43 protein-coding genes, 8 tRNA genes, 2 rRNA genes and 9 pseudogenes (1 of these 62 running past the window's edge) are annotated in these 57,671 nt (G+C 36.7%); 49 read left to right on the forward strand and 13 right to left on the reverse strand.

Features of this window, described 5'->3' with window-relative positions; all coding sequences use genetic code 11:
* The 10 genes from NSQ14_RS00915 to NSQ14_RS00960 all read left to right on the forward strand — a co-directional run.
* A 23S ribosomal RNA gene (locus NSQ14_RS00915) occupies window positions 1-297 on the forward strand; it begins 2,640 nt to the left of the window's first position.
* A gap of 113 nt (window positions 298-410) precedes the next feature.
* A 5S ribosomal RNA gene (gene rrf, locus NSQ14_RS00920) occupies window positions 411-526 on the forward strand.
* Window positions 527-697: 171 nt separating this feature from the next.
* Window positions 698-772, forward strand: a tRNA-Asn gene (locus tag NSQ14_RS00925).
* 1 nt (window position 773) lies between these two features.
* A tRNA-Thr gene (locus NSQ14_RS00930) sits at window positions 774-846 on the forward strand.
* Between the two features lie 283 nt (window positions 847-1,129).
* Window positions 1,130-1,204: transfer RNA gene (locus NSQ14_RS00935), tRNA-Glu, on the forward strand.
* Window positions 1,205-1,207: 3 nt separating this feature from the next.
* Window positions 1,208-1,283, forward strand: a tRNA-Val gene (locus NSQ14_RS00940).
* A gap of 152 nt (window positions 1,284-1,435) precedes the next feature.
* Window positions 1,436-1,508 (forward strand) — tRNA-Thr (locus tag NSQ14_RS00945).
* Window positions 1,509-1,530: 22 nt separating this feature from the next.
* Window positions 1,531-1,615, forward strand: a tRNA-Tyr gene (locus tag NSQ14_RS00950).
* Between the two features lie 11 nt (window positions 1,616-1,626).
* Window positions 1,627-1,698 (forward strand) — tRNA-Gln (locus NSQ14_RS00955).
* A gap of 77 nt (window positions 1,699-1,775) precedes the next feature.
* Window positions 1,776-1,847, forward strand: a tRNA-Gly gene (locus NSQ14_RS00960).
* A 1,105-nt stretch (window positions 1,848-2,952) separates the two neighbouring features.
* On the opposite strand, the gene NSQ14_RS00965 is transcribed toward NSQ14_RS00960, so the two are convergent.
* Entirely contained in the window at window positions 2,953-3,144 is a 192-nt protein-coding gene (locus NSQ14_RS00965) for a hypothetical protein (protein ID WP_034767128.1), read from the reverse strand.
* A gap of 517 nt (window positions 3,145-3,661) precedes the next feature.
* Between NSQ14_RS00965 and rocF the strand changes: the two genes are divergently transcribed.
* The 9 genes and pseudogenes from rocF to NSQ14_RS01010 form a co-directional block, all read left to right on the forward strand.
* Entirely contained in the window at window positions 3,662-4,561 is a 900-nt protein-coding gene (gene rocF, locus NSQ14_RS00970; protein ID WP_034767130.1) for an arginase, read from the forward strand.
* A 760-nt stretch (window positions 4,562-5,321) separates the two neighbouring features.
* Complete coding sequence (gene sigW, locus NSQ14_RS00975) at window positions 5,322-5,885, forward strand: RNA polymerase sigma factor SigW (RefSeq protein WP_034767131.1); 564 nt, start codon at window positions 5,322-5,324, stop codon at window positions 5,883-5,885.
* A 15-nt stretch (window positions 5,886-5,900) separates the two neighbouring features.
* A complete protein-coding gene (locus NSQ14_RS00980) occupies window positions 5,901-6,536 on the forward strand; it encodes an anti-sigma factor family protein (RefSeq protein ID WP_082026016.1) in 636 nt (211 codons plus the stop codon).
* Window positions 6,537-7,186: 650 nt separating this feature from the next.
* Complete coding sequence (gene cdaA, locus NSQ14_RS00985) at window positions 7,187-8,020, forward strand: diadenylate cyclase CdaA (protein ID WP_034767134.1); 834 nt, start codon at window positions 7,187-7,189, stop codon at window positions 8,018-8,020.
* Window positions 8,021-8,026: 6 nt separating this feature from the next.
* On the forward strand, window positions 8,027-9,265 hold the full coding sequence (locus NSQ14_RS00990; protein WP_095142480.1) for a CdaR family protein: 1,239 nt from the start codon (window positions 8,027-8,029) through the stop codon (window positions 9,263-9,265).
* Between the two features lie 61 nt (window positions 9,266-9,326).
* On the forward strand, window positions 9,327-10,676 hold the full coding sequence (gene glmM / locus NSQ14_RS00995) for a phosphoglucosamine mutase (protein WP_346216759.1): 1,350 nt from the start codon (window positions 9,327-9,329) through the stop codon (window positions 10,674-10,676).
* A gap of 656 nt (window positions 10,677-11,332) precedes the next feature.
* Window positions 11,333-13,135, forward strand: coding sequence for a glutamine--fructose-6-phosphate transaminase (isomerizing) (gene glmS / locus NSQ14_RS01000; RefSeq protein ID WP_328186911.1), 1,803 nt, complete (start codon window positions 11,333-11,335; stop codon window positions 13,133-13,135).
* A 443-nt stretch (window positions 13,136-13,578) separates the two neighbouring features.
* A complete protein-coding gene (locus NSQ14_RS01005; protein WP_346216760.1) occupies window positions 13,579-14,040 on the forward strand; it encodes an HAD hydrolase family protein in 462 nt (153 codons plus the stop codon).
* A gap of 412 nt (window positions 14,041-14,452) precedes the next feature.
* Window positions 14,453-14,884 (forward strand): annotated as a pseudogene (locus NSQ14_RS01010) (PQQ-dependent sugar dehydrogenase); the annotation flags it as partial.
* A 185-nt stretch (window positions 14,885-15,069) separates the two neighbouring features.
* On the opposite strand, the gene NSQ14_RS01015 reads toward NSQ14_RS01010, so the two are convergent.
* Complete coding sequence (locus NSQ14_RS01015) at window positions 15,070-16,095, reverse strand: sensor histidine kinase (RefSeq protein WP_346216761.1); 1,026 nt, start codon at window positions 16,093-16,095, stop codon at window positions 15,070-15,072.
* Complete coding sequence (locus NSQ14_RS01020; RefSeq protein WP_346216762.1) at window positions 16,092-16,763, reverse strand: response regulator transcription factor; 672 nt, start codon at window positions 16,761-16,763, stop codon at window positions 16,092-16,094. The genes NSQ14_RS01015 and NSQ14_RS01020 overlap by 4 nt, the downstream gene beginning before the upstream one ends.
* Window positions 16,764-16,974: 211 nt before the next feature.
* Between NSQ14_RS01020 and NSQ14_RS01025 the strand changes: the two genes are divergently transcribed.
* From NSQ14_RS01025 to NSQ14_RS01035, 3 genes are all read left to right on the forward strand, one after another.
* Window positions 16,975-17,742 (forward strand): ABC transporter ATP-binding protein, encoded by a 768-nt coding sequence (locus tag NSQ14_RS01025; RefSeq protein ID WP_034767147.1) that lies wholly within the window; start codon window positions 16,975-16,977, stop codon window positions 17,740-17,742.
* Window positions 17,729-19,654, forward strand: coding sequence for an ABC transporter permease (locus NSQ14_RS01030; RefSeq protein ID WP_346216763.1), 1,926 nt, complete (start codon window positions 17,729-17,731; stop codon window positions 19,652-19,654). The genes NSQ14_RS01025 and NSQ14_RS01030 overlap by 14 nt, the downstream gene beginning before the upstream one ends.
* A 93-nt stretch (window positions 19,655-19,747) precedes the next feature.
* Window positions 19,748-19,945, forward strand: a complete 198-nt coding sequence (locus NSQ14_RS01035; protein WP_343127229.1) for a hypothetical protein — start codon at window positions 19,748-19,750, stop codon at window positions 19,943-19,945.
* A gap of 50 nt (window positions 19,946-19,995) precedes the next feature.
* Here the strand turns inward: NSQ14_RS01035 and NSQ14_RS01040 are convergent, their stop codons facing one another.
* Genes NSQ14_RS01040 through NSQ14_RS01050 form a run of 3 tightly spaced genes read right to left on the reverse strand, consistent with a single transcriptional unit; the run spans window position 19,996 to window position 22,455 of the window.
* Window positions 19,996-20,652: a TetR/AcrR family transcriptional regulator gene (locus tag NSQ14_RS01040; RefSeq protein ID WP_346216764.1), complete on the reverse strand. Its 657-nt coding sequence runs from the start codon at window positions 20,650-20,652 to the stop codon at window positions 19,996-19,998.
* A gap of 17 nt (window positions 20,653-20,669) precedes the next feature.
* Window positions 20,670-21,734 carry an ABC transporter permease gene (locus tag NSQ14_RS01045; RefSeq protein WP_346216765.1) on the reverse strand — a complete coding sequence of 355 codons (1,065 nt, stop codon included), beginning with the start codon at window positions 21,732-21,734 and terminating at the stop codon, window positions 20,670-20,672.
* Between the two features lies 1 nt (window position 21,735).
* On the reverse strand, window positions 21,736-22,455 hold the full coding sequence (locus NSQ14_RS01050) for an ABC transporter ATP-binding protein (protein WP_034767152.1): 720 nt from the start codon (window positions 22,453-22,455) through the stop codon (window positions 21,736-21,738).
* 186 nt (window positions 22,456-22,641) lie between these two features.
* Here NSQ14_RS01050 and NSQ14_RS01055 point away from each other — a divergent pair, with 186 nt between their 5' ends.
* From NSQ14_RS01055 to NSQ14_RS01075, 5 genes and pseudogenes are all read left to right on the forward strand, one after another.
* The gene (locus NSQ14_RS01055) at window positions 22,642-22,926 is read left to right on the forward strand and encodes a hypothetical protein (RefSeq protein ID WP_141228000.1); all 285 of its coding nucleotides are present in this window, start codon (window positions 22,642-22,644) and stop codon (window positions 22,924-22,926) included.
* 838 nt (window positions 22,927-23,764) lie between these two features.
* Window positions 23,765-24,133 carry a hypothetical protein gene (locus NSQ14_RS01060; protein WP_235369827.1) on the forward strand — a complete coding sequence of 123 codons (369 nt, stop codon included), beginning with the start codon at window positions 23,765-23,767 and terminating at the stop codon, window positions 24,131-24,133.
* Between the two features lie 246 nt (window positions 24,134-24,379).
* Entirely contained in the window at window positions 24,380-24,730 is a 351-nt protein-coding gene (locus tag NSQ14_RS01065) for a hypothetical protein (RefSeq protein WP_231553255.1), read from the forward strand.
* Between the two features lie 522 nt (window positions 24,731-25,252).
* The gene (locus tag NSQ14_RS01070; protein WP_034767162.1) at window positions 25,253-25,714 is read left to right on the forward strand and encodes a MarR family winged helix-turn-helix transcriptional regulator; all 462 of its coding nucleotides are present in this window, start codon (window positions 25,253-25,255) and stop codon (window positions 25,712-25,714) included.
* Between the two features lie 137 nt (window positions 25,715-25,851).
* Window positions 25,852-26,025 (forward strand): annotated as a pseudogene (locus NSQ14_RS01075) (IS200/IS605 family transposase); the annotation flags it as partial.
* A 623-nt stretch (window positions 26,026-26,648) separates the two neighbouring features.
* On the opposite strand, the pseudogene NSQ14_RS01080 reads toward NSQ14_RS01075, so the two are convergent.
* Window positions 26,649-26,905, reverse strand: a pseudogene (locus NSQ14_RS01080) (DDE-type integrase/transposase/recombinase); the annotation flags it as partial.
* 381 nt (window positions 26,906-27,286) lie between these two features.
* On the opposite strand from NSQ14_RS01080, the gene NSQ14_RS01085 reads away from it, so the two are divergent.
* Complete coding sequence (locus NSQ14_RS01085) at window positions 27,287-28,279, forward strand: trypsin-like serine peptidase (protein ID WP_034767166.1); 993 nt, start codon at window positions 27,287-27,289, stop codon at window positions 28,277-28,279.
* Window positions 28,280-29,127: 848 nt separating this feature from the next.
* Window positions 29,128-29,481, forward strand: a complete 354-nt coding sequence (locus tag NSQ14_RS01090; protein ID WP_034767169.1) for a DUF3221 domain-containing protein — start codon at window positions 29,128-29,130, stop codon at window positions 29,479-29,481.
* A gap of 416 nt (window positions 29,482-29,897) precedes the next feature.
* On the opposite strand, the gene NSQ14_RS01095 is transcribed toward NSQ14_RS01090, so the two are convergent.
* A complete protein-coding gene (locus tag NSQ14_RS01095) occupies window positions 29,898-30,071 on the reverse strand; it encodes a hypothetical protein (RefSeq protein ID WP_156103129.1) in 174 nt (57 codons plus the stop codon).
* A 183-nt stretch (window positions 30,072-30,254) separates the two neighbouring features.
* Here NSQ14_RS01095 and NSQ14_RS01100 point away from each other — a divergent pair, with 183 nt between their 5' ends.
* Both NSQ14_RS01100 and NSQ14_RS01105 read left to right on the forward strand, forming a co-directional pair.
* Complete coding sequence (locus NSQ14_RS01100; protein ID WP_041846958.1) at window positions 30,255-31,982, forward strand: ABC transporter ATP-binding protein; 1,728 nt, start codon at window positions 30,255-30,257, stop codon at window positions 31,980-31,982.
* 1 nt (window position 31,983) lies between these two features.
* Window positions 31,984-33,846, forward strand: a complete 1,863-nt coding sequence (locus NSQ14_RS01105) for an ABC transporter ATP-binding protein (protein ID WP_041846957.1) — start codon at window positions 31,984-31,986, stop codon at window positions 33,844-33,846.
* A gap of 235 nt (window positions 33,847-34,081) precedes the next feature.
* On the opposite strand, the gene NSQ14_RS01110 is transcribed toward NSQ14_RS01105, so the two are convergent.
* Entirely contained in the window at window positions 34,082-34,522 is a 441-nt protein-coding gene (locus NSQ14_RS01110; RefSeq protein WP_346216766.1) for an Lrp/AsnC family transcriptional regulator, read from the reverse strand.
* A 131-nt stretch (window positions 34,523-34,653) separates the two neighbouring features.
* Between NSQ14_RS01110 and NSQ14_RS01115 the strand changes: the two genes are divergently transcribed.
* The 5 genes and pseudogenes from NSQ14_RS01115 (at window position 34,654) to NSQ14_RS01135 (ending at window position 39,397) form a co-directional block, all read left to right on the forward strand.
* Window positions 34,654-35,073 (forward strand): carboxymuconolactone decarboxylase family protein, encoded by a 420-nt coding sequence (locus tag NSQ14_RS01115; protein ID WP_034767174.1) that lies wholly within the window; start codon window positions 34,654-34,656, stop codon window positions 35,071-35,073.
* Window positions 35,074-35,270: 197 nt separating this feature from the next.
* Window positions 35,271-35,502, forward strand: a pseudogene (locus NSQ14_RS01120) (VOC family protein); the annotation flags it as partial.
* A 735-nt stretch (window positions 35,503-36,237) separates the two neighbouring features.
* Window positions 36,238-37,971: a methyl-accepting chemotaxis protein gene (locus NSQ14_RS01125; RefSeq protein ID WP_346216767.1), complete on the forward strand. Its 1,734-nt coding sequence runs from the start codon at window positions 36,238-36,240 to the stop codon at window positions 37,969-37,971.
* Window positions 37,971-38,723 (forward strand): SDR family NAD(P)-dependent oxidoreductase, encoded by a 753-nt coding sequence (locus tag NSQ14_RS01130; RefSeq protein ID WP_034767179.1) that lies wholly within the window; start codon window positions 37,971-37,973, stop codon window positions 38,721-38,723. The genes NSQ14_RS01125 and NSQ14_RS01130 overlap by 1 nt, the downstream gene beginning before the upstream one ends.
* Window positions 38,724-38,746: 23 nt before the next feature.
* Window positions 38,747-39,397 (forward strand): hypothetical protein, encoded by a 651-nt coding sequence (locus NSQ14_RS01135; protein WP_346216768.1) that lies wholly within the window; start codon window positions 38,747-38,749, stop codon window positions 39,395-39,397.
* A 5-nt stretch (window positions 39,398-39,402) separates the two neighbouring features.
* On the opposite strand, the gene NSQ14_RS01140 is transcribed toward NSQ14_RS01135, so the two are convergent.
* Window positions 39,403-40,857: a transposase gene (locus NSQ14_RS01140; protein ID WP_041845943.1), complete on the reverse strand. Its 1,455-nt coding sequence runs from the start codon at window positions 40,855-40,857 to the stop codon at window positions 39,403-39,405.
* A gap of 298 nt (window positions 40,858-41,155) precedes the next feature.
* Here NSQ14_RS01140 and NSQ14_RS01145 point away from each other — a divergent pair, with 298 nt between their 5' ends.
* The 6 genes and pseudogenes from NSQ14_RS01145 (at window position 41,156) to NSQ14_RS18840 (ending at window position 46,801) form a co-directional block, all read left to right on the forward strand.
* On the forward strand, window positions 41,156-42,286 hold the full coding sequence (locus NSQ14_RS01145; protein ID WP_346216769.1) for a sodium:solute symporter family protein: 1,131 nt from the start codon (window positions 41,156-41,158) through the stop codon (window positions 42,284-42,286).
* A 200-nt stretch (window positions 42,287-42,486) separates the two neighbouring features.
* A complete protein-coding gene (locus NSQ14_RS01150; protein WP_346216770.1) occupies window positions 42,487-43,380 on the forward strand; it encodes a putative RNA methyltransferase in 894 nt (297 codons plus the stop codon).
* Between the two features lie 31 nt (window positions 43,381-43,411).
* A pseudogene (locus tag NSQ14_RS01155) lies at window positions 43,412-44,739 on the forward strand (replication-associated recombination protein A).
* Window positions 44,740-44,907: 168 nt separating this feature from the next.
* Window positions 44,908-45,027 (forward strand): annotated as a pseudogene (locus NSQ14_RS01160) (aminoglycoside 6-adenylyltransferase); the annotation flags it as partial.
* Window positions 45,028-45,249: 222 nt separating this feature from the next.
* Window positions 45,250-45,684 carry an N-acetyltransferase gene (locus NSQ14_RS01165; RefSeq protein ID WP_041846950.1) on the forward strand — a complete coding sequence of 145 codons (435 nt, stop codon included), beginning with the start codon at window positions 45,250-45,252 and terminating at the stop codon, window positions 45,682-45,684.
* Between the two features lie 268 nt (window positions 45,685-45,952).
* Window positions 45,953-46,801 (forward strand): annotated as a pseudogene (locus NSQ14_RS18840) (AraC family transcriptional regulator).
* Window positions 46,802-47,342: 541 nt separating this feature from the next.
* Here the strand turns inward: NSQ14_RS18840 and NSQ14_RS01180 are convergent.
* On the reverse strand, window positions 47,343-48,479 hold the full coding sequence (locus NSQ14_RS01180) for an MFS transporter (protein WP_041846922.1): 1,137 nt from the start codon (window positions 48,477-48,479) through the stop codon (window positions 47,343-47,345).
* Between the two features lie 214 nt (window positions 48,480-48,693).
* Here NSQ14_RS01180 and NSQ14_RS01185 point away from each other — a divergent pair, with 214 nt between their 5' ends.
* Window positions 48,694-49,551 carry a LysR family transcriptional regulator gene (locus NSQ14_RS01185; RefSeq protein WP_041846923.1) on the forward strand — a complete coding sequence of 286 codons (858 nt, stop codon included), beginning with the start codon at window positions 48,694-48,696 and terminating at the stop codon, window positions 49,549-49,551.
* A 167-nt stretch (window positions 49,552-49,718) separates the two neighbouring features.
* Here NSQ14_RS01185 and NSQ14_RS01190 read toward each other — a convergent pair whose 3' ends face one another.
* Window positions 49,719-50,261, reverse strand: a complete 543-nt coding sequence (locus tag NSQ14_RS01190) for a ClbS/DfsB family four-helix bundle protein (RefSeq protein WP_041846924.1) — start codon at window positions 50,259-50,261, stop codon at window positions 49,719-49,721.
* A 349-nt stretch (window positions 50,262-50,610) separates the two neighbouring features.
* Window positions 50,611-51,582, reverse strand: coding sequence for a hypothetical protein (locus tag NSQ14_RS01195; RefSeq protein WP_343190568.1), 972 nt, complete (start codon window positions 51,580-51,582; stop codon window positions 50,611-50,613).
* Between the two features lie 266 nt (window positions 51,583-51,848).
* Between NSQ14_RS01195 and NSQ14_RS01200 the strand changes: the two are divergent.
* The 6 genes and pseudogenes from NSQ14_RS01200 to NSQ14_RS01225 all read left to right on the forward strand — a co-directional run bounded on the left by NSQ14_RS01200 (window position 51,849) and on the right by NSQ14_RS01225 (window position 56,720).
* A pseudogene (locus tag NSQ14_RS01200) lies at window positions 51,849-52,630 on the forward strand (hypothetical protein).
* A 10-nt stretch (window positions 52,631-52,640) separates the two neighbouring features.
* Window positions 52,641-53,098: pseudogene (locus NSQ14_RS01205) on the forward strand (hypothetical protein).
* Between the two features lie 322 nt (window positions 53,099-53,420).
* On the forward strand, window positions 53,421-53,612 hold the full coding sequence (locus tag NSQ14_RS01210) for a helix-turn-helix transcriptional regulator (protein ID WP_034767204.1): 192 nt from the start codon (window positions 53,421-53,423) through the stop codon (window positions 53,610-53,612).
* Window positions 53,605-54,180 carry a peptide deformylase gene (gene def / locus NSQ14_RS01215; protein WP_034767207.1) on the forward strand — a complete coding sequence of 192 codons (576 nt, stop codon included), beginning with the start codon at window positions 53,605-53,607 and terminating at the stop codon, window positions 54,178-54,180. Before NSQ14_RS01210 ends, def begins: the two co-directional genes overlap by 8 nt.
* A 202-nt stretch (window positions 54,181-54,382) precedes the next feature.
* On the forward strand, window positions 54,383-54,628 hold the full coding sequence (locus NSQ14_RS01220; RefSeq protein WP_346216771.1) for a hypothetical protein: 246 nt from the start codon (window positions 54,383-54,385) through the stop codon (window positions 54,626-54,628).
* A gap of 856 nt (window positions 54,629-55,484) precedes the next feature.
* Entirely contained in the window at window positions 55,485-56,720 is a 1,236-nt protein-coding gene (locus NSQ14_RS01225) for an MFS transporter (RefSeq protein ID WP_034767209.1), read from the forward strand.
* The last annotated feature ends 951 nt before the right edge of the window (window positions 56,721-57,671 follow it).

Consider the following 57,671-nt stretch of genomic DNA (forward strand, 5'->3'; position numbering starts at 1 on the left):
TTCGGTCCCTATCCGTCGTGGGCGCAGGAAATTTGAGAGGAGCTGTCCTTAGTACGAGAGGACCGGGATGGACGCACCGCTGGTGTACCAGTTGTCTTGCCAAAGGCATCGCTGGGTAGCTATGTGCGGAAGGGATAAGTGCTGAAAGCATCTAAGCATGAAGCCCCCCTCGAGATGAAATTTCCCATTCCTTTATGGAAGTAAGAACCCTTGAAGATGACAAGGTTGATAGGTCCGAGGTGGAAGCACGGTGACGTGTGGAGCTGACGGATACTAATCGTTCGAGGACTTAACCTATTAGAATTTATTTACTCGGGAAGTAGCCTTACGTTATCTAGTTTTGAGAGAATGAAGTATGTGTTGCAAACTCACATATTATTTAGTATAATAAAAAATGTCATTGATAATTGTCTGGTAATAATGGCGAGAAGGTCACACCCGTTCCCATCCCGAACACGGAAGTTAAGCTTCTCAGCGCCGATGGTAGTGAAGGCCTTGCCTTTGCGAGAGTAGGACGTTGCCAGGCATGTTTTATATTCTAATGTTATTACAAAGATTTCCTTTTGAAGGACCATAACTTTAGTCGTGTAGAATCTTTGGAACATTATTTATTAAATAAGTTGAAAATTGACTTAAAACATTTATTATTTACAAAAGGTAATTTTTAAAAGATAAACTAGTGGTAAAATTTTATTGTTCCGCAGTAGCTCAGTGGTAGAGCAATCGGCTGTTAACCGATCGGTCGTAGGTTCGAATCCTACCTGCGGAGCCATGCTTCCATAGCTCAGCAGGTAGAGCACTTCCATGGTAAGGAAGAGGTCATCGGTTCGAGCCCGATTGGAAGCTTTTTAATAGTGTAAATTAAATGCGGTTTCGGTATTTATTCGAAACCGCTTGTTTTTATAACTTGATATGGATATCTTTAACATGTTTCAAAAAAGTATATAAAAAACCCACCTTTTAAATGCTACCTTCGTCCTAATGCCTTCAAATTATTAGTCCAGTAAGACAGATTAACATTTAAGGAATAAGATAAATATCAGAAAATAAAAACTTACTATCTTCTCTTTACAATCATGCGCATTCTTTATATAATAATAAGCGTCAACTTGCGTGAGTAATTTATTGTGGCCCCTTGGTCAAGCGGTTAAGACACCGCCCTTTCACGGCGGTAACACGGGTTCGAATCCCGTAGGGGTCACCATTTGGAGGTTTAGCTCAGCTGGGAGAGCACTTGCCTTACAAGCAAGGGGTCGGCGGTTCGATCCCGTCAACCTCCACCACTTTTTCTTTTAAAAATAATATTGACCAATATTATTACTCTTTAACAAGTTTTTACCAAGTATGTTGGTTTGCTTTGATACACAAATTTTGCTAAAACGAGAAAAGGATTAGGTCAATAAAAGAAATCTTTATTAAAGACACAAAGTTATTTGCCGACTTAGCTCAACTGGTAGAGCAACTGAATCGTAATCAGTAGGTTGCGGGTTCAAGTCCTGCAGTCGGCATAGCTCCATAATTAACATAAATGGAGGGGTAGCGAAGTGGCTAAACGCGGCGGACTGTAAATCCGCTCCCTCAGGGTTCGGCGGTTCGAATCCGTCCCCCTCCACCATAAAAACATATTGGGCTATAGCCAAGCGGTAAGGCAACGGACTTTGACTCCGTGATTCGTTGGTTCGAATCCAGCTAGCCCAGTCATTTTATTCAAAAGATAAAAAATTTATGATGTTAAAGGGAGTAAATTTGTTTTTATCTTAATTTAAAAAATTTGTGCGGAAGTAGTTTAGTGGTAGAACATCACCTTCCCAAGGTGAGGGTCGCGGGTTCGAGTCCCGTCTTCCGCTTATATTGCGAAAAACATTAAAAAAGGCGAATCTTGAATATTCAAGGGTCGTTTTTTTGTGGAACAATTTTTTATCGTTCCACAGGCAACTAATAGGCAATTTCCTATTTTTCGGTTCGACATAACCACTATAAAAACTAAATAAGAAACGAATCCGTGGAAAAAATAGATTCAGACATGTGCCAAACTATCCTTAAGAAAAGCCTAAGCGATCAAAATTAATTAACAACCACATCAAACTGTCCTTAAGAAGTGATCTCGCTTGCCGGACAAAATACGGTCAGAGTGGCGCTAAACTGTTACACTTTCAATTATTATATGTCCATAAGTAAATATGAATTTACTGAAGTTCTGTGGGATAAACCCAATAATCTCTTTTGTTCAAGTTGATATTTTTGTGCTTTTTCAGTGACCTTACTACGGATTTTTCAAACGAGAAAGCCCATCGTCTTTAGACATGGGATGATAGTGAGTCTTGCAATTTCAGTTGTGATGTAATTTGGTTAATGAACAGGTTTTGAAACGAGCCTTAGACGAACGTTAAAGTGGCACAACAGTGCGAGCTTTGTTCGTGAAAGTCTTATCGAAATAAACCAGTGTCTCTATGTTGTAATTATTCATTAGAAATAATGAATAATTAGAGTATAGAAGAAGTTTGCGTAGATAAGAACCTGCCGATTTTAGTCGTACAGAGTTTCAGAAACACTAATCATGAAGAGGTAATACTGCTAAAGTATTATTCGTTAGTCAAGTATCGATGCCTGGTTATGAAGAAATCTGATAATGAGAACAATTTCCTGTATTCTCTAAGGTAAAGACCCTATAAACCCAATTACATTCTAAGGATATTTGTAATTTTCCGTAATTAAGAGTTTTTGGAATGACCGTTCCTTGTTGACAAGAACAAAAACCGTTACAAACATGGTGTCCCTTCAGTTGTTTTATGACAAGATCTTGATAGACCTATCCACCGGTAAAGATGCTTCGTTTCATGCCGGGTACAAAAATTGCAAGTCAAAAAGAAGGGATTTCTATAATGTAGTTTGCAGAGATATTCTAAGGACGATTCCCCTGGCAAAATTGACTGTAAAAAAAGTGATTTCCTCTTAGCTAAATGTGTCCTCGCTTTTTAAAAATTTTTCACGCTCTTCAATTAATTTTTTAAATTCCTCAATATCTTCAAGGGTGGCTTTATTCTTGATGAAACTGCGCGCTCGGGATCGTGCACTAATATAGTTAGCATAATCCTTATTTTTTTCTTGCCACTTCTTATTTGCCTCGGTTTGTTTTTTGGGCATGAAGTTTATCCCTCTCTTTCAGCCATTTTTTAACGATTGGTAAAGATACCTGTTTAAACACCGGATTAGTTACAACCATACAGCCTTAAAGCTGCGAAACATCAGAAAAAGGCACCCAGGGATAAGGAAGCATACCAAATCCGCATGACTTAATTATAAATATAACTACTTGCGAAAAAAATACAACTAAGAAAGTGATTTTTGCTAAATGAAGGGCTAAGAAATAATTTGCCCAAAATAATTTTATCACACAATTTATTTACTTTTTAGCAGCAAAAGAGCTAAAAAGTACGCAGTTTTATCGCCCTAAATATGGGCCAAAAACGCTGTAATTACAATGTTCCAGACGGTTTTCAGTGTCAAACTTGAGAAAGGAATCTACGAAAGCATTCCTTTCCTTTTCTTATAATAATTTTTCCTTGATTGCTATAATAAAAGTGTTTATTTATACCATTTTTTGCTAGGTTGAGTCATCGCTTGAAGGCATTTACAATATGTTTTAGGGGGGTAGAAAAAGATGAGAGGAAAAATTTCAATTGTGGGAGCACCGATGGATTTAGGGCAATTACGCAGGGGTGTCGATATGGGTCCGAGTGCAATCCGTTATGCGGGGGTCGTTGAAAGGCTGGAATCCCTGGGTTACCAAGTGAATGATTTAGGAGATATTGAGATTGGTAGAGATCGATTGACAACAGATCCTTTAACAGGGTTGCGAAACTTAGAAGCGGTTGTCCAAGCGAGTACAAAAATTGCAGATAAAGTCGACAAAATCATGAAAGAAGGTTCCTTTCCACTCGTACTTGGCGGAGACCATAGTATTGCGATTGGAACACTTGCCGGCATTTCAAAATATTTTAAAAGACTCGGGGTTATCTGGTTTGATGCTCATGGAGATTTAAATACACCGGAAACTTCACCATCGGGAAATATTCATGGCATGTCCCTAGCGGTCAGTCTTGGATTAGGTGAAACGACGCTTACGCAAATTGGTGGCTATTGTCCAAAAATTCAACCTGAGAATATCGTCATTATTGGTGCCAGATCATTAGATGAAGGTGAAAAAAGATTAATTAAAGAAAAAGGAATCAAAGTATATACCATGCATGAAATTGATCGTCTGGGCATTCCAAAAGTTATAGAAGAAACGATTGCATATTTTAAAGATCGTACAGATGGTGTTCATCTTTCATTAGATTTAGACGGGTTAGATCCACTTTATGCACCGGGTGTCGGCACTCCGGTAGAAGGCGGCTTGAATTACCGGGAAAGTCATTTGGCTATGGAAATGTTTTTTGAATCGGAAATGATTACGTCAGCGGAATTCGTTGAAGTGAATCCTATATTAGATGAGAAGAATAAAACGGGGATACTTGCCGTCGGATTAATGGCCTCGCTTTTTGGTGAAAGTCTATTATGAATCAGCAAAATAACCGTAAATTTTATATAATTAGTGATTAAGGGTTCTCATTTTAAAAATTAGATGGGGACCCATTTATTTTACATGTACGCCCGTATAAATTTTGAGGTAAGGATCCAAATTCCACATAACAGGTAACGGCCGGCGTGATTTTCCCGACTTTGACAGTAAAAAAGATAAAAACTCCTTGAAAACAGCGTTAGGTCAACATTTTCAAGGAGTTAAATATTTTTTTGAATGTAGATATGCATAAAACTATTTACAATAAGGCTTTTTTAGATTATTATAAAATTAGTTCTTAAAATTTACTATACTAAATTTTTATAAAAAAATCAATGCATATCTACTTGCATATATACATAACAAAAACTATAATACAGGCTGAAAACATTGTTAAATCCACGTTTTCAGCCTTTTGTTTTTTTGTAACTGTCAAAGTCGGGAGGTAAGGATCCAAATTCCACATAACAGGTAACGGCCGGCGTGATTTTTGTGACGACGGAAAGTACAAATTTCCGGAAATGATACAAATCTCATGTAACAGGTAACCACCGCGATTTTTTTACACCATAAGTAAAAATTTCCAATAATAATACATATCCCATGTAGCAGGCAACTCCAAGTGTTTTCCTAATTGTATATAAAGAAAATTTCTAGTTTTCCCCTCAATAAAAAAATAATTCATAGTATAATAAGATTAATGAAACTTTTCTTTTGCTGTTTCGTAAAATAAATAGCCGCATAGAGCGGAGGGTTATGAATGGATGAGTTTGTGAAATCACGGATAAAACAAGTGCGAAAAGGGGACCAAAATGCGTTTGGGGAGATCGTTGAATTATACAAAGATAAAGTATTTCAACTTTGCTTCCGAATGTTGGGGAATTCTCACGAGGCTGAAGATATTTCACAAGAGGCTTTTATACGTGCATATATAAATATTGAACGATATAATATTGACAGAAAATTTTCCACGTGGTTATATCGTATTGCAACCAATTTATGTATCGACCGGATCAGGAAAAAGAAACCTGATTATTATTTAGATGCTGAAGTGGCAGGAACAGAAGGGTTGACCTTATATTCACAAATACCCGCCAGCCAACTTGCACCCGATGAAGAGGTTTCAAAAATTGAATTGCAAGAAATCATTCAAAATGAAATTCTAAAATTGCCGGAAAAATATCGGGCAGTCATTGTTTTAAAATATATCGAAGAACTCCCCCTATTGGAAATTAGTAAGATTTTGGATCTTCCCATTGGAACTGTCAAAACGAGAATACATAGAGGGAGAGAAGCTCTTCGCAAACAACTCCGGCATATTTGAGTGAGGTGAAAACCTTTGAATCGATGTCCTGAAATAATAACTGAATATATGCATGAATATTTAGATGGGGAAATTTTACCGGAACATAAAAACATATTAACCGTACATTTAAAATCTTGTGCCGACTGCCGCCAACATTTTCAGGAACTTGAAAAATCCATTGCTTTAGTAAAAAGTATCTCACATGTTCAAGCACCGGCAGATTTTACGCAAAAAGTGCTGATGAATTTACCGAAAGAAAAGAAAAAAGTAAGTGTGAAACGATGGTTCTCAAGACATCCGGTATTAACGGCTGCAAGTATCTATTCCATATTTATGGCTGCAAGTTTATTGTCTCATTGGTCAGGGGATGACTTTTCTGTTACAAAAAACCCTGATTTAGTCATTGAGAATAACACAGCTATCGTGCCTGAAGGAGAGACGGTTACAGGAGATATTGTTGTAAAAAATGGCGATATCCGTATTGACGGAAAAGTTGACGGTAGTGTAACAGTCATTAACGGGGAAATCGTTAATGGAGAATCATATATGGCCTCGGCCGGTCAGGTTACAGGCGATATTGTGGAGATTAATGAGGCATTTGAGTGGTTATGGTATCAAATGAAACATATATTTGAAAGTACCATGAACATGTTAACGGGTAAGGAATAATAAATCCGTTGATAAAGGTCCTTTCTTACACGGATGATCTTACCAAGTGGAAATCTTATGGTTGTGATCAAGCGTGTTCAAAGACCTTTTTTTATGTAAAGAAAGAACAAAAGCAATTTTAGTCAAATTGGAACTTTTTGGATATAAAATAAACGCACACGGAAAGCTTCGAAATCTTTCCGTGTGCTTTTCTTTTTGCAAGTATTAGTTGGTTTTCATACATTTGGAGATGGTCTTCTGCAAAAAATGGTGAAAAAAATTTCTGTTGTTATGAGTTATGGTATAATAAAAAAATATGATATACAGTAAAATACTTAGTAACCCCCATACTTGTATATCGTTAACTGAATGTCTATTAAAGGATAAAAAAGCTAATCAAATTAGAATGATATATCACTTTTACAACGTTTCAGTTCCAGGGTAAGTGAATAAAGGGGAAATTGTTGCCTGTACGCTCAACAAACAAAATCTTTGTCAATCATGTTCACGTTTAGAATATAGGATATAATAGGGGTATGTGGACTGATTTGTTTGTTGAAAAAGGCATCTTGTTGGTTGTCAATTTTGCCTATGGAATGTATGTGGACAAATTTACTTGTTAAAAGGATGGATTGAAACGTTTTTGCATAGATAATTGGAGGAAGGTTTTTATGCCATTTGCTGATTTTTTTGCCGATTTTACGATTGTTGATTATATAGCGAGTGTTGTTGATATTCTAGTTGTATGGTACCTAATTTATAAAATATTTATGGTTGTCAGGGGAACGAAGGCTGTTCAATTAATCAACGGAATATTTATTATCCTTATTTTACGTGGTTTGAGTAATATAATTGGATTAAGAACTTTGGAATGGTTAATGGAACAGGTGATTGAATGGGGCTTTCTGGCAATCATTATTATTTTCCAACCTGAATTACGGCGTGCCCTAGAACAACTGGGTCGTGGCCGAATTTTTACAAGGCAAAGACAAAAAGAGGAAGAAAAGCAAGAACAAATTGTAAATGCCATCGTAAAAGCTTGCGAGTATATGGCGAAGAGGCGGATTGGTGCCTTAATATCAATTGCCCAAGAGACCGGAATGAATGATTATATTGAAACTGGCATACCGATGAATGCAAAAGTTACATCGGAACTTCTAATCAATACATTTATTCCCAACACGCCCTTACATGATGGGGCAGTGATCATTCAAGACGATGAGATTAAAGCGGCAGCCTGTTATTTGCCTTTATCAGAAAGTCCGTTTATTTCAAAGGAACTTGGTACAAGGCACAGAGCAGCTGTTGGAATTAGTGAAGTTACCGATAGTATTACCGTCGTTGTCTCAGAGGAAACAGGAGGGATTTCATTAACGAAAAATGGAGAACTTCACAGAGAAATTAAACTAGAACAGCTCCGGAGCATGTTAACCGAAAAGTTAGTAAAACCTTTGGAACCCCAAACCACAAGTAATCTTTGGAGCAAGTGGGTGAAAAAGAGGTGATAAAAGATGGATAAATTTTTAAATAAATTAATGGAAAGCAAATGGTTTGTCCGGGGTCTTGCCTTAGTACTGGCTTTACTCTTATATATAACAGCTTATATAGACCAAATGGGTCCTGCATCAGGTGCCGCCAGGGATAATACAACCACGGAAACGATAGAGGATGTACCTGTTGTTTTATATTATGATGAAGAAAATTTTGTCGTCACCGGTGCTCCACAAACTGTTGACGTCATTGTTGAGGGCAATAGCAGTTTAGTTAAATCGGCTAAAAATTTGAGGGATTTTACAGTTTATCTTGATTTGACCAAGGCAGAAATAGGTACACAGAGGGTGAAATTCCAAGTTCGTGATATTTCGGATAAATTAACTGTCTCTATAAAACCTGAAGCAGTGAATGTAAATGTTCAAGAAAAAGTAACAAAGGAATTCACTGTTGATATACAGTTTAATAAAGCTCTTCTGGAAGATGGCTACCAAGCAGAGGAACCGGTTATAAAACCAAAAAAAGTTAAAATTACAGGCGGAAAAGATGTCATTGATCAAATCAATTATGTAAAAGCAATTGTTGAGCGAAATGAGGTTATTGATAGAACGTTTACTCAAAAAGCGAGTGTATCCGTTCTTGACCAAAACTTAAATAAACTAAACGTACAGGTAGAACCGGCCGAAGTGGAAGTCACAATTCCGGTTAAAAGCCCACAAAAAACGGTACCTGTTGTTATTAAACAACAAGGAACACCGAAAGAGGGGGTAAGCATTAAAAATATTGAACCGGCTGTACGAGAAGTTGTTCTATATGGAAGACAAAGTGCATTAGATAAAATTTCAAGTATCGAAATTCCGGTAAATGTGGCTAATATTTCGGGTGATCAGGAACTAACAATTCCAATCACTTTAGGAAATGGGATAACCGCTGTGACACCTGAAGCAATTAATGTAAAAGTGACGACTGAAACGAAAGAAACAAGGACGATTAAAAATGTCCCGGTAAACTATACCGGATTAAGTAATCAATATGCACTTGATTTCCTTGATCCGGATAACGGACAAGTCGATATTGATGTAATCGGGACACCGGAAGTTTTACAAAATATAAATGTTGCCAGTTTTAATCTGACCGTTAATGCGGAAGGGTTAACTGAAGGAGAACATGAGCTGAAAATTCAGGCAGAGGGTCCTGATTCGATAGATTGGAAACTTAAACGAACAACAGTAAAAGTAAAAATTACAGCTGAAGGATAATAGAAGAGCCGGAAAGTTGAGTTATCACCGGTTAATGATTGGAAAAAAGGAGAGAGTTTTTATGGGTAAGTATTTTGGTACTGATGGAGTTAGAGGAGTTGCAAATAGTGAGCTGACACCGGAATTGGCATTTAAATTAGGACGCTATGGCGGATATGTTTTAACGAAAGATGCGGAACGTCCAAAAGTCTTGATTGGACGGGACACTCGCATATCCGGTCACATGCTGGAAGGTGCGCTCGTGGCCGGGCTGCTTTCAATCGGTGTTGAAGTAATGCGATTAGGTGTTATTACAACTCCGGGTGTTGCTTACTTAACGAAGGCCTTGAGTGCACATGCCGGCGTAATGATCTCAGCCTCCCACAATCCGGTTGAAGACAATGGAATCAAGTTCTTTGGTCCTGACGGGTTTAAACTAACAGATGATCAAGAAGCAGAAATTGAACAATATCTTGATATGAATGAAGACAATTTACCAAGACCAGTAGGAAAGGATCTTGGTGTCGTGAATGATTACTTTGAAGGCGGGCAAAAGTACATACAATATTTAAAACAGACCGTCGATGAAGATTTTTCCGGAATTCATATTGCACTCGATTGCGCCAATGGATCGACTTCATCTTTAGCAAACTATTTATTTGCCGATTTAGACGCCGATTTATCAACAATGGGTGCATCACCGGATGGTTTAAATATCAATGATAGAGTTGGGTCAACCCACCCTGACGCCCTTAAAAAATTTGTTGTTGAAAAAGGAGCGGATGTCGGTTTGGCATTTGACGGAGACGGGGACCGGTTGATTGCGGTTGATGAAAAAGGCGAAATTGTTGATGGCGACCAAATTATGTACATTTGTGCCAAGTATATGAAAAATGAAGGCAGACTGAAACAACAAACTGTCGTCTCAACTGTCATGAGTAACCTTGGTTTCTATAAGGCATTAGAAGCACTTGAGATTGAGAGTGTTCGGACAGATGTAGGAGATCGCTATGTTGTAGAGGAAATGAAAAAGAATGGCTATAATCTTGGAGGCGAGCAATCCGGGCATATTATTTTCCTTGACTATAATACAACAGGTGACGGAATGTTAACAGGACTGCAATTGATAAATATTTTAAAACAAACGAACAAGCCGTTATCGGAGCTTGCAAAAGAAATGAAAAAATACCCGCAGAAACTCGTCAATATCCGGGTGACCGATAAACATCACGTAACCGAAAATGAAAAGGTAAAGGCCGTAATTGAAGAGGTAGAAAAAGAAATGGCAGGAAACGGACGAGTTCTTGTCCGACCATCCGGTACAGAACCACTCGTGCGTGTCATGGTAGAAGCACCGGGCGAACAGGAATGTGAAGCTTATGTGAATAGAATTACCGCTGTTGTAAAAGAAGAAATGGGAATACGTGAATAACACGGTTGTAAAAAAATCTAAGCGATTGTAAAAAAGCAGAACGCGATTTACTTTTAACATATGCATAAAGGAACGGTTCAATTCCTTTATGCATATATTTTATTATCCGCTCTTTTTGGCATTTAAAAAAAAGTAACTTCAGTCCTTACCGGATTTCAACGATCCTATGAACGCCAAGGTAAAGCATGTGAATAATTTCCCTATTGACTAAAAAGAGTGGATTGAATTATGATGAATATGTCCTGTTAATTTTTTGGAGGAAAGGAGGATCGTATAAGTCAGTTTAATAAAGCGCCAGAACTAGTAAAGGTCCCATTTCACTCAAGGACTGGAGAGTTTATCAGTCAGAATGTTTCTGTGCTTGTATATTCCTTTGTCAAACAGGGTATGCACGTATCTTGATGAAGAAAGATTCATGAATGATAAACTAATGGGAACCGTAATACTAGTTGACGAGGAGAAGGTTTATCGAGTTTTTCGGCGGATACCTTCCGACTTTGCGCATAGTCGAGATTTCTCTCTAAAACAAAGAGGTGACTTTTTGGACAAAGGAGAGAAAAATGCGCCATTACAAATGGAGATAAGGGGGCAAGATGTCCCTATAAAATCCATATATAGTTGACCTCTTGCCCCCGGACATTAGGAGGCTGGAAACTATGTGTGGAATAGTTGGTTATATCGGTAATAAGGACGCTAAGGAAATTTTATTAAAAGGACTAGAAAAACTTGAATATAGAGGATACGATTCTGCCGGGATTGCCGTTTTAAATGAAGAAGGAGTCCATCTTTTTAAAGAAAAAGGACGGATTGCTGATTTACGATTTATTGTTAATGAACAAGTAAAGGCAAACGTTGGAATCGGTCATACTCGTTGGGCAACTCACGGGAAACCAAGCAAAGTAAATGCTCACCCGCATCAAAGTGCAACGGGACGGTTTACAATCGTGCACAACGGAGTAATTGAAAACTACGAACAATTAAAAGCGGAATATTTGTCGGATATCTCACTAAAAAGTGACACCGATACGGAAGTCGTTGTTCAATTAGTTGAGAAATTTGTCAATGATGGATATGCTGTTCAAGAAGCTTTCCAAAAGACGTTGAAAATATTAAAAGGATCTTATGCTCTAGCTTTACTTGACGAAGAAAATAAAGATGTTATTTATGTTGCAAAAAATAAAAGCCCGCTACTTGTCGGTCTAGGTAACGGCTTCAATGTGGTCGCATCGGATGCCTTGGCAATGTTACAAGTTACAAAAGAATTTCTGGAACTAATGGATCAAGAAATGGTTATTGTCACGCGTGAAAATGTGGAAATTTTTGACTTAGATGGCAGAAAAGTAGAACGAAAACCGTTTATTGCTGAATTAGATGCCAGTGATATTGAAAAGGGTACGTATCCCCACTATATGTTAAAAGAAATTGATGAACAGCCATTTGTTATTCGGACAATTATTCAAAAGTATTCCAATGATAATGGTGAATTGGTTATTGATCAAAATATTCTTGGAGCCATTAATCAAGCAGACCGGCTCTATATTATTGCGGCTGGAACGAGTTATCATGCCGGTATGGTCGGGAAAAATATAATTGAACGGTTGGCAAAAATTCCGACTGAAGTACATGTGGCCAGTGAATTTGGTTACAACATGCCATTGTTATCGGAAAAACCATTGTTTATTTTTATCTCACAGAGCGGAGAAACAGCAGACAGCCGTGCCGTTCTTGTTCAAATTAAGAAAATGGGTTATCAAGCATTGACCATTACGAATGTTCCCGGGTCTACGTTATCTCGTGAGGCAGATTATACATTGTTGCTTCACGCCGGTCCGGAAATCGCTGTTGCATCGACAAAAGCTTATACGGCACAAGTGGCGGTGTTGTCCATCTTGGCTGAGGTTGTTGCAAGAAGCAAAGGTCTGGCCATTGATGTGGATCTCGTCCATGAACTTGGCATTGTTGCGAGTGCCATGGAGGAACTTTGTGATACGAGAGATGCATTTGAACAAATCGCAAGTGACTATTTGTCTTTTGCTCGTAGCAGCTTCTTTATCGGTCGTACGTTAGACTATGCCGTTTGCTTAGAAGGTGCCTTGAAGTTGAAGGAAATTTCCTATATTCAGGCTGAAGGTTTTGCCGGTGGAGAATTGAAACACGGTCCTATTGCCTTGATTGAAGAAGGCACACCGGTCTTTGTCTTATCAACTCAAGAGAACGTTAATTTGCCAATTCGCGGTAATGTAAAAGAAGTTGCGGCCCGTGGTGCTAATGCGTGTATCATTTCTATGAAAGGACTGGAAATGGACGGTGACCGTTTCGTCTTACCGCAAGTGCATGAATTATTAACACCTCTTATCTCTGTTGTACCAATGCAATTTATCGCATATTACGCCGCCCTTCACCGCGGCTGCGACGTTGACAAACCACGCAACCTCGCAAAATCAGTGACGGTGGAATAATCAGTTGGCCCTCTTGGACATAACAAGGGGGCTCTGTTGTTTCCATATCTTCCTGCTACTTTCTCGTATCTTCCTGTTATTTTCTTCTTCCCTCTGTAATAAAGTCGGTACCCATGTAATAAAGTTGGTATCGGAAGCGGAAGAAGCAAGAGAAGAAACGGGCGGGAAGTGGATATGTATCAAGAGGCAATCGGGATTATTTCCCAACAAGAAATCAATAAAATTTCGGGCTGGATCCAATAAGGGTTCAGCTCTTTTTCTTTTATCCAATACCCCTTCAATTCCTTGTCTACTAAAGGTTTTAAGCATTCTTTCTCTATTCTTTTCTTTCTATTCCATTGTTTTCCTCTTTTAGGTTGGGAAATTATTTTCCATAATGGAATCCGTTCAGAATTGATCTTAAATTACAATATTAAATGCAACGCTTTCTGAAAAACCAATGGGTGGTTAGTGACAGGCAAAATGAATGGGTTCTACAAGAACAAAAAATTACAAATATCTCTCATATTCAGCGTCAACTCCCCTCATTTATTGAAGAAAACCATGATATCCATAAATGTTTGTGTATGGGAGAACCACAATTAATTAATCAGCTTGAATCAACATTAAAGGATAAATTCCCTAATTTAACTATCTATAAGTCAAAGGATACCTATTTAGAAATCATGTCAGGTAACGCTTCGAAGTCTAATGCTATTAAAAAGCTAGAGAACCTATATCAAATTACAAATCAGGAAATCATGGCCATTGGAGATAATTTTAATGATATGGATAGGTTAAAATATGCAGGTTCAGGTGTTGCGATGGGGAATGTACCAGAGGAGGTAAAAAAAATCGCTGATGAGGTCACTTTGAGTAATAATGAGGATGGTCTAAAACATATTTTACAAAAGTATTTTGAGTAAAAGTAAGGCATAAAAATAAAATTAATTATCAAATGATGGAGGTTTTCTTTCCTCCGCTATTTTATAGAATTCGATGAAAAAAATTTTGGATCAAGTTGACGCGGCATATGAACGAGTTTTAGCTTCCAATGTATAGTATCGATTCGTAATTGACTTTAGTACAATGTTAATAGTTGGGAAAGCGGTGATTGCCATTGAAAAAAATTGTTACTGTATATATTACGCTTATATTTTTATTAATCGGTTGTTCTTCAAATAATCAACAAACTACAGTGCATAATAGAAATGAGCAAAACAAACCAAAAAGTCAGTAAGAAAATGATGAATTAGAAGTGATTGCGGAAAATCTCGACGTTCCTTGGTCAATTGAAAGAATGAATGATACCTTCTATCTGACTGAAAGATCTGGATCCGTAATCCTCAAGGAATTACTTGGTTGCCTGATGGAACACTATTTGCTAGTGAGCACGGAAACAGCGCCAATGATGAAATAAATAGAATTGAAGCCGGTCAAAATTACGGTTGGCCAATTATTGAAGGGTATGAAGAACAAGATGGAATGGTTTCACCGCTATTCACCTCTGGGGATGAGTCAACTTGGGCACCGTCTGGAATGGGTTATCATAACGGTAAATTGTATGTTTCCGCATTAAGAGGAACTGCCGTTTTAGAATTTGACCTTGAAACAGGTGAATATCGTGAAGTTATTACAGATCTGGGCAGAATTCGACATGTGCTTATTGAAGGTGGTAACCTTTTCTTCATTAGTAATAATTCAGATGGGCGAGGAAATCCACAAAAAAATGACGATAAGTTATACCGCATCTCACTTTCAAAAAATTAGTTTATCGGTGGAGATTTGAGTAAAGTAAACAGAACCGAGGCAAAGCAACCTTTTAGGTACCAACTTAATATGCCTACAGGCGTAAAAGAGGATCCTTGGGTTTGGATAAAAACAGTTTAATACATATATCATGGTAATAAAGCAGAGAATTCTTGTCTCTGCTTTATAAAAAGATAATTTTTGGCTTATAAATTATAGTAATTTCTCATTTTAGGGAAGTGCATAATAACCTTTGTGAATTTATGTTCCTCAGATTCGATCGTAATATCATGCCCTAATTTTTTTGCCAATTGTTTAGCCAGATATAGTCCGATTCCGGTAGATTTGGCATAGCTTCTTCCAATCGAGCCGGTAAATCCTCTTTCAAAGACTCGATTAATATCTTCTGGTTTGATACCAATGCCATTATCTTCAATGATTAGCCTTTTTTCTTTACTATCTTCATCAAATTGAATGGCGATTTTACCATTCTCATCTGTGTATTTTAAGGAATTTGCTATGATTTGATCGATGACAAACCCGAGCCACTTATTATCACTTTGAACAAATTGCTCTTTCGTTTCCATATAAAAGTGAATGCCTTTAGATATAAATAATTTTGCATATTTTTTCACGCTATTTTTAATGATTTGATTTACATGTACTTCCGTGATGAAGTAATCCTTTGAAAACGAATCAATACGGGAATAATAAAGTGCTTGCTCAATATAGTTATCAATCTTATTAAGTTCGTCCTCGAATTTATCGGCAAGTAATTCAGTTGACATATCATCACTATTTTCAATTAATAACCGGCTTGCAGCAATGGGTATCTTAACTTCATGAATCCAAGATATAATGAATTCTTGATGCTCACGTTTTTCATCATACAATGTCTGAAGCTCATTGGTATAGTTTTGATAAATTTTTTTAAAAAGGTCAAGAAATTGCTTTTGTTGATAAGTTTGGGCTTTGGGTAGCATTGCTAATATTTCTTCATGTTGACTTTCAATAATTTCAGTTAATTGTTGAAAAAACTTTTTCCGATAAAAATAGCTAATAGTTGTATAGAGGAGTGCAAAAAAGAAACAACTAATATTTATGTACAAAATATTGCTCCCTATCTCTTGATGATTGCCACCTAAAAACATAATTAAAGAAACAAATGTCATGATGATTAAATAAAATACCCAGAAATAACGTTTATCTTTTATATATTCAAAAAAGCTCATTGGATTATGTATCCCTCACCTTTTTTGGTTGTAATAAAATTCTTTTTTCCAAGTTCATCGATTTTTTTCCTGAGACGAGCGATATTTACGGTTAACGTATTATCATCTACAAAGTTTTCATCTTTCCAAAGGCTTCGCATGATTTTTTTTCGGTTAACGACGGATCCTTTATTTTGCAGGAGTAGCTTAAGAATAAGAAATTCTGTCTTTGTCAACTCCACGCTTTTATCTCCATAAAGTAGTTTCCAATCTTTCAAGTTCAATATGATTCCCTCATGTTCAAGTACGTTTGGTTCTGTATCCGTATACGAATAGGACCTACGCAATAGAGCATTGATTTTAGCCAATAGAACATCCGTATCAAAAGGTTTTTGGATAAAGTCGTCACCGCCCATGTTCATGGCCATCACCATATCCATTGCTGTATTACGGGAAGAAATAAAAATTATCGGTACTTGTGAAACTTCTCTAATTTTATTGCACCAGTGAAATCCATTGAAAAATGGTAAGTTTATGTCTAATAACAGAAGGTGAGGTTTTTCGTTTAAAAATGCTTCCAATACATGATCAAACTCCTCTAGTTTTATAACTTCAAAGTTCCATTTTTCTAGCATTTCACCTAACAAATCCCGAATCGTATGATCGTCTTCTACAATCATAATTTTCATAGGCCAAACTCCTGTTTCATTAATGTATTTAGTATTTGATTGATATCAAGAAACATGCATCTGTTCACTCAACTTTATCTTATCATATAAAATCTTTCGCATTAGTGACAAAAATGTAAGGTTTACCGTTTGACTTGTAAGGTTACATAAAGCGAGTTCCGTTTACAATAGAACATGTGATAGAAAGAATTCTTTTTGGGGGAAAAATTAAATGAAAACAATAGTCGATGCAAAACGAATCAAAAAAGTATATGGGGCAAGAGGAAATGTTTTTACAGCACTTGATGATATCGATTTAACGGTTCAAGAAGGGGAATTTGTAGGAATTATGGGGCCTTCAGGTGCCGGAAAATCAACATTGCTGAATATTTTAGCAACGATTGATGAGCCGACATCGGGTGAGGTTACCATTGATGGAACAAGCATCACCAAGATGAGTGAAGAACAATTATCTGCCTTTCGTCGGGATAAACTTGGCTTTATTTTTCAAGATTATAATTTGTTAGATACGCTAACGGTAAAAGAAAATATTGTACTTCCATTAGCTTTAGCAAAAATAAATGTGAATGATTTAGAAAGAAGAGTTCGTGAAGTAGCGGATAAGTTTGGAATCAGTTCTATTTTAGAAAAATATCCGTATCAAATCTCTGGTGGTCAAAAACAGCGCACAGCTGCTTGTCGTGCAATCGTAGCAAAACCAAGTTTAATCCTGGCAGATGAACCGACCGGAGCGCTAGATTCCAAGTCCGCGACAGATTTGTTAGAAAGTCTAAAGGATTTGAGTGAACAAGATAAAGCAACGATCCTTATGGTTACCCACGATCCGTTTGCTGCAAGTTACTGCCAGCGAGTCCTTTTTATTAAAGACGGTAAACTATTCACGGAACTAGTAAAAGGAAAGGAACACCGCAAAGACTATTTCAACAAATTGTTGGATGTATTGTCGGCACTTGGGGGTGGAGCAAATGACGTTATTTAGTTTAGCAAAGAAAAATATTAAGGGAAATATTAGTAATTATCTCGTCTACTTTGTATCGTTAGTGTTCAGTATGGTTATCTACTATACCTTTGTATCGTTACAGTATAGTAAAGAAATTCAAGAAAGTATTGAGTTGTCGGATACGATGAGTTTCATGTTTTTGGTATCATCCTTCATGTTAATTTTGTTCGTAGCGATTTTTATTTTTTATTCGAATTCATTTTTTACGAGAAAAAGGAAAAAGGAAATCGGGTTGTACTCAATGCTCGGGCTACGTAAAAAAACAATTGCAAAAATGTTGTTTTATGAGAACTTAATCATGGGATTAATTGCATTATTTATTGGACTTATTTTTGGGACATTGTTATCAAAATTGTTTGCCATGATATTAATCATGCTAATGGGTTCAACCGTTGAAGTTGATTTTGGCATATCAGTTCTAGCCATTATCCAAACAGTCATTGTATTTTTAATTATCATTTTAATGACATCCATTCAAGGTTATCGTTTGATTTATCGTTATAAATTAATTGAGTTATTTCAGGCGGAGAAACAAGGAGAAAAAGAAATAAAAGCGTCATTTCTATCAGCCATCACTGGAGTTGTTTTGTTAGCAGTTAGTTATTGGCTTATTTTAAGACCATTTCCCGATGAACTAGACGGAGCATATTTGCTGAAAAACTATGGTCCTGCCCTAATAGCTTTAGTTATTGGTACTCTGCTTTTTTTCCAATCTGTCATCGTCTATTTACTGAAGTTTTCTAAAAAAAATAAGCCGTTTTATTATAGAGGAACGAAGCTAATAGAAGTATCTCAAATTTTGTTTCGGGTTCGGGGGAATGCTCGTACTTTTACGGTTATTGCGTTATTGAGTGCAGCAACGATTAGTTTTTTTGGTGCAACATACAGCGGCTATTATAGCAATGAAAAAAATGCGGAAGAAATGGTTCCGTTTAGCTACAGTCATTTATCAAAAGAGGAGGACTTCGATCATCAAGTAAAGAAAGTGATTGAAGCTGATAAAAGCCATCCAATCATTGCACAACTTGATATTCCGGTTATTGAGGACAATGGTAAGCTTTCATTTTCACTGGATTACGAAATAAACCCGATAAAATTAATCTCAGAAAGCACCTTTAATGAAGCATCAAAGGGTTTGAACAGGAATGAAACGGTGTCACTATCAGGAAACCAAGTAGCAGTAATCAAGCCGAGGTTAACAGAATATACGGAAGCGGATTTTAAAGGAGAAAAATTAATTTTAAAATTACCTCAAGAAAATCGAAAACTAACAATCAAAACGATGCTTGAAGGAAGTGTTTTGCCCTTTGATTATCCTGATTTCTTTGTCGTTGTAAGTGATGAAACATTTGATGAACTTGCCAAAAAGAATGCACCATTAGTATATAAAGTATATGAAGTGGAAGATGAGGCCATGGCAAAGGAAACATCTAAAGAAGTAAATAAGCTTATTGAGGGAGATTTCCAGTCTCATTCATCATTTTATATGGAATATAAGGAAGGAAAAGAAGGAAATGCATTAACTCTATTTATATTCGGATTTTTAGGATTGGTATTTTTAGCTGCAACGGGGAGTATTATTTACTTCAAACAATTAACGGAGGCAAACGAGGCAAAGAAGAATTATGAAATTTTAAGAAAAATCGGTGTTAGTAAAAAGGATATTCGTAAATCCATCAAGAAACAGACGCTATTTGTATTTGGCTTGCCTTTAATAGTAGGACTCATTCATAGTAGTGCTCTGTTGAGTTTTATTAGTAATTTTATATCCAGTTTAATAGGAGCGAGTATTATAATCCCGATTCTTACGGCTATGTTAGCTTTTGTTGTTATATATACCGGATATTATATCTTGACGGCGAACACGTATGACAAAATTGTGAATAAGTAGAATCAAGGCATGACTCATTAACCAACATGTAAATTTTTTATAAAAACGGATAAAAACCAGTACAAGTAATAAGCTAGTACTGAGGTGAATGCCATGGGTGGTAAGAAAAATGAAATGAAGTTTTTATATGGATTACTTATCCTTTCCATTGGATTCTTGCCCGTCCTTATGAAACGTCCGCCTAAAAAGGACTGGCTGTTTGCATATATGTTTAACGCAATTACGAATATTATTTTAGACAAATGGGTTACATCGAGCTTACTTTTCTTCGTATTAATTTTAAGTCGTTAGTTACAAGGGCGGTGGTATCACTGTTCAGGAAATTTAAGACTTAGGGAAGATCAGGGATTAGGGGCACTCCCAATCCCATTTATAATAAATCGAACAATATGATCAATTTCTTCATCGTTTAGATATTGACGATTTAGTAAGGCAAAACGTGAAATGAAGAAACCAAATACAGTTGTAGCTAACACATTTATAATCTGGGAAATGGGAAGATCAATGACTTCACCTCGCTTTTGGAAAACGTCGATAACCTTTGCTAAACGTGGTGAAGCCTGTTCGAATATATAAGGAAGTAGTTCATTTTTCAACTCTTCTTTATAAATCATTTCCTTGATGAAGACTTGGAATATTTCCTGGTTATCTAAAAGAAAATGCGTACGATTTTTCAAAAACTTTCTTAAAAACTCTTCAAAGGATATATTATCAGTCATCAGTTCTTCAAATAATTCATCTGCCATTGAGGGGAAAAGCTCTTTTAAGAACGGAACCATGATCGATAATAATAAGTTTTCTTTTGTTCCATAATGTTTAAAAATTGTTCCTTCCGCTACTCCCGCAAGTTTAGCAATTTCTGCTGTCGCTGTATTCGAATATCCTTTTTCTGCAAACAGCGAAATGGCTACTTCCATAATTTTCTTTTGCTTGGCTGTTTGGTTATCGGATTTCTGGATAATTTCCGCCATTTTATTCAATAAATTACTATTTCCCATTTCAGTCACCATCCTTTTTACAGTTTACGATACTTCTTGAGGGCAAACAAATTACATACAATAAATACTGCGGCAAAAGCCAATAAAATGTATAAATTCTGGCTTATGTCGGATAGGGATAATCCTTTATACATGACACCTTTTAAAGCATCAGCAGCATAGTACAACGGCATAAATTTAGCAAAGACCTGCAACCAGTCGACCATTCCTTCAATGGAAAAAATACCCGAAAAGAAAATTTGTGGAACGATGACTAATGGAATAAACTGAACCATTTGAAACTCGGAATTTGCAAAGGAAGACAATAAAATTCCGAGCGACAATGCAACAAGAGCTACAATAACATTGATTAAGATAACATTCCAAATGGAACCAACTAAAACGATATCTAGCACATAAATCGCAAATAGGACAATCACAATCGTTTGTAAAAAGGCTAATAGACCGTAGCCGATTAAATAGGCTGCAACAATCTCGCCTCTTTTAATCGGTGTTGCCATTAAACGCTCCAAAGTTCCGGTTGTTCTTTCATTTAATAAGCCGATGCCGGAAATTAAAAAAACAAAAAAGAAAACGAAAAACCCAACTAACATAGGACTAAACGTATCGAATAGTTCAGTGTCACTGCTTCCATATACATATTTTGTTTGAATGATCGCATCTTGAAGTTGCTTCCTCTGGATATTATTTGTGTCCAAGAGTTGTAATTGAGCTCGTTTGTTAAATATTTGCCGTACTTTCATTTCTAAATTTTTGGCTACCGTTGGGTTATCGTTAAGTAATGTTAATGTTGCTTTTTCCCCTTTTACTTCTAATAATCCGTCTAAATCATATTTCAACATGACCTCATCCGTGTTGGAAACCCCTTCATAATTTTTGACAACGATGTCTGCCTCTTTTAAAGATTGAATGATTTGCTTGTTCCCATTTTCGATTCCTAAAACAGGATTCACTGTTTTCCCGTTAAAGACGAGGTCCATCAGTGTTAGTATTAATAAAGGGGCGATAAATAGCAGGGCTAAAGTCCGTTTATCTCGTAAAATTTGCAACAAGATTCTTTTAATAAGCGCTATCGTTCTCATTTTACATCCTCCCCGCTGCCAAAAATACGTCATTTAAGTTATCGGCCGCATATTGTTTTTTCAATTGTTCGGGTGTTCCGGTCGCAATGAGTGAGCCTTCGCGAATCATGGAAATATAATCGCATTTTTCTGCCTCATCCATGACATGGGTCGTAACAATAATCGTTTTTCCGTCCTCATTTTTTAATCGGAGTAGTTCATTCCAAATACTTTCTCTTAATTCGGGATCAATGCCGACTGTTGGTTCATCTAAAATGAGTACTTTCGGATTTTGAATTAGAGCAATGGCGAGTGATAATCGGCGTTTCATCCCCCCGGAATAGGCTGATACCTTTTTATTTAGGTCTGATGTTAAGTTGACTAATTCCGCAGCATATTCAATTCTACGTAACCGTTCCCCTTTGTTTAATTTATAAAGGGAAGCGAAGAACGTTAAATTTTCCTTACCGGTCAGTTGGTTGTACAAGGCATCGGATTGAGCCATATACCCAATTTCTTGTAAAATGGGCAAATTCGGCATTTTTTCACCTAACAAATAAATTGCCCCTTGATCAGGCACTTCCATTCCGACAATCATTTTAACGAGTGTCGTTTTTCCTGCCCCGGATGGCCCGATGAAACCATAAATATTTCCTTCCTGTATGTCAAAATGAATGTCTTTTAAGATAGTTTTTTTACCAAAGCTTTTACTAACATTTTGAATGGATATGGATGGATTCATTAATTATGTTCCTCCTTTTAAAAAGTGAGTACTCAATCACTATAAATCAAAGTATATGAATGTTTTTATAAAAAGTCAACAAAAAAGTGAGTGAGTACTCAAAATTTCCCTGCACTGTCATTTTTTTGGAAAGAAGGATACTCACTAGGAGTAGGGTTAACTGAATCGATGGTGGAAGCTGGTTATTTGGAAAAAGAGGAAAAGGAGTTTAAAGTGACTCCCAAAGGTGAACAATTTTTCGCAGACTTCGGTATAGATATAGCTGTGATAAGAAAAAAGCGTCGATCCTTTTCTCGTGCTTGTCTGGATTGGAGCGAACGACAACATCATCTTGCAGGTGCTTTAGGTGAGCAACTTGCCAGTCGTCTTTTTGAATTAGAATGGATTGTTCGCTTACCAAAGACACGTGCAGTCAAAATTACTGAAAAAGGAAGGGCAGGGTTAAGGGACTATTTTCATCTCTCTGTTTAAAAAGTTCGACACGGTATTGTAGTACTATATTCAATATGCTTACTCAAGAAGTGCCTGTTTGTAAAAATGAGGGTCTTTAATTTTATATTTGGGAGTTTTTCTATATAATTTTTAAAAGACCTATAAGATGACGTCCTTATTTAAAGAAACTCTTAATGTGGCACCTTACTGGGCTGAAACACAGAACATAGAAAGTGAACGGAGGGATGACTTATGACGATTTACCGTTTTGACATCGATTTGCTTTATTTCATCTTCCTTTTTAGAAACCCTATATTTTTTCCTACCAAGAAATTTAAAATAGTTATTTGCATCAGCAAGTGACAATATTTCTAAAGCTTGAACAGGAAAAGATCTAAGCGATTCACAATCAACAATTTTCTCAGCAATCAACCATTCAAAGAAGTTTTTAAACATTTCGGACATAATTAAATAAGGTGAGGGATGGGCGAACATCCAATTTGTCATCTACATATTTTTCAACAAAAAATGGCATTTCCTTTAATAAATTCCTTCATAATATTCATGTTGCTTAGAGATAGCCAAAAATCACCTCACTATATAGAAACTATTGTTCGTATAATACGTATTTTACGAATAATATAATAGACTTAAATAATACTAATTTGGTATAATTAAAAGAGACTAGAAATAATTTCTAGTCTCTACGTTTTACTAGCTCAGCCCTGCCTTTAACGGTAGCGGGGAAAAGCTAATTCCCGTTCACTGTATTAGCAGCTCTGCCTAAACGGTAGCGGAGAAACTAATACATCTTATCTATTATAATACATAAATTTCATTGACTAGTCAATGATTAAAATTTTTGGGGTATGAGGATATGAACTATCTAATTTATTTTGATGAATCTAATAAAATTGATCAGTTTAACAAAAAATTTTCTTATTATGGGGCTTACGGAGGTACAGATTCCTCTTTAGCTTCTATAGTAAAAAAGGTTTATGCAATTAATAAGGAAAATAATTCAAAAAGTGAATTGCATTTTCGTGAGTACACCAAGGATAGACACATAAAAAAGTATTTTAAAACTTTACACACTGTTATAAATGAGAATGTAAGAATAAATATTTTGATTGTTAATAATGAAGTTGCTCTTAGGTCAGCGGAAAAGATTGAATTAAATACTGAAGAATTAAGGGAATTATTCTATATAAAAATTCCTGAACGCTTATTTTATGGCTTAACGTGAGATTTTTCACATATAGAAAGTGATGAGGAATTAGTAAATGTTAAAATAAAAATTGATAGAAACTACGAATATGACAAAATCAAATTAAACAATAAACTTATTGAACAAATGAACGCTCATTCCGCATACAGAAATAAAAATTACCGCGTTAGAAAAGTTATCTCACACGACTCCGAAAAATCGATACCTTTGCAAATTATTGATACCTTTATAGGAATAGTCGTGTTTCTATTAGAGAAAAGTTACTTGGTTGATAGTGATGTTTCGAAAATAAAAAGTGATTTGATTTATAGATTTTTAATAGAGGGTGATAATCTAATACGTTTTCAAAATCAAATTAGATTATTTGAATGGACTGGTAACGAGGAATTAACTCAAATTAATATAGCTGAACACCTTTCCCCTTTCGTCATTCATAAAACATCCTTTGATACTCATGAAATGGCAAGAGTTCAAGATATTCTATATAAGAATCCCAATATAACAACTAAAGGATTAAGAGAAGAATTAGGTTATCCCAATACAATGCTACGTCTATTATTGGGATATAAGGACGAATTATATGGTTCAGGGAGAAATAGCTTTTTAATAAAATAAACCTAGGGGTTTAAAAAAGATAATTCAAGGCGCTTTATTCTATTAAACTAAAAACATCTGGAGAGAAAAATATGTCTTAAGGCGCCATAGCAGCTGTTACTAAAGCTGAGCCACAAATAGCGGCTACATGACTAGTAATATCGGATAAACAATCAAATAAGAAGCTATTTGTCATATTAACCACCACCTGATTTCTTTTAGCCTTAAAAAGTAACTGCAATACTATAAATAGGAAAAAAAAAGCTGCTAATGGTCCCAGGCTAAATGGCCACTTAAAACATATTACAAATATTATAGCATTTTTACTGTGAACAAACTAAATTTTCATATTTTAGATACATTAAACCATCAAAGCAAAGAATTATAGAAAGGAGTAAATTATAACCCATGCTCTTAACGGAACAGTAGTAACAAGTTTTATAGATAAAAAATAAAAGAAAACGTTTTTGTGCACTCATCTTTACAACCCCAAAATATTTTAGTAAACTAACTAAAGTATTATTAGTCAGGAGGCGTACCATCATGGAAGATAGTAAAATTGACCAGTTCCTTACGCATTGGCGGTATATTAACCGGTATCTTCGGGAAGGACGGTTGGCAAATGAAGATAAGAAGGTTACTCGTTTACAATGGGTACTGTTACGGCATGTCGGCAGGTCCGGGCAGTGCACGATGGGAAGCCTTGCCGAACATTTCAACGTCAGTATGAGCACGGTCTCGCAAATGATCGACCGGCTTGAAAAATGGGGATATGCTCGTCGCGTGACATCAGTCCAAGATGGCCGTGTGAAAATGGTGTCCCTTACCGAAAAAGGAGAAAAAATCATTCGGGAAGCAAAAACAGCTTATCACCAACAGTTGAGTAATGGATTAAGCAGATTTTCAGAAGAGGAACAGGAAATGTTTATTGGATTTTTACAGCGACTAGCTGACAATTTAAAGGATTTGTCAAAAGACGATCCTCAGATGGATAAAAAAGCGTAGGCAAAAATGATTTCCGCAAAGATAAAAGGTGGAATGAACGATGCAATTTTTTGTATAAAAGAAAACCCTACGCTAGACGTAGGATTCAGGAAAGCTTTCAGCAAGGTATTAAAAAATGCCCCTCTTGGTGTTAAAATAAATATTGGTGTAGAGGATTTTATGTGGATACAGTAGGTAGAAACAAGAAGGTAATAGAAGAATATATACGAAATCAAATACAAGATGATATAGTTGCGGATCAATTAAGTATGGAGGAATTTATTGATCTGTTCACTTGTGAAGAAAGGAAGAAGAAGAACAAGAGGAAATAGAAAGAACCCTTTAGGGTTAGGTTGGGGAGTAGTGCGGTTGGCGAACCGTCAGTGCCCTTTTTAGGGTTGGCCAGTAACAAAGGATTTCAGCCGAAGAACAAACCACCCGTGAGAACGGGTGGTTTTGATTACAACCAGATAAGGGTATTTGTAAACATATGGAAAAGGTGTTGATTTTTTGCAGTATATGTCGAAATTTTCTGGTTTATCCACCGATTTGAACGTGATATACTTGTTATAGACAAGATAAATAATAAATGAGTAATTTTTACACAAATAAATAATTAAACGATATATTAAATTGATAATGTCAAAAGTTCTATGAAAAACGGATAAGCAGACAAGTTTTATTCTGAAACATGCTGGTTAACTGCAGCCATTTGCCCTTGACAAACATGCCAATGGTATAGGATAGGTTAACAAGGGAGAGGGGAACTAAAAATAGGCATGATAAATGCGTCTTCTTTCATGGAATTTTAAATTATCGGTCATTAAGGTATGTCAAGGTTCCCTTCCCAAATGGCTAGTTTGAAGCTCAAGCCTCTCAAGGGCTCAACGAAAGATAAATTTGGGCGGTTTGTTTTTCTTGAAGCGATTGTTGAGAGCTGGCTCAATATTTTTGTCTAGCGTGCATACATATGTGGCAATTTGGAAAAGCTCTGGGGTCATGACAGGTACTTTATTCTCGAGTAAGGCATGTGCCTGAGGAAATTAAAATATGCCACAAATAAAGTCACATAGGATACAATTCATACAGTTCCCTTTTAGAACCAAAGCCATAAGTAGCATTGTAATTCCCTTTGAAGGTCCGGTTTAGGCGCTCAATAATTTGTTTAAGCTGCCGATATTCAGTCGAAACAGGATCCTCATTGGTTTCTTCTAGAACATTATTAAGCAGTTCTTGATAATCAAGTTTTTTAGGAGTTTCAACAAGCGGAAGCTCATCCGCCTGAATTTTTGGTAGGGCTTGTTTATCGTTTTTTTCTTCGGGTTTATCAAACATTCCCTTAACGATTAATCGAGTCTGTAAAATTTTGATTATCCCACCTTGGTACTTGATAAATTCAAATAAATAGGTTAATAATTGAGGGTTACAGAATTGTTCACTCCAATCTTAGTGATTTTGTGTGTGGTAACCACAATTAACCATAGATTTTAGGGGGTAGCAAGCCTTTTTTTAATCTCTTTATAAATCACTGATTGTTAACCTATTTAAAATAAAAACTTTTGACTATACGTAAATTAATAGAGGGAGGAAATTATGAAAAAATATTACTTTAGCACTCTGTTGTTAGTGGTTTTTCTATTGATTCCTTTGACTGCTTTTGCTGATGAATTCGACAGCCAAAACGACTCCCATCCTTATGACATGGTGAATTCCAAAGGAGAAGTCATCAAGTATGAAGATTATATGAAGAAATTAAATGCATCTTCATCTGTCAAAATGAATGAAAATTATAATGGAAATGGTAAAATTCTACCAGAAAGAAAGCTGCCAAATTACAAAAAATATAAACCCTATAAAATTTTAGATTCCTCAGTCCCTAGTGAAGCAATTCAACAATTATTTACTCCTTACGTTGTCATTGGACAAGATGGTCGTAGAGTCGTAGAAGATGCAACCGTGTCCCCTTTTAAACAAATCTCTTACATAGAGTTAGAATGGGCTGATGGGTGGGGATGGTGTACGGGGACATTAATTGGGAAAGACACTGTTTTAACAAATGGACATTGTGTAGTTGATCCTGATACACACCAAGGAATTAGAGGTGCTTATGTATTTCCAGGATTAAATAACAATCATTACAGGTATGGAGCTTATGAAGTAGTAGATTACTTTGTGACTAGCCATTGGATTAACACAGGAGATTCCGCTCAAGACTTTGCTGTTCTAAAATTAGCCCCATATTATGGCAATAATGCTGGTGATGTTGCTGGTTACCTTCCAATAAAACAAGTAACCAATATTGCAAATCAAACAATTAAGGTATATGGGTATCCCTCCGATAAAATCAGTAATACAGGAACATATTCTCAATGGGGAATGTCTGGATCTGTGGAGAGAGAGGATACTAGTCTAGCATTCTATCAATTAGATACTTTTAATGGTCAATCCGGCTCGGCATTGTTAAATAATGCAAATGAAATTGTTGGTGTTCATAGAGGTGGATATTCCTTTACTGATGGACAGACCTTCAATGGTGGACCTAAAATGATAAAACCGGTTTATGACTTTATAAGGGCTACACAATAAATATATATTCAATCTAACTCCCTTCTTGGGAGTTTTTTATATTAGTATAAAACTTATTAGTCTTAATTATTTAATTTCCCAGATAATTCCTAGAACCCTTGATACAACGCAGGTTAAATTGATTTTTTACTTCCAAGAATATCTGCGTAACTAATTCAAAGGATGGTACATACGCTCAATATGATTAGATGTCATTGGCAGCTGCTTATATGACAGTTGTTATCGTAATAATACTGGAGAATAAAGGCAGGCCCATTGGATGCCTACTTATTTTAAAAATCACAATCTGGAATAAAGTGGAAATTTACGATATTAACTTTCCTTAAATGATATTTAATGTTTAATTCCAAAAATGCTTTTTTTATTTCTTTTGGAAGTTGCGTGAAGTAATCTTTATTCGTTATCATATAGGTGACATTTTTCTTTCGTAATTTGGTTCAGTCACCTATATTTTGCCAATGAGAAGAGGTGCCTTTTTTATGCTTTCATCAAAAAATCAAGCAGAAATTTTATTTAGGATAAACCTAGTTATTTCAAGTATCTAAAATAAATTTTTAACTGCGAAAGTTGAGTAAAATAAATATATCCTTATGACCACATACCAATGTATATCGCAAAAATTTCTAGAAATAGTAATGATGAGGTTTGTTTTTACTTTCTAAAAAATCGTGTTGATTATATGAAAGATTTAATCAAAGGTTTAGGACATCAATTTTCTGCCCCATTAATAAAAACTAAGTACCCTCCATATGAATCTTCAATTCAAAAAGCGATGAAAAAAATGGATAAAAGGAAAGAATGATGTGAAGTTTTACCTTATTAGATAATCAACAAGAAAGGAGAACTTTATGAAAAGAATAATAACAATACTCATCTCATTAATAGTTTTGGCTATGTTTTGGTATCTTGGGGATCTAAGTCAGCAAACTAAAGTTATAGAAGGAGCTGTAACAAAAGAAGGTATAATAGTAATTAATAAAGGTAACGTCTATCTTGTTGAAGATACTAACTTTACTAAAGAGGATGCTAAAGACCTTTTAATTGATGAAATTATAGGAAAATATAATGTTTCTAAGTTATATATAAGTAATAGTTCATCTATAAAGAATATTGAAAATGGAGATAAGGTAAAAATTTGGTACTATGAAATACAAGAATCAGTACCAGCAAAAATTAGAGTAGTAAAAGTTGAAAAAATATAAAAAAGCAATTACCACAATATTATTTTATGTTTAAATTAGACCCCATTGTCAAGACAACTTTTTTGCAAATTTAAGGTGCATTGATTTTGCTCCTTCCCATCTAGCCAACCCAACATTTTATGTTGTAGTTTCTGTCAAGGGCGTAATTTTCCTTGACAGGTCTAGGCACATAAAAGATAGTTTTTCAAAGATGGGAGGGGTAATGACGAACCTGCTTTATTAAAAAAGATAGATGATGACGTTTTAAAATCAAGCGATTGCTGAGGGTGCTTGTGATTATAAAATTCGATGTTGAAGTGTAGATTCCGTTTACTTAAATTTGTACCAGGATAAACAGCTTGGATACCCATTTCTCACATATGACGTTGAACTCTTTTGCTATTGATATTCACTCCTTCTTTGGGAAAACGGTGCTGTTATCCTACGGGACCTAAAAATGGATATTTTTTATAGACTTCATCAAACTGATGTTTGATGGCACCTTCTTCAGCTGAAGGCTCAACCGGTTTATAATAAAGGCTTGGACGATTGAATCCTAACTGTTCCGCCTGTTTGGTAATAGGAAGTCCTGAGTCTTGCCACTCAACCATATGAATATCACCAACAGTTGAGTAATGGGTTAAGCAGATTTTCAGAAGACGAGCAGGAAATGTTTATTGGATTTTTACAGCGATTGGCTGACAATTTAAAGGATTTATCAAATGACGATCATCAGATGGATAAAAAAGCGTAGGCAAAAATGATTTCCGCAAAGATAAAAGGTGGAATGAACGATGCAATTTTTAAAAAAGTATGTCAAAAAATACTGGATACTCTTTTGTACGGCTGTTTTCTTTTTAATATGTGAAGCGCTCTGCGATTTGATGCAGCCGATGATGATGTCGAAAATCATTGATGTCGGCGTGGCACACAAAAACATGGAGTACGTGTTAAAGATGGGTGGCTTGATGTTATTGATCACTGCGTGCGGAGCGGTTGCCGCTTCATTAAGGAGCATACTCGCAAGCATCGTGTCACAAAACTTTGGGGCCGAATTACGGTCGGATTTGTTCCGGAAAATCCAGACGCTTTCTTTCCAAAGCATTAATGAATTTGACCGGGCTTCACTTATTACAAGGCTCACCAATGACGTCACCCAGGTACAGAACTTTATCAACGGCTTAATGCGAATTTTTGTCAAAGCCCCGCTATTGGCAATTGGCGCTTTAATTATGGCAGTCCGGCTTGACCCGCAGCTTTCTGTGGTGCTGGCAGTTGTTGTACCGATTGTTATCATTTTTATTATAACGAACATGAGACTGGGTTTTCCGCTGTTTATGAAAGTGCAAAAAGCGCTGGACCGCGTGAACGGCATCATGAGAGAATATTTATCCGGTGTCCGTGTCGTGAAAGCTTTTAACCGGTTTCAATTTGAAGTGGAAAAGTTCAGCGTGGCAAACCGCCACCTGCAAGAACGCTCGACGTCTTCCATCCGGATGATGTCTATCTTCAGCCCGGCGATCCTGCTTACGGTCAATTTCGGCATTGTCGCCATTTTATGGATGGGTGGCTTCGGGGTTAACAATGGAACGATGCAAGTCGGTCATATTATTGCTTTTATCAATTATATGACGCAAATTTCAACCTCGCTAATGATGATTTCCATGGTGTTTAACATGTTTGTCCGGGCAAGAGCCTCCACTTTTCGGATCGGGGAAGTATTTGCCGTAGAAGAAAACACCTCCTGGAACAGCCTGAAACATGAAGTAACAGGTGAAAGAGGGAGAATTGATTTTGAAAATGTCACATTTTCCTATACCGGACAGGTGCAGGATGCGGTTTTGAAAAATATCACGTTTACCATTTATCCGGGTGAAACTGTCGGCATTATCGGCTCAACCGGATCAGGAAAAAGCACACTGGTGAATCTCATTCCTCGCTTTTACGATGTAACGGGTGGAACCCTTAAAGTGGATGGTGTTGATGTCCGACGTTTTCACCCGCATGATCTGCGTGAAAAAATCGCGATCGTTCCGCAGAAAAACATTCTTTTTACCGGCAGTGTCCGTGAAAATATCCAATGGGGAAATGAACGGGCGGGGATGGATGAGATCGAACAGGCTGCGAGACTGGCTGAAGCACATGACTTTATTTCAGACGCACCTGAAGGCTACGATACGATGATTGGGCAGAGCGGCGTCAACTTTTCCGGGGGACAGAAGCAGCGCATCTCGATTGCCCGCGCATTGGTGAGACATCCGGAAATCCTCATTCTTGACGATAGTACAAGTGCGGTGGATGTTGCAACAGAGATGCGGATCAAAGCAGCGTTGAAGAAGTATGCGAAAGGGCTAACATGCCTTTTGATTGCCCAGCGCATTACTTCTGTGATGGACACGGACAAAATTATCGTATTGGATGAAGGGGAAGTTGCAGGCTTGGGAACGCATGAGGAGCTTCTTGAAAAATGCCGGGTTTATCAAGAAATTTACCAATCGCAAATCGGTAAGGAAGTATTGTAAGATGGCGGGAAAAACGAACGGATATAAAGGAAATCAGGCACCGGCGCCTATTTTGCCGATGGGCCGTCCGGGCGGGGGAGGAGCAGCACGGTTCAGAGGGCCGGCCGAGAAACCAAAGAATTTTAAAGGGACGTTAAACAGGCTTTGGGCCTATTTTGGCAAAGAAAGAAACTGGCTGTCTATCATTCTTGTATTTATTGTGGCGGACTCTATACTTACATTGTGCATTCCCTATTTCATCGGTAGAGCCGTTGACGCCATGTCACCGGGTAGAAAGGTTAATTTTAACCTACTGGAAATCATGATTTTTGTTCTTGCAGCGGCTTATATCGCAGACGCTGTGTTGACTTTTTTACAAGGCTGGCTGATGGCCGGTGTTTCGCAACGGATTGTACGGCGTTTGCGTAGTCATCTGTTTCAAAAACTGCAAAAACTCCCGGTTGCTTTTTTTGACGCCAGAACCCACGGTGAATTGATGAGCCGCTTGTCGAATGACATTGACAACGTTAGCAATACGATTTCTCAATCGACGACGCAACTTATGTCGGGGGTCATTGCCCTAGTCGGGACACTAATCATGATGATTATTTTAAGCCCGGTTTTAACGATCGCAAGTCTGTGTACGGTTCCGCTTGTGTTTTTGCTGACACGAACGATTGCCAAGCGAACTTCAGTGCTGTTTAAAAATAACCAAGCGGAACTCGGTCGGCTAAACGGGCATATTGAAGAAACGATTTCAGGGATAGAGGTAGTCAAAGCTTTTAACCATGAAGAAAAGGCAATCCAGGAGTTTGAAGAGGTGAATCAGTCCTTACTTAAGGTCGGGCTGAGGGCGCAAATTTGGACCGGGTTTCTTATGCCGCTCATGAACGTGATTAACAACTTTGGCTTTGCGATGATTGCAGTTGTCGGCGGGGTTCTGGCTTTGAACAATATGATTACCGTTGGCGTAATCGCGAGTTTCCTGACATATTCCCGACAGTTTGTGCAGCCGCTCAATAATTTGGCGAATATTTTTAACGTCCTTCAGTCAGGGGTTGCCGGAGCTGAGCGGGTATTTGAGATACTGGATGAAAAAGAAGAACCGGACGATTCGAAAGATGCCGCCACGCTCCAAGATCCAAAAGGCCATGTTGTGTTTGAACATGTCAGCTTTGGGTATCGCGAGGATGTGCCGATTATAAAAAATATCAGCTTTGAGGCAAAGCCGGGAACGCGTACAGCGCTGGTCGGGCCTACCGGAGCCGGAAAAACGACGATTGTAAACCTTTTAACCAGGTTTTATGATGTCACGGAAGGCCGGATTTTCATTGATGGCAAGGATATCCGGGCATATACACGAGACAGTCTGAGAAGAAGTTTTGGTTTTGTCCTTCAGGATACGTATTTATTTTCAGGCACCATCAAGGAAAATATCAAATACGGAAATCCTGAGGCAACGGATGAGGAAGTTGAAGAAGCAGCAAGGCTCGCCCATGCGGATATTTTCATCAACCGGATGCCAGATAAATATGAAACCGTTTTGTCGGAAAACGGTGGCAACTTGAGTCAGGGGCAGCGCCAGCTTTTGGCAATCGCAAGGGTTTTTCTAGCAAAACCGGCTTTGCTTATATTGGATGAGGCTACGAGCAGTATTGATACACGGACAGAACGGTATATCCAGGATGCGCTCCTTTCGATTATGGAGGGCCGGACAAGTTTTATCATCGCCCACCGCCTCAATACGATTCGCGACGCTGATAACATCATGGTGATCGACCACGGGCAAATTATTGAACAAGGCAACCATGATGAACTAATGGCACGCCGTGGCAGCTATTATCATATGTTTTATAACCAATTTAAAAATGTAGAAGAGGCATAGTGGTAATGCCTGTGCCTCGCCGTAATTTGTTAAATAGGAAAGACAGATGTAGCCATTTAATTGTTACGGTAATAAGGGTTTAAGGGCCCTATGTCAGTTAAAAAAGAAAAAGAAATGCCTATATAGAATGAACGAAGCATGGTTACTCTGTTGCCTGCTGCAAAAGTCATCATTATGCAAACTATACTTGGCCTTCATGTAAAAACTAAAGTTCCTTTTATATAGCTAAAATTTTTCAATCCATATTAAATTTTAACTTTGTCGGAACTTGTGAAAAAATAAAATGGGTTACAGTTTGTGCAATTGGGCTTACTTCATCAATAAATTTTTCAGCGTCTGCGAAAGTTTCAAACTGCATTTTTAACATATAACAAGCACAACCTGCGATTCGATAACAAAATTCTACGTTTGGAAGTTTATCTATATAGTCCTTAAAAGACTTATAGTCACCATTTCTAACCGTTGCTTCAATAATGCACTGGATGGGTAAATCTAATTTCTCATAATCAACTTCTATCGTATATTTTTTTATAATTCCAAATGATTCCATTTGCCTTACTCGTTCCGTAACTGATGGGGAGGAAAGATTCACTCTTCTGCCAAGCTCACTCATGGATAAACGACTGTTGTTACATAATTCATCTATAATTTTTTTATCAATCTCATCTATTTTCATTTTTAAAGTTTTCCTCCTATAATTGTTAATATTGTAAAGAGTTCATTTGATAAGTGTTATAAATTTAATGTAAATTAATTTTTTTGTTTTATATAATTAATTTACATTAAATATAACAGGGAGGGACTTGTATGGCAAGAATTGTTGAATCTAATTTCGGGGAAACACCTTTTCAAAGACTATTGGGGCATAATCAGGATGTAATGGTAAGATGGAGTCAGTTAGGCGACGTGTTGGAAAAAGATGGAAAACTAACAGCTAAATTAAAGGAACAAGTAAGGAGAACATTAGCTCAAAGGAACGGTTGTGAGTATTGTAAGGCCAAAGGAAAACCGGATCCTGCCCAGTTTGATGAAAAAACATCTGTTGCAGTAGGATTTGCGGAAGTCTTTTTATACCAAAAGGGTGAGATAGCGGATTCAACTTTTGATGTTTTGAAGGAATATTTCAATGAAGAGGAAATAAGTGAGCTATGTGCTTTTATCTCTTTTACGACTGCTTCACAATATTTTGGTGCAATGATGAAATTAAAACCTGAAAATAAACAATAGAATTTTTCAACAAATGGTAGCTTTTTTTATTAAGATGACGTCTTTTTTAGTCAAATTCTAGATCAACACAATCTCCTGAATGGAAGATCCACACGGCCGGAACGATACGAAGGAGTCTGGCTAGTATAGCGACTATTTAAGGAGATTGGAATTCAAAAAAAGCCATTTTATATGATAATTAAATTGAGGTGATATAGTTGTTTGTGAAAGGTCTTAATCATTTTCTATTTTCAGTTTCTGATTTGGAAAAATCCATAGTTTTACCAAGATGTATTTGATGCTAAATTACTGGTTAAAGGGAGAAGTACTGCATATTTTGATTTGAATGGCATGTGGTTGGCACTAAATTTAGAGAGAAATATTCCTCGAGATGAAATAAGTCAGTCATACACTCATGTTGCTTTTTCAATTGATGAAGCTGATTTTGATAGTGTATATAATAAAATAAAGAATGTATGTTTACTTACTGTTACAAACTGCATGTTATGGCTGTTTCGATTCGTAAGATGGGTCTTAAAGTTTTGTCACCTCCTTCCAACATATTCCTCTATAGCTTAGTATCGTAAATATTCAGATCCGTAAACGAGATTCTTTTCTAAAATAATAAAAACTAAAGTATTTAGATAAAGTGTCGATAAATTAAATAGATATGGGAAAAATTGTCAAAATGTGGGATGCGCGACATGCAATAATTTCCTTTTTATATTCCCAACAAGCTTGCAAGCTAATATTCACTTTTTAACGCGGCGTAAATTGAAATTTTATCAGAGGATATATAGGTCAAAAGAACCGGTGATTTTAATGTAGATAGTTGACATTAAGAGAAGATTCTTTGGAAATATAATGTTATTGCGTATAAAAAGGACTTTGACTATGATCACTTTGGAAGCAGCTACTGACAGCATGATTTTCACTTGATCCACCGGAGGATTAACTTAAAACAAGCGGGGGGTACAGACTTTTGAAAGTAATTAAAGCTATAGCTATGATTGCTAGTTTCCCGTTGTTTCTTACCCCTTATCCAAGGTCATCTCGAAAAGTCTCCCTATTCAGTATGTTTTTCAGAAATTAGGGGGTACCTCCCATTTCTAACTAGTTTTATACAGATAATAAAAAATCAATCTTAAGTGGTGTTTTTAAATTTATATACGGGGAAGGTTGGTTATGAAATTTGTAAAAAAATCATTAAAAAACAAGTTGTTTTTTACAATATCAATTTTCATCATCTTTATTTTTGCGGTATTAACTGTATTACAAATTCATCAAGTATACCAAACACTAGATAATGATTTAGAAAAGGAATTAAAGAGCGTTGGTATTTTAACGGCGATGCAATTAGATCCGAAAGACCTTTCAAAATTAGAAAAAGTCAAAAACAGCAAAGACAAGATTTTTATCGAAAATCAGAAATTACTCGATAAGATCTTAAAACAACAAGGAACAATGAGTTGGAGCTATATATGGAAAATAGACGGAGACGATGTCTTCACAATTGGTTTTACAAGTAATTTAAATGAGATTTATAAAGCCGGGGAAAAATTTGATAATCTTGCAGAAGTTCATTTAACAACAGCAAAAGCTGCTATCAAAAGTGGTCAAGCAGAGGTTACCCCGATATTTGAAGACCCGTACGGTAGCTGGAGAACTGTATTTGTTCCTTTAAAAGACAGTGCAGGTGAAATATTCGGAGTGATTGGAATCGATTATTCTGCAGACTATATTAATCAAATCCTATTAAATGCGATTATCAAACAAGTGATTGTAGCGATTGCCGGTTTAGTCATTCTTTTATTAGCATTGCAATTTACGATTTCACGGCTTTTTAAACCGTTAAATAAACTAGTATCTGCAGCTGATAAAGTGGCTAAAGGTGATCTGTCTTCAGTACAATTTAATGCAACAGATGATGAAATTGGTAAGTTATCGTTCTCTATTCAAAAAATGATTCATAATTTGCAACGAATGATCACAAATATTCGCAATACGTCCAATCAACTTGCTGAGTCTTCCGAACAATTATCTGCCAATTCAAATGAGGCATTTCAATTTTCCAATATGGTATCTAATGAAATAGAAAAAGTGGCGGGTAGTTCAGAAGCGACTTTAAAAACAACAAAAGAATGTGCTCAGGCAATTGATGAATCTGCACAAGGTATCCAAAAAATTGCGGAATCAGCTTCAAGTGTTGCTGATAATTCTGCGCAAGTCTCAAATGAGGCGAAAAAGGGAAATGAGGTTGTTCAAAATCTTATCAATCAAATGAATTTAATCAGCCAGTCTGTCGATCTAATTGAAGAGACCATCGGCAGATTAAACAATAATTCAAAACGAATAATTGAGTTTGTTAACTTCATTACGGAAGTGGCTGATCAAACAAATCTGCTTGCTTTAAATGCTGCAATTGAAGCTGCTCGGGCCGGGGAACATGGTAAAGGTTTTGCTGTTGTGGCAGAAGAAGTGAGAAAACTTGCGGAACAATCGGCAAATTCAGCCGGTGAAATTTCTCAGCTTATTCAAATTATTCTTGAGGACTCCAAAGCATCAGTAGAAGCGACGGCTAAAGGAAAAGAAAATGTAAATATCGGGCATACATATACGAATGAAGCCGGTAAACTTTTTGGCCGAATTTTATCTTCAATCGAAGCAGTGGCAGCACAAATTCAAGAAATTTCGGCTGCTTCTCAACAAATGTCGGCAGCTACTGAGGAAGTTGCAGCGTCAGTTAGTGATATGGAACAAATGGCGGAACAATCAGCTGAGTATTCTAAAAACGTTACGATGTCTACAAAAAAACAATTACAATCGATGGAAACCATTGAAGATACTTCTACTGAACTAGGAAAAGTATCGGAACAATTGCAAGTACTTATCAAAGAATTTAAGTTGGAGGAAAAATAATGGATTTACTACTTAAGGGGAAAAATGTCGTTGTAACCGGTGGAAGCCGAGGAATAGGCAAGGCCATCGTATTGGAATTTGCAAAAGAAGGAGCCAATGTATTTATCAATTACTTTGGCGATGAAAACGAAGCTGAGGCTGTGCGTTTAGAAGCTGAAAAAATGAGTGTACAGGCAATATCAGGTCATTTTGATGTTTCTTCTTCGTCGGATGTAGAAAAAATGTATCAAAAAGTTGATCAGTACTTTGATCAGATCGATGTGTTGGTAAACAATGCCGGGATTGCTTATTCTTCATCGATTGTAGAGATGTCAGATGAAGATTGGGACAGAATGATTAAAGTTCACCTTTACGGGACATTTTATAATGCCCGTGAAGCAGTAAAGCGGATGAAAAAATTAAATCAAGGGAAAATCATTAATATTTCTTCTGATTTAGGCAGTTTAGGTTGTGAAGAATATACACACTATTCAGCAGCAAAGGGCGGCATTAATGCTTTTACAAAAGCTTTGGCCCGTGAACTTGCCCCAAATATATTAGTAAATGCAGTTGCGCCAAGCGGGACGCTGACAAGTTTGTTGGAAGCTTTTGGAGAAAATTATGTAGAAGAAGAATCAGCAAAGTATCCTTTAAAAAGGCTGGCAAAGCCCGAGGAAATTGCAAAAACGGTTGTTTTTTTAGCTTCAAAACATGCTGACTTTTACACCGGACAAATTATCGGCCCAAATGGTGGAGTTGTTATGAACGGTTAAATTTTTCTTGGAGGAATTACAAATTGAATATATTCATATTTTTTATTTATATTCTCTTTATCTACTATATCGGTTTTAAAGGCTACAAAAGAATTAAAAGTGCAGAAGATTTGATTGTTGCCGGATGGAGTATGCCACTTCCTGTTGTAACAGGAAGCCTTGTGGCCGCCTTATTGGCAGCACCGTTCTTTTTTGCTGCGGTTGGTTCAGGTTATACATCCGGAGGGTTCGAAGGTACGGCAACCATGGCTGGTCTGGGAACTTGCATGGTTTTAGGCGCCTTAATATGGACAAAACCATTAAGGAGATTGAAAGGTTGGACGATTGCGGATTATTATGGGATAAGATTTGGTAGCAAAAAGCTAGGTGCTTATACAGGTACGGTTATGGCCACCGCTTTCGGTTTTTTTAATGCCGGTGCATTAACAGTTGGAGGTACTTATATTATTCAGAGCCTCTGCCAAAATAAAAAATATACCCTTGAGCGAGGCTCTGGAAAATTAATTATCTCGTTTTTTGCCTTTTCTTCCAGATTTTTAAATTTAATAAAAATAAAATGGCTATTTTTCTCCAAAAAAGGGCATACGTATCCTGCCTTCACAAAATGGGTTTTTTTCACTGCCCTTTGTGGAAAGGAGACGCTGCATTTGACTTATTCACATATCCACCTGTGAATAACTTAATTCAGTCGATGGCGTGTCCATCCACAATTGGCCTTTCCTGTCTGATGATACGCCATATTTGCCATGATATGCATAGATATCATGCAACGATCCACATGCGCTTCAACTGCCTGTTTTCCACGCTTGTGAACACGACGGAGACTATATCCGTCTTTTAGAATGCCAAAGATTCGTTCGATGATCGTTCTGGCACTATATAACACTTTAAATTTCCGCCCATGTTGGGGCAACTCGACGTCTACTTGAGGCGCTTGATCAAAGTCCAGCCGAAATACTCTTCCTTGTGCTGCCCCATTACAACATTCCACGTGATTCGACAGCGGGCAGGTGAGTCCTTCTTGCCTAGCATTTGGATGAAATACAGGACAAGTGTAAATATATTGCCCCTTTTCCCGATCAGATCCTCTAAGGTCCATTTTATGTTCACTGATACAGATGGGGGTGCCGTACCGATTGATTTTTTCAATTCCCCGGGCGGAAGTTGGTTTATCTTTACGGTTCCGTGGGTTGATGGGTGCCACCAATTTCGCCTGTAATACGTCCTTTGTCACTTTTTGATTTTCCGGCGTTTGGTAGATTCCATCTGCCAAGATAAAGTCCAACTGCTCAGCCATCTCGGGGTGCTCCGCCTTAAACGTCTCCAATGTCGTTTCTAATGTTTTCCCATCAGGTGTATTTCCTTTGAATACTTCCCGCGTCAAAGGCAAGCCGGATTTCACCCCGCATACCATTGATAATTTATGCGCAATATAGGAGACTGCATTGCTTTTACGCATCACCCCTGCGTTATCATCTGTAAGGATTCTGGGGCAATCGCAATCACCTTTGCAAGAACACGTCTTCCTTGTTTTATTCAACGTTGCTTCTGCCTCTATATGTGATGTATCCACGGCGACTGCTTTCTCAAAAGTTTCAACCACGCCTTCCCTTTTATTATATTCAACCACCAATAGCCGGGCTTTTTCCCAAAGATCATTTGTTGTCATGATTTGATCAAAGCGAGCAAAGGAACGGTAGCTCGGAATTTTCTCCGTAAATCCACACATGGCGGCAAATAGCGGGTTTGATTTCACTTGTAAATAGACACTTTCAACCATCACTTCAATATATTGTAAAGAGGCCAGTTCAAAAGCACGAAAAAAGGGCATGAAAGGATGCGGTTTTCTCCCGGCAGGAGAGGAATGAAATAAGGAAGACGTAGACTTATCTTCTTCCTCCGGTATTGAAAATAGTGCTGGTTGTATTTCATTAAAATGATCATGTGCTCTTTCCTTTTTTAGGTGCAAATATAAAAAGGTGTAGTAATCTCGTTCAACCGGTTTAAAAATCTCCCATGGAAAACACATGGCCGGAATGACAAAGGGTATATCGGCATAGTCTTGCCAATTGTGGGGAATCAAATTTTGTTGTATTGATAAATCTCTGGTTTGTGTTAGAATAGAAGTAGTCATGAAATCACTCCTTGGATACTGGATATTGGGTAGTACTTATATCTTACCAAAGGAGTGACTTTCATGGCACTTTTTTTTCAAAAATAATTATGTTTTTCCATTTTACAATATTTACCAGGGGAATGAGTAGCCTAATCTATTAAAACTCGTCTAAAACCGACTGAAATGGAAAAATTCAGATATTGATAATAAGCGAATTTATCCACTGAAATTAAAACTCACCATTTTTTCTTTTATACTTGTCATAATATTCGTGCAAATACCTTTTTCTATAGTGGAATAAATCCACGATCTTTAATTGTCTGACTGCCTACTGCTTCAGGAGATACAGCATTTTGGCAAAGGCTCTCAAAATATATTTCACCTTGATTTTCTTCCTGCTGCGATATTATTTGTCAGCTTAACGGTTATATATTCCGTGATTGGCGGGCTTTGGGCAGTAGCATATACAGAAGTCGTACAAGGTATTTTTGCAATTATTGGTATTCTAGGCATTGCTGGGGTTATCTTTTTTTCCTACGGAGATATTACATTTCAGAATGATTGGTGGAATGTAAATAAACTGTTTAGCAAGGGAGGAGCAGAGTTTTGGTCGCTTTACTTAGTCCTAGCTCTTGGGGATATTCCCGCGGGCGATTTGGGACAAAGGGTGGCAGCAGCCAAAAATCCCCGGGTTGCCTATATGAGCATGATTATAGCTGGTCTGATTATCATCGCCATTAGTTGGTTGCCGGGTATGATCGGAGAGGCATTTAAAACGATTTTCCCAAATAGCAAAAATCCGGAGACATTAATGCTTATCTTTGCAGAAGGCTATTTCCCGCCAGTCATTTCCGCTATTTTCTTAACATCTATGGCTGCGATGGGAATGTCAACGTTAGCTGCATGTTATGTAGCTTCTTCCGGTATAGTCACGAAAAATATTTATCTGGATTTTATTAATTCGAATCCTAATCCAAAAACATTATTGTTCTTTTCTCGTTTGTGCATTGTTATAAGTGCACTTTTAGGATTGATTCTTGCAATTAGTTTTCAAAAGGTCATAGATTTGGCTTATTTAGCATGGGATATCGTTTTTGTTACCATATTTTGGCCTTTGGTGTTGGGGCCATTCTGGAAACGACTGACGTCTCAAGCAGTTTGGGCCAGTATATCGGTTGGTTTAATTTACTATATAATGGCTTCCATATTTGGTGTACCCGGTATTCAAACGACATCTCAGGGTTTTATTGGATTATTGAGTGAACTATGGCTTATGCCGGTATTCTCAGGGGTTGTTATTTCCGGAATAACCATTGTTGTCGTCAGCTTACTTACCAAACCCAATGATGAGGTATTAAAGATGTACGAGTTACAAAACGACAAATCACTCGACCTTATTGAACATAAAGATAGTAGAGAAGGAAAGATTAAGGTAAAAGAAGCATAAAAACGTTGTTATTGGTGGAAATGCTTACCTATTTTCTACATATAAAAGAATGTTTTGTTGATAAATAAGCTGTAGGGGTGTCCATTGGATACCCTTTTTCATATTGTAAAACTTTGTAAAACATTCATTTAGATAGGACTCCAATGGTAAAATATAGAGAGGAGACACTATATTCAAAAGAAACAAAAGGAAGAGAAACCATGACTAATAAAGAAAAAAGTGCTGAGTTAGTTAGTAAATGGGTTCATGTATTTAGTTGCCCTGTTTGTAATAGTCCAATGAAGGTTGTGGATTTAAAAAGTCTCATTTGTTTAAACAATCATACGTTTGATTTTGCGAAACAAGGCTATGTAAACATGATGACCCGCTCTGTAGACAGCCATTACGATAAAAAACTGTTTGAAGCAAGGCAAAAAATTATTATGGAAAGTAATTTATATAAACCGCTGCATGCGTGGGTTGCGCATGTAATAAAGGAACATTTGAAACTTACTAAGGGTCCAGTTATGGTTTTTGATGCCGGATGTGGGGAAGGTTCGCATTTGCAAAGGATTATCGCTGAATGTAAGAATGAAGCGATAACAGGGTTAGGTTTAGATATTTCAAAGGAAGGGATTCGAATGGCAGCCGGCAATTACGAAGACTCCATTTGGCTCGTTGGAGATTTAGCGAATTCACCATTGGCAGATCATTCATGCTATGTCATCCTGAATATCCTTTCTCCCGCAAATTATTTTGAATTTAAAAGAATATTAGTTCCTGATGGTCTCATTGTGAAAGTTGTCCCGCGTGCCAATTATCTTGAAGAACTTAGGGAGGCATTTTACGATAATACAGATAAAAGTGTTTATAACAATAATGAAACGGTATCGCTTTTTAAACAGCATTTTCATTTGGTGGATATAATTAGCCTAAACTATACCAAGGAACTAACCAAAACAGAGTTAACCAATTTCGTTCAGATGACTCCTTTGACCTGGAACTTGAACAGGGAACAATTGGATAAATTTACAAATCAGGGTACTACTAAGATAACCATTGATTTAGATATTTTGGTTGGAATGAATAAGCAGACGAAAAGAGAAGAAGAGTAAAAAATAATCTTTTTACAAGGAGAGAATAACCTTGAGGCAACCTTCTTTATTTGAGAACGACAATGACCAAAGTCGTCCCTTGGCCAGTAGAGTGCGTCCTCAAAGTTTAGACGAATTCGTTGGACAAAAGCATCTGATAGGTAAAGGAAAAGTTCTTAGGGAAATGATTGAACATGACCGTGTTTCTTCCATGATCTTCTGGGGTCCCCCCGGAGTAGGGAAGACAACATTGGCGAAAATTATTGCAAATCAAACACAATCGGAATTTATTATTTTAGTGCTGTCACCAGTGGGATTAAAGATATTCGAAATGTAATGAAAGAAGCTGAAGAACGCCGACAATTAGGCGAAAAGACAATTTTGTTTATCGATGAGATCCACCGATTCAATAAAGCACAGCAAGATGCCTTTTTACCATATGTGGAGAATGGTAGCATTATCCTTATCGGTGCAACCACTGAGAATCCGTCATTTGAAGTCAATTCGGCCTTGTTATCGAGAACTAAAGTTTTTGTCCTTCATAAATTAACGAGTAGTGAAATCGTGGAATTATTAAAACAAGCCATCGTAAATCCCAATGGGTATGGTCTTCAAAAGGTAGAAATTGATGATCAAACCTTATCGGCCATTGCAGAGTTTTCTGATGGGGATGCCCGTACTGCATTGAATACGCTGGAAATGGCTGTTTTAAATGGAAATAAGCAGGAAGATTCCATCATCATTAGGAAAGAAGACCTTTCCCAAATTATCAACAGAAAATCATTATTGTACGACAAAAATGGTGAAGAACATTATAATATAATCTCCGCCTTGCACAAGTCTATGCGAAATAGTGATGTGAATGCGGCAATCTATTGGTTATCACGAATGTTGGAAGCTGGGGAAGATCCTCTCTTTATTGCGCGAAGGTTGGTCAGATTTGCAAGTGAAGATATCGGTTTAGCAGACAATCGAGCTTTAGAAATTGCGGTATCTGTTTTTCAAGCATGTCAATTTATTGGTATGCCTGAATGTAATGTACACTTAACCCAAGCTGTAATTTATCTTTCACTGGCACCAAAATCAAATTCAGCATATTTAGCTTATATGAGCGCAAAGAAAGATGCACTGAACTCAATGAATGAACCTGTTCCCCTCCATTTACGCAATGCACCTACCAAGTTGATGAAAGATTTAAATTACGGGAAAGGATATAAATACGCTCATGATACAGAAGAAAAATTAACGACGATGCAGACGATGCCGGATTCGTTAGCAGGTCATGAGTATTACCATCCGACAAATCAAGGCTCAGAGGCCAGATTCAGACAAAGACTTGAAGAAATCTCAGAATGGCATAAAAGGAACCGTAAATCGTAGTGTGAACGAATGAGTTAAACAATACTAACCACTGCAACAATGTTATTCTGATTCGATGTTGAAAAACGGAAAAAAATGAATACGAGGGAGAGGTTGGATTTAATACCGGATATTTATATGCTCGGTTCTAGTAATAGGGAATGCAGTTTGCTTCACACTAAGGAGCTCCATGGGTTATTTAGAAGATATTCTAAGGCTGTGGCAGAAAGTCTCAGGGTTAAGTATCCGGATTACGATGAAGCCATTACAAAGTATACGCAACAAATTTATCATACATTGAACAAGTAGGGATTTTTGTAAGTGGACAGAATGATATAGACATTACAGATATTTTGCCCGGGTAAGATGGATGGGCATCACTCACTTATAAAGTGTCTAACCAAAATCATAGATATTTTCTGAAGATATATGAAAAAAGCAATGATCAAAAGTAACTTTAATGGCCTTCTGTCATAGGGAGCCTTTATTGTAAAGTATACATACGACAAATTAAGATTAAGGACGGATAACATGATCAGAGAATATAGAAAAGCAGAAATTGATATATTAGTAGATATATGGTATCAAAGTTCATTAATAGCACATGATTTTATTGATAAGGATTATTGGAAATCAAAAAGAGAAGAAATGAAGGAAAAATATCTCCCAATGTCTGAAAACTATGTTATAAGTAAAAATGCAGAAATTATGGGCTTCATTTCAATGGTAGATAATTATCTGGCTGCCCTTTTTATCAAAGCAAAGTACCAGGGGGAAGGACATGGAAAAGAATTATTAAATTTTATAAAAAAACACAGGAAAAATATCCAACTAAAAGTGTTCAAGAAGAATAACAAGGCAGTAAACTTTTATTTACGAAATGGCTTTGTAATCAAAGAAGAATTATTGGACGAAGAGACTTCTGAGAAGGAGTTTTTAATGGAATGGGAGGACAATTCAAAGTAACACAAAAATAATGAGTTGATCTTCCAAATGGGGCAGAAACAACGATTAATTTTGACGGACTTATTTTTATACCCAAGCAGTGTAATTTAACAATCACAACAAAAATTAAACAATCTTTATCCTTCACCATCCTTATTTGAGGGTGGTGAAATGCGTATTTCGGCTTCTGAATTAAATTACTCGTAATTGAACCGATTGTAATGAGCATAAATAGTCGGGTATGATGTAATTTCTCCTGTTATGCTATAAGTGAAAGGAGGGTTGGATAATGGATATGTTAAAGGGGATGAACATGGCATTAAACTATATAGAAGAAAATTTGGATAACCATATTGACTTAAAAGAAGTCGCAAAAAGAGCTTATTGCTCTGAGTATCATTTCAAACGGCTATTTTCTCTTCTATCTGGTATCACGTTATCAGAGTATATCCGTAGACGACGATTAACAGTAGCTGCATTAGAATTAAAGGATAAGCATGTAAAAGTGATTGATATAGCATTCAAATATGGTTACCAATCTCCAGATGCCTTTTCCCGAGCATTTCAGAGTTTTCATGGTGTTATTCCAACCCTAGCTAGAAACCCAGAGTAAAACCTAAAAGCATATCCAAGAATGTATTTTCAATTAACTATTCAGGGAGGTGTCGAAATGAAATATCGTATTGTAGAAAAAGAACCGTTTAAAGTTGTCGGGGTAAAATATACAGTCGAGATGATTAATCAAATACTTTCACCTACGTACGAAGATATGATAGCGGCTATTAGTGATACCCAAATGAAAGAAATGGAGTCCATTTCCAATAAAGAACCTTATGGAATTGTTCATGTAACAGTTAACTACTCAGAAGATAGTGAAGGAAATGCGACTTTTGACCAATATATCGGAGCAGTCACAACGAATGAAGATACGTATGGATATTCAACAATAGAAATCCCTACATTTTTATGGGCAATTTTTGAAGTGGATGGGGACTGGCAACAAGTTGAAGAAACTTGGAAAAGGATATATTCCGAATGGTTACCGTCATCTTCCTATGAACTGGCAGAAGGACCTGAAATGCTAGTTAGCAAAGATCAGAAAAGTGAAATTTGGATTGCTGTCAGGAAAAAAGGTTAATAGCTCAAGGGTAGTTGATAAATAAACAACTTGAATTTCGCAACCCAAAGACGGGTGGGTTTTCGTCGACAAAAAAGGGACTTCCACGGGGCCACTGAAAAACTATTTGAATAGATTCACTAATACAATATATAGTATAAAAAATCCGAGAATACATCTAAATATTGTGTTTAGCAAGATTATTTCGTACTTTTTCAGTGTCCTCACCTCCACGCCCAAAATGTCAACTGAAATGGGTCCCGCCGACAAAAAAGAAATTCACGCCCAAAATTTGCGACTAGAAAGGGTTTCGTTGATTTGATTGTTTTTCTATGGTGCCAACCTTAAGTAAACAATATATTAATAAAAGGTGTCTTCTTATGGATAATATTAAATAAGAATGTTCTAACCAATCGCCACGAAATAGGTTAATCTCGAGATACGATAACGTTTGTCGAATTAACTCCTTTTTACTGATACACGGGGATACCATAATAAGTTATTTTTTTGTCTTATAATAATCAAATTATCAAGTATTGCAGTTTGATGTTCTTCGCTATATTTAACTTTGTTTTCTAATAATAATCAGTTGGCCAAGTAAAGCGACTAATACAAAGCAACCGGCAGCATAGGGCAGATCAGTTGGTGCTAAACCGGCAGCCATGGCAATCCCCCCTGATGTTGAACCTATCGCACTACCAAGATAATTTGCTGAACTGTTTAATGCAACAGCAGCTTTGTCATGTTGAGGTTGTGAGCGCAGTAATGCATGTTGTTGTGGTGCTTGTGAAGCCCAGCCCATGGCACCCCAAAGAAAAATTGGTAAATATGCAAGAGTAGGAAATTTAAGTGCATATGGCAGAGTAAATATTCCTAACATCAATATAGCTAGAATCCCAGCCATAAGAAATGCTGGACGCCCAGTTCTATCTATTAAAGTGCCGATTGAAAAACTCCCCACAACACCGCCAATGCCCCATGCCCACAAATATGGGGTAAGATTCGTTATACCTCCAAGATTCTTTAAGATTGACGCAATATACGTATAGAGACCTAAGCTTGCAATACTGGTTAAAAGTGTGATACCAATGATCGCTAACACATATTTATTTGTCATCATTGTAAAACGCTGTCGTAATGACGGTGGAGCTTCCGCTGAAACTTTAGGGAACAAAATCATAATTCCAATTGTGGCGAAAAAACCAATGATTGTAACTGACCAAAGCGTCCCTTGCCAACCTAATTGTTTAGCTGCAATTAATCCGAGGGGTACACCTACCACAGTCCCCATACTCATGCCTCCCAAAACAAAGCCAAGGGCACGGCCCCGTTTTTGTTCAGAAACAAGCGACGCGGCCGCAGCTGATGCCATTGGTGAAAAAAGCCCGGCTCCAATACCTGCAACAGCGCGTGCGATAAGCAAAAATGGGAAATTTGCTGCAAGGGCACTAGCGCCATTTGCAATAGAGAATACACCAAGCGCCAATACTAAGATTACACGAACCGGTTTCCCTGCCAGTAATGTTGCAAAAATAGGAGCAGCCAATGCATAACAAAGAGTAAATATACTTACAACTTGACCTGCTTGTGAAGCGTTTATTTTTAATGTTTCACTGATTTCAGGTAATAGACCAGCTACCACATAGGCATCAAATCCGAGAGCAAACATTCCTATAGTGAGAAGAAATACATTTCGCATAGCAATCCCCCATATCTATTTTTTGGTTTTCTTTTTTCCATTTATAATGTTGATTTTTGTTTAAAACCAACGGAACATTGTACATTAGGATATAAAGAAATGTTATAATGGGATAAACGTCGATATCTAAGAGATTACCATACAGTAATTGATCATGGAACAACCGTTATTTTAGGTGGGTATAACAAAGTGTTATAACAGTGGAGTGAGTAAAATGAATTTAGAGTGGCTGCAAAGCTTTTCGGAAGCAGCAAAGCGAAAAAGTTTTTCTAAAGCTGCCCAAGCTATTAATCTAACACAACCGGCCTTAAGCAAGCATATTCGTAATCTAGAAGAAGAACTTGAGGTTATATTGTTTCACAGAACGACTTCCGGTATTGAACTGACAGAAGCCGGTGAACGTTTCTATTTCCGAATTACGCCTATTATTGCTGAACTAACTGGAATTCGTCAAGAACTAAAACAATATAGCAGGAATAACCCTATAGCAATAGGTAGTCTGCCTAGTGTAGCGACTTATTATTTACCGTCAAAAATGAAAGGACAGAAACTGCTGGACAGACCTCTGTCATTAATGATTCAAAATACTTCCGGTGAACTGATTCAGTCCTTACAGGAAGGTAGACTTGACGCTATCTTTGTGGATACTTTGGATACCGGGGAGTCATTGTGGAGCTATGAGTTGTTTGCCGAACCTTACTATGCAGTTTTTCCTATAGGGCATCGATTTCAATCGAAAAAAGCGGTTGAACTCGCTGAATTGTACAATGAACCATTAATTGTTCATCAAGCTCCCTGTGATACAAGAAAGCATATTATTGAGCAAATGGAATTGTTCGGCCACAAGCCTAACATAATAAGTGAAGTCGCTTTCGGAGATTTTATCTATGGAGCAGTCATGGCTGGAATGGGAATAACGATAGTACCAGAAATCGTAGCAAAGAATATCAGTCACCTCAAACTTTTTGTTTTACCAATTAATAATTTTGGTAGAAAAAGGACAGTTTCATTAGTGACAAAAAGTAAAAAACTTGGATCAAAATTATATCAAATTTTATCGGAGACCAGTTAAGATTCTCCCAATTTTCCCAAAAGATATCCATGATAATGAAAAAACACTTGGATAGTTATTATCAAGACCTAAATTGTAAAAAGTTAGATAAATTAATGGACATAACATATTTTATCTATACTAATATGTTATGTCCTTTTTAAACTAACTAATTCACAACCTGATACTTAAGTTGATTTTTTCGTAAACTTGTTCTTTTCCTCTTCTTTTATGGACTTTGCAATTACTTCACATTTTTTTATAGCCCAAATGTAATGATTAGAAGTGTTTGCTGCAAAATAGCTGTATAAGTTACTTGTTTTAGTCCATTTATAATATTTTTTTGTTATGATTTCTTCATTAGTATGTGATTTAATTAGATCCATTACTCTTTCATGACTTAACTTCAACTTTTTTATAGCTTGATTTAATGTCACATCTTGGTAGTTTTCCCAAATTTGTTTATTAAGTTGCTCGATAGTTCTCCATTTATAACCAGGTGCTGGCATAAAAGGAATATCTCCATCCATCCCCTCTCGATACCACCTCTCAAGCATTGCGTGCCATTCATACAGATGCATTAATACATCACGATAATTTTTGTCTCTTTCTTGAGTTTCAATAGAAATGGTCCTTTTTCTGCTGGGTACTGATTCAATTATTTCAAGTAATGATTTAAAACTTTTGTCGCTCTCCAATAACAGATTTTCTTTTTCACTTTTCACTATCATTAAAATTCCCCTTTTTTACTATTTCTGCTATTTTTAATACCTAACTTTCTTTTTATCCAATCATGTCTACCGAAGATAATATGTCCTTATTTGGAGGGGTATCTGAAACTTTGGACAAGTATAAGGACATTTTAACGGATACAATGATTAAGTAGTGTGAAAGAGTCAGGTACTTTTTCTTAACAAAGTAGAGTTTGTTGCAGAAATCTAATTGTGTTAAGTAAAATAATCAACAGTGTCTGGCTCCTAAGGGTAAATTACTGGGAGCAGACACGATGTTCAAAGAAACTACGTTCACATCATCAAATGGTTATAATTGAAAGAGTGTCAGGAAAATTTTGGTCTGTACTTATAAATTTTTCCCAATTTCTTTCACTTCATCGAGACTCAGCTTCACCATTTTTGCCACTTTTTCAACTGAAAAACCTTCCCGTAACAGCTCAGCAGCTAAATTCCTTTTTTCTTCCATTTTTCCTTTTTCAATTCCTTTTTCAAATCCTTCTTCCCTCACAGTTTTAAAATATTCAGCAAGTGTAGGTGCTTCTTTAATTTTTTCAGAATACAGCATATGTTTTGCCTCCTTTTCAATGTTAATCGATAAGTCTTTCGTTAATTGTTTTGTCAGCTCATGAGGAAGATACAGTAAATAGTCAATGAAGTAGAAAAGAGCTTCCGCATAAATAGATTTAAGATTTGGGTTGGTTAAGATAAAGTCTTTTAACAATTTTTTCTTTACTTCATATCGTTTATGATAGTTCTTCTCCGTTTGATGAAGGTAAATGCCTGCCAAAACTGCAATGGCAAAAGGGTTCGTTGATTTTTTCAAAGAAGGAATATCCTCTTCATTAAACTTATAAGTATTGAAGCGATACGTAAGTTCAGTGCCGTAAAAGGAATATTGGAACGGCTGCGGATTGTTGGATTTAGACAAATCGGTCAAAATTGCAATGGAATAAATGTTTTCTTGGAAGCGATCAAACAAACGATAAAAATAAGTAAACATTCGCCTAGAAAAGTCCGGATCCTTTTTTCCTTGGATTTCTATGTGAATGAATACATATTTTTCTTCCCCGTTTTTCAAGGAAACCTTTACAATTTTGTCTGCGATTTTTTTTCCTTTATTATGTTCAATGATGACTTTGTGCAGTTCTTGTTCGAGAAAGACAATTCCTTTTCCAAAATCAATGGCCTCATACAAATCCGGTGCAAAGAATAAAATAAATTCCTCAAACAGTTCACTGATAATTTTCTTCCAAAGTGCGTCATAATCAGTTCCGGGTGAATAGATCACCCTTTTCTCCAGAACAAGTACTTCTCCCATTATTTTACCCCATCCTTTGATAAATTTGAATTATTAATCATATTATACACGATAAGAACATTTGTTTCCATAAAAATTTTTCGACATTTTATTAACGATAACTTACCCAATGCTTTTCCTGTAGCGATTTTTTAATTTTTTCCATTGGTTCCTTGTTCATTGAAATATTTCTCCTGCCATATGAGAAAAAATATAGATAGAGTCAATTAATTCATTTAGGAAAAACTAATTATAAAACATTAAATTTATTTACAAGGTGAAAAAAATTGAACAACTATACGAATGACAACACTGCTAGACGCTATAAGGCTCATGTAAGCATTTTTGGAACGACTCAACTTCATTTACGCAATCCCTACATCATTGCTTGGTGGTCGGCAGCATTCCCGGGGTTTGGTCATATGATTTTATCAAAATATCTTCGGGGATTTGCTTTATTTATCTGGGAAATAGTTGTAAATATTGAAGCAAATATTAATTTATCCATGATTTATTCATTCCAGGGACATATTGACTTAGCTAAAGAAGTATTAAACCCTAGGTGGCTTCTCATGTATATTCCGGTTTATCTCTTTGGTATTTGGGACTGTTATCGAACCGCAGTGGACATGAATCGGGTATATCTCTTAGCGGAACAGGAGAATCACCGTTTTAATTCATTTTCACTTGGAGCGCTTGAAATAAATTACTTAGATAAACGAAATCCGTTTTTGTCGATAATATGGTCACTATTTATACCAAGGCTTGGACAACTATATATTCACAAGATTTTAACTGCTTTTTTATCATCATTGGATTAGTCGTTTTTTATTATTTTTCACATTTTCAAGAAGCTGTTTTGTTGTTGCTTTTAGGAAAGGTTCAGGAGGCTACCTCTGTATTAAAACCTGAATGGCTTTTATTTCTCCCATCTCATTATGGTTTTGCCATGTATGATTCCTATGTTAATACGGTTGAAAATAACAAACTTTTTGATAAAGAACTTAAAGATTACTTAAAAGAAAAATACCAGAATAACAATTTTCACATAAAAAAGATCAAAAAGTGAAGTGATGAATATGCAATTGTTTTCAACTTTTGAATGTAATCAATATGTGGAAATGGCAATTTCTACATTAGAGAAAAACGGAATTTTAAAAGAAAATATATTTGCTGTTCCGCTGGATAATCGGACTGAGGATCGAAAAGTTTTTGATACGATTCACCGTTCAGACGGCATATCATTTTTATCGATATAGGCGTTGCGATGGCAACCGCTTTCTCGGTAATTGGTGCAAGTATCGGATTTAAATTGACTTGGGGACCAATCTATTGGGGACTAATTAGTGCATTTGTAGGTTTTGTTCTTGGGTTCGTCATTCGATTATTTATTGAATTAATTTTAAAAAAGAGGAAAAGAGTCCGCAAAGGGAGGCACTCGCAAATCATTCTCATCATTGATTGTGAAGAGGCAAAAGCTGAGTTAGTTGAAAGTATTCTTTGGGACCATTTTGCGCTAGGTGTCGCAAAAATTTAGGATTTAACGGTCTTTTATCTCTTATTGAAATGAGGGGGTGAGTGACCATATTTTTATGCAATTTAAAACTATACATATCGTGGTCAATTTATCCCACCTTACCGGAGAGTCAAGACCCTACCCCAATATTCTGGGTTTTCAAAGAAGGATAGGCGGAAGACGGGCTGCTCTAAAGGTTCGATCGGATAAACTAACCATCAGTGGGGATGAAGAAAATTACCACTAATGGAAGTTCCACTTTATTATGTCCAAAGTTCTTGACATATTCATTCAGGTTGTTATAGAATATAAATGTCCAAAACTATAGACATAGGTGATACGATTGAAAAATAAAATAAAAGCAATACGGAAGAAACTTGGGATCACACAAGAACAGCTTGCCGAAGATTGTGGGGTAGTAAGACAAACGATAAACTGTATCGAGAATAATAAATATGATCCTACATTGGAACTGGCATTTAAATTATCAAAAACACTAAATGTAAAGGTAGATGAATTGTTTATTTATGAGTAAATTTCGTCCAGAATATATAATTACGATGAAAGATATTGTAAGGGAAGGCAATCCTATTCTAAATCAAGTAACAGAAGAAGTTACAATACCTCCTTCCGAGGAAGATAAAGAAACACTCATTTGTATGATGAATTTCTTGAAAAATAGCCAAGACCCTGTTCTGGTAAATAAGTATAAACTACGTGCAGGTGTAGGCTTATCGGCAAATCAGATTGGTTTGAATAAGCGTATGTTTGTAGCTTTTTTAACGGATGAGAAAGGGATTCAACATGAATATACACTTATAAATCCGAAAATTATTAGCCATTCGGTATCGATGATTTATTTGCCGCAAAGCGAAGGATGCCTCTCCGTTGATCGGGAAATTAAAGGGTTTGTTCCAAGATATGAGCGAATTAAAGTGAAAGGTTTTAATTTGGAGGGCGAGGAAATCGAATTAAAACTCAGTGGGTATCCTTCTATTGTTGTTCAGCATGAGATCGACCATCTAAATGGAATTATGTTTTATGATCGTATTAATAAAGAAAATCCATTCCAGTTACCGGAGAACTGTAAAAGTTTATACTGAAATTTATCCCAATCTCGTCACCAATTTTAGGTGGTGAACGGCCATTTATGACGACGAAATCCAATCTCGTCACCAATTTGATGAGGGAAACGGCCAATTTTGACGACGAGATTTGCTCTCGTCACCATTTTGGGGTGAGTAATGGTCAATTTTGACGACGAAACGTATTCTCGTCACCATTTTGAGGGGGAATTGCCCAATATTGACGACGAACCCCATTCTCGTCGCCATTTTGGGGCGAGAAACACTCAATTTTGACGACGAAACGTATTCTCGTCACCATTTTGAGGGGGAAACGCCCAATATTGACGACGAACCCCATTCTCGTCGCCATTTTGGGGCGAGAAACACTCAATTTTGGCGACGAGAATCGCTCTCGTCACCAATTTTAGGTGGAAAACGGCCATTTATGACGACGAGACCCGTTCTCGTCGCCATTTTGATGTGAAAAACATTCAATTTTGACGGTGAAACCCATTCTCACCGATATTTTTAGGCGCGGAACACTCATATTTGCCGATGAGCCCTTTCTCGCTAGTAATTTTAATGCTCAAGGGGCTGTCCAAAAAGTAAACATCAAAAAGTAAACCTTTTATATAATCCAAATTGTATTAACCTAAAGTAGGCTGTCCGAAAGCAAATAGCAATTAAAAATAACTTGAAATATCTTGCAGTTATATGTTATAGTCTATTTATCTTTAAAGAAATGGAGGATTTCCTAGTGATTGATAGTATAAGACTACGTTACCAATCTTTGAACCGTTAATTGAATACGTTCAAAGGCTCTGCTTGTGTAGCCGGGTAAATGGGATTAGTCTGCCTATCGATAGGAAACCTTTATTTTGCGGATATTTGTAAAAAGTGGGGGACGGATCTGCCCTCTTTTTTTCTGTCTTCAAAAAATGTCCTGTTCAAAGGTTAACTAATAAACTGTAGGTCTGATGATTTGGCAAAGACTGGCCAAAAGGGTATATTCTATCCTTTTCTTTCGTGAAGGCAACAGTCAAATTGTGCAAAAACCAATATCCATTTACTTTCAAGCACAGGTGGGATGCCTGTGTTTTTCTGTTTTCATTCTATCTTGACCGACCACACCCTCAAGCAGTCGCGGTGCAGAAAAACTGATTCGGGACAAAGTTAAAGATGGCGTGTAAATTTCGTGATTTTAAAAAATATCAAAAGTATGTCTTTCTTTCTTGAAAATGTTTACTGTAAACTGAAAAGGGAAAATTTTACACCGTTATAAAAAGCTTTTTCTAATAGGGGAGAAAAAATTTTTAAAAAAAGAAATGGGTTGATAGTGGATGAACAGCGCAACACATAATGATAAAAGCAATTGGTACAAGAATATTGTTCTCTTTTTAAGTAGCCAGGCGATCTCATTATTCGGCTCGTCCTTGGTTCAGTATGCCATGATGTGGTATATCACGTTATCAACAGAATCCGGTGTGATGATGACGATTTATATCATTTGCGGTTTTATTCCAACATTTATTTTGTCGCCGGTAGCGGGTGTATGGGCTGATCGTTATAACAGAAAAATGCTGATTGTACTTTCAGATGGTCTCATTGCCCTAGCAACACTTATTCTAGCCATTCTCTTTTTAATGGGGTTTGATGATATTTGGTTGCTATTTTTAATGGCAGCAATTCGCGCTTTTGGGACCGGCATACAAACCCCGGCAGTCGGTGCGATTTTGCCGCAGATTGTTCCAAAAAATAAATTGACAAAAGTGAACGGAATCAATGGAAGTATTCAAGCTATTATTATGTTTGTATCACCATTGGTTAGTGCTGCTCTATTAGGAATGGCAACGATGGAAATTATCTTCTTTATTGATGTCGTAACAGCAGCCATTGCGATTGGAACACTACTTATCTTTTTAAAGATTCCTTTACATGAAAAGGCCAAGGACAAACAAACAACAAGCTACTTAAGTGATTTTAAATTAGGTTTGCAATATGTGAATAGTCATGACTTTCTCAAGAAGTTCTTCTTGTTCTTTGCTCTCTTCATGGTATTAATGGCGCCGGCTTCCTTTTTAACGCCACTACAGGTTGCACGCAGTTTTGGTGATGATGTGTGGCGGCTAACTGCCATTGAAATTGTCTTTTCCATTGGTATGATGGCGGGTGGGGCAATCATTGCTTCGTGGGGAGGCTTTTCAAATAAAGTAAAGACAATGGGATTTGCTACAGTAATCATGGGCGTTTGTACATTCGCATTAGGAAGTGTTCCAAACTTTTGGATCTATTTATTTTTCATGGGTGTATTCGGAGTGGCCATGCCTATTTTAAATACACCGGCTACCGTATTATTACAGGAAAAAATTGAAGAAGATTATTTAGGAAGAGTTTTCGGGGTGATGGGGATGATTTCAACTTCCATGATGCCAATTGGAATGCTGATATTCGGTCCGCTTGCCGACATGGTAAAAATTGAATGGCTACTGATTGGAACAGGAGCATTTATTATGTGTTTATCGCTATTATTAGTCAAGAACCATGTGCTAATTGAAGCGGGAAAATCAAGTGGGTGAACAGGAGAGGCTGTCAGAGGAATCTCTGCAGGAAGGAAGCACACAGGATAAAGAAAACTCGGCAATCGTCGAGTTTTCTTTATAAAAATAGGGTATTGCACGGTTGAGAATATAATATTATCTTTGAATCTCATTGGCTATTGCCATCTCATCGGGATTTATAAAAAAACCGAGATCATTCGTGAAGTATGAGAGTTTCAGTTATTTTTTGGAGTATTTTGATGGATAAATGTTACATATTTAAAAAACAGCAATGTGAGGGATTGAATGAATAAATAGAATGTAAATGAATAGGTTGGCTTCCATCCTTTATAAATAAACACTTTGAAATAGGATGATAGCCATTCAAAGGCAGTTCCAAAAGTAGACCATATGACAATATAAACAGCAATCCAATATCCTTTTATACGAAGCCGGTCATAAAAATATACAAAAAAATAACCGGTGGGGGCAACTAATACATATGTGAAAATATCGAAAAGGTCATAGTATGGCGAATTCATAATATCGTATAAGTCTATCCTTGGCGTCGATAAAATATGATCCGCAAACCGCGCGATTGTCGAGGAAAAAAGCATAATAAGGATTGTGACGCTAAGAGGGAATCTTTTTGGTAGTAAATGGAGCACGGAAAAGGCGATGAACATACAAATTAGAACAAACCATTCATTGATATCAAAGGAGTTAGGAAGTTTCATCAGGTCTGGATCCCCTCTTTCTTTAAAATGGAACGAAACCATTGCTGGCAGAAATAAGTTGTCAATAGGATTCCAAAGAGTGAAATCAAGGTTTTTTGATAATTCCAGTTAATAAAGGTGATGACTCCTAATTGAACAAATAGAAATTCTGCTGCCCAAAATATGAAAAACACAAAAACGCTTAAGACAATTTTTTTTAGTTTTGATTTTACACTGCAAAAGAGGTTTAGGTAGCCAATGCAAATAAGTGGTT

The organism is Caldifermentibacillus hisashii (assembly GCF_039654145.1).
Lineage (GTDB): Bacteria > Bacillota > Bacilli > Bacillales > Caldibacillaceae > Caldifermentibacillus > Caldifermentibacillus hisashii.

Excerpts from the sequence above, each read along its gene's own strand:
- NSQ14_RS00965 (WP_034767128.1), bottom strand. The coding sequence starts at position 3,144 with ATGCCCAAAAAACAAACCGAGGCAAATAAGAAGTGGCAAGAAAAAAAT.
- rocF (WP_034767130.1), top strand. The coding sequence starts at position 3,662 with ATGAGAGGAAAAATTTCAATTGTGGGAGCACCGATGGATTTAGGGCAA.
- sigW (WP_034767131.1), top strand. The coding sequence starts at position 5,322 with ATGGATGAGTTTGTGAAATCACGGATAAAACAAGTGCGAAAAGGGGAC.
- cdaA (WP_034767134.1), top strand. The coding sequence starts at position 7,187 with ATGCCATTTGCTGATTTTTTTGCCGATTTTACGATTGTTGATTATATA.
- NSQ14_RS00990 (WP_095142480.1), top strand. The coding sequence starts at position 8,027 with ATGGATAAATTTTTAAATAAATTAATGGAAAGCAAATGGTTTGTCCGG.
- glmM (WP_346216759.1), top strand. The coding sequence starts at position 9,327 with ATGGGTAAGTATTTTGGTACTGATGGAGTTAGAGGAGTTGCAAATAGT.
- glmS (WP_328186911.1), top strand. The coding sequence starts at position 11,333 with ATGTGTGGAATAGTTGGTTATATCGGTAATAAGGACGCTAAGGAAATT.
- NSQ14_RS01015 (WP_346216761.1), bottom strand. The coding sequence starts at position 16,095 with ATGAGCTTTTTTGAATATATAAAAGATAAACGTTATTTCTGGGTATTT.
- NSQ14_RS01020 (WP_346216762.1), bottom strand. The coding sequence starts at position 16,763 with ATGAAAATTATGATTGTAGAAGACGATCATACGATTCGGGATTTGTTA.
- NSQ14_RS01025 (WP_034767147.1), top strand. The coding sequence starts at position 16,975 with ATGAAAACAATAGTCGATGCAAAACGAATCAAAAAAGTATATGGGGCA.
- NSQ14_RS01030 (WP_346216763.1), top strand. The coding sequence starts at position 17,729 with ATGACGTTATTTAGTTTAGCAAAGAAAAATATTAAGGGAAATATTAGT.
- NSQ14_RS01035 (WP_343127229.1), top strand. The coding sequence starts at position 19,748 with ATGGGTGGTAAGAAAAATGAAATGAAGTTTTTATATGGATTACTTATC.
- NSQ14_RS01040 (WP_346216764.1), bottom strand. The coding sequence starts at position 20,652 with ATGGGAAATAGTAATTTATTGAATAAAATGGCGGAAATTATCCAGAAA.
- NSQ14_RS01045 (WP_346216765.1), bottom strand. The coding sequence starts at position 21,734 with ATGAGAACGATAGCGCTTATTAAAAGAATCTTGTTGCAAATTTTACGA.
- NSQ14_RS01050 (WP_034767152.1), bottom strand. The coding sequence starts at position 22,455 with ATGAATCCATCCATATCCATTCAAAATGTTAGTAAAAGCTTTGGTAAA.
- NSQ14_RS01060 (WP_235369827.1), top strand. The coding sequence starts at position 23,765 with ATGAACTATCTAATTTATTTTGATGAATCTAATAAAATTGATCAGTTT.
- NSQ14_RS01070 (WP_034767162.1), top strand. The coding sequence starts at position 25,253 with ATGGAAGATAGTAAAATTGACCAGTTCCTTACGCATTGGCGGTATATT.
- NSQ14_RS01085 (WP_034767166.1), top strand. The coding sequence starts at position 27,287 with ATGAAAAAATATTACTTTAGCACTCTGTTGTTAGTGGTTTTTCTATTG.
- NSQ14_RS01090 (WP_034767169.1), top strand. The coding sequence starts at position 29,128 with ATGAAAAGAATAATAACAATACTCATCTCATTAATAGTTTTGGCTATG.
- NSQ14_RS01095 (WP_156103129.1), bottom strand. The coding sequence starts at position 30,071 with ATGGTTGAGTGGCAAGACTCAGGACTTCCTATTACCAAACAGGCGGAA.
- NSQ14_RS01100 (WP_041846958.1), top strand. The coding sequence starts at position 30,255 with ATGCAATTTTTAAAAAAGTATGTCAAAAAATACTGGATACTCTTTTGT.
- NSQ14_RS01105 (WP_041846957.1), top strand. The coding sequence starts at position 31,984 with ATGGCGGGAAAAACGAACGGATATAAAGGAAATCAGGCACCGGCGCCT.
- NSQ14_RS01110 (WP_346216766.1), bottom strand. The coding sequence starts at position 34,522 with ATGAAAATAGATGAGATTGATAAAAAAATTATAGATGAATTATGTAAC.
- NSQ14_RS01115 (WP_034767174.1), top strand. The coding sequence starts at position 34,654 with ATGGCAAGAATTGTTGAATCTAATTTCGGGGAAACACCTTTTCAAAGA.
- NSQ14_RS01125 (WP_346216767.1), top strand. The coding sequence starts at position 36,238 with ATGAAATTTGTAAAAAAATCATTAAAAAACAAGTTGTTTTTTACAATA.
- NSQ14_RS01130 (WP_034767179.1), top strand. The coding sequence starts at position 37,971 with ATGGATTTACTACTTAAGGGGAAAAATGTCGTTGTAACCGGTGGAAGC.
- NSQ14_RS01140 (WP_041845943.1), bottom strand. The coding sequence starts at position 40,857 with ATGACTACTTCTATTCTAACACAAACCAGAGATTTATCAATACAACAA.
- NSQ14_RS01150 (WP_346216770.1), top strand. The coding sequence starts at position 42,487 with ATGACTAATAAAGAAAAAAGTGCTGAGTTAGTTAGTAAATGGGTTCAT.
- NSQ14_RS01165 (WP_041846950.1), top strand. The coding sequence starts at position 45,250 with ATGATCAGAGAATATAGAAAAGCAGAAATTGATATATTAGTAGATATA.
- NSQ14_RS01180 (WP_041846922.1), bottom strand. The coding sequence starts at position 48,479 with ATGCGAAATGTATTTCTTCTCACTATAGGAATGTTTGCTCTCGGATTT.
- NSQ14_RS01185 (WP_041846923.1), top strand. The coding sequence starts at position 48,694 with ATGAATTTAGAGTGGCTGCAAAGCTTTTCGGAAGCAGCAAAGCGAAAA.
- NSQ14_RS01190 (WP_041846924.1), bottom strand. The coding sequence starts at position 50,261 with ATGATAGTGAAAAGTGAAAAAGAAAATCTGTTATTGGAGAGCGACAAA.
- NSQ14_RS01195 (WP_343190568.1), bottom strand. The coding sequence starts at position 51,582 with ATGGGAGAAGTACTTGTTCTGGAGAAAAGGGTGATCTATTCACCCGGA.
- def (WP_034767207.1), top strand. The coding sequence starts at position 53,605 with ATGAGTAAATTTCGTCCAGAATATATAATTACGATGAAAGATATTGTA.
- NSQ14_RS01225 (WP_034767209.1), top strand. The coding sequence starts at position 55,485 with ATGAACAGCGCAACACATAATGATAAAAGCAATTGGTACAAGAATATT.